Annotated in this window: 30 protein-coding genes and 1 pseudogene; 19 read left to right on the top strand and 12 right to left on the bottom strand. The window is 70.2% G+C overall.

Annotated features, from left to right (window positions below; all coding sequences use genetic code 11):
- The 3 genes from ACTWQE_RS21935 to ACTWQE_RS21945 all read right to left on the bottom strand — a co-directional run.
- Positions 1-1,958 (bottom strand): Ig-like domain-containing protein (locus ACTWQE_RS21935; RefSeq protein WP_443330721.1); only part of this gene is annotated, 1,958 nt, incomplete at its 3' end.
- Positions 1,959-2,992: 1,034 nt separating this feature from the next.
- Positions 2,993-4,198, bottom strand: a complete 1,206-nt coding sequence (locus ACTWQE_RS21940; RefSeq protein ID WP_443330722.1) for a glycosyltransferase family 4 protein — start codon at positions 4,196-4,198, stop codon at positions 2,993-2,995.
- A complete protein-coding gene (locus ACTWQE_RS21945; RefSeq protein WP_443330723.1) occupies positions 4,195-4,656 on the bottom strand; it encodes a hypothetical protein in 462 nt (153 codons plus the stop codon). The genes ACTWQE_RS21940 and ACTWQE_RS21945 overlap by 4 nt, the downstream gene beginning before the upstream one ends.
- Positions 4,657-4,949: 293 nt before the next feature.
- On the opposite strand from ACTWQE_RS21945, the gene ACTWQE_RS21950 reads away from it, so the two are divergent.
- The 3 genes from ACTWQE_RS21950 to ACTWQE_RS21960 all read left to right on the top strand — a co-directional run bounded on the left by ACTWQE_RS21950 (position 4,950) and on the right by ACTWQE_RS21960 (position 7,904).
- Positions 4,950-6,059, top strand: coding sequence for an acyltransferase family protein (locus ACTWQE_RS21950; protein ID WP_443330724.1), 1,110 nt, complete (start codon positions 4,950-4,952; stop codon positions 6,057-6,059).
- A 194-nt stretch (positions 6,060-6,253) separates the two neighbouring features.
- Positions 6,254-6,904 carry a diguanylate cyclase gene (locus ACTWQE_RS21955; RefSeq protein WP_443330725.1) on the top strand — a complete coding sequence of 217 codons (651 nt, stop codon included), beginning with the start codon at positions 6,254-6,256 and terminating at the stop codon, positions 6,902-6,904.
- On the top strand, positions 6,891-7,904 hold the full coding sequence (locus tag ACTWQE_RS21960; protein ID WP_443330726.1) for an SMP-30/gluconolactonase/LRE family protein: 1,014 nt from the start codon (positions 6,891-6,893) through the stop codon (positions 7,902-7,904). The genes ACTWQE_RS21955 and ACTWQE_RS21960 overlap by 14 nt, the downstream gene beginning before the upstream one ends.
- A 259-nt stretch (positions 7,905-8,163) precedes the next feature.
- Here ACTWQE_RS21960 and ACTWQE_RS21965 read toward each other — a convergent pair whose 3' ends face one another.
- A complete protein-coding gene (locus ACTWQE_RS21965) occupies positions 8,164-8,427 on the bottom strand; it encodes a hypothetical protein (protein WP_443330727.1) in 264 nt (87 codons plus the stop codon).
- A 322-nt stretch (positions 8,428-8,749) separates the two neighbouring features.
- Entirely contained in the window at positions 8,750-9,196 is a 447-nt protein-coding gene (locus ACTWQE_RS21970; protein WP_443330728.1) for a VOC family protein, read from the bottom strand.
- 680 nt (positions 9,197-9,876) lie between these two features.
- On the opposite strand from ACTWQE_RS21970, the gene ligD reads away from it, so the two are divergent.
- A complete protein-coding gene (gene ligD / locus ACTWQE_RS21975) occupies positions 9,877-10,809 on the top strand; it encodes a non-homologous end-joining DNA ligase (RefSeq protein WP_443330729.1) in 933 nt (310 codons plus the stop codon).
- Positions 10,810-10,958: 149 nt separating this feature from the next.
- Here ligD and ACTWQE_RS21980 read toward each other — a convergent pair whose 3' ends face one another.
- On the bottom strand, positions 10,959-11,390 hold the full coding sequence (locus tag ACTWQE_RS21980; RefSeq protein WP_443330730.1) for an ATP-binding protein: 432 nt from the start codon (positions 11,388-11,390) through the stop codon (positions 10,959-10,961).
- A gap of 733 nt (positions 11,391-12,123) precedes the next feature.
- Here ACTWQE_RS21980 and ACTWQE_RS21985 point away from each other — a divergent pair.
- The 4 genes from ACTWQE_RS21985 to ACTWQE_RS22000 all read left to right on the top strand — a co-directional run bounded on the left by ACTWQE_RS21985 (position 12,124) and on the right by ACTWQE_RS22000 (position 16,635).
- A complete protein-coding gene (locus ACTWQE_RS21985; protein WP_443330731.1) occupies positions 12,124-13,344 on the top strand; it encodes an ROK family transcriptional regulator in 1,221 nt (406 codons plus the stop codon).
- A 332-nt stretch (positions 13,345-13,676) separates the two neighbouring features.
- A complete protein-coding gene (locus ACTWQE_RS21990; RefSeq protein WP_443330732.1) occupies positions 13,677-13,883 on the top strand; it encodes a lasso RiPP family leader peptide-containing protein in 207 nt (68 codons plus the stop codon).
- Between the two features lie 35 nt (positions 13,884-13,918).
- The gene (locus tag ACTWQE_RS21995; protein WP_443330733.1) at positions 13,919-15,796 is read left to right on the top strand and encodes an albusnodin/ikarugamycin family macrolactam cyclase; all 1,878 of its coding nucleotides are present in this window, start codon (positions 13,919-13,921) and stop codon (positions 15,794-15,796) included.
- Between the two features lie 17 nt (positions 15,797-15,813).
- Positions 15,814-16,635, top strand: a complete 822-nt coding sequence (locus ACTWQE_RS22000) for a lasso peptide biosynthesis B2 protein (RefSeq protein WP_443330734.1) — start codon at positions 15,814-15,816, stop codon at positions 16,633-16,635.
- Positions 16,636-16,997: 362 nt separating this feature from the next.
- Here the strand turns inward: ACTWQE_RS22000 and ACTWQE_RS22005 are convergent, their stop codons facing one another.
- The 3 genes and pseudogenes from ACTWQE_RS22005 to ACTWQE_RS22015 all read right to left on the bottom strand — a co-directional run bounded on the left by ACTWQE_RS22005 (position 16,998) and on the right by ACTWQE_RS22015 (position 20,682).
- On the bottom strand, positions 16,998-17,144 hold the full coding sequence (locus ACTWQE_RS22005) for a hypothetical protein (RefSeq protein WP_443330735.1): 147 nt from the start codon (positions 17,142-17,144) through the stop codon (positions 16,998-17,000).
- Positions 17,145-18,711: 1,567 nt separating this feature from the next.
- Complete coding sequence (locus ACTWQE_RS22010; RefSeq protein WP_443330736.1) at positions 18,712-19,002, bottom strand: hypothetical protein; 291 nt, start codon at positions 19,000-19,002, stop codon at positions 18,712-18,714.
- A 233-nt stretch (positions 19,003-19,235) separates the two neighbouring features.
- Positions 19,236-20,682 (bottom strand): annotated as a pseudogene (locus tag ACTWQE_RS22015) (purine-cytosine permease family protein).
- Positions 20,683-20,977: 295 nt separating this feature from the next.
- Here ACTWQE_RS22015 and ACTWQE_RS22020 point away from each other — a divergent pair.
- From ACTWQE_RS22020 to ACTWQE_RS22060, 9 genes are all read left to right on the top strand, one after another.
- Positions 20,978-21,283: a hypothetical protein gene (locus ACTWQE_RS22020; protein ID WP_443330737.1), complete on the top strand. Its 306-nt coding sequence runs from the start codon at positions 20,978-20,980 to the stop codon at positions 21,281-21,283.
- Positions 21,284-21,497: 214 nt separating this feature from the next.
- Positions 21,498-23,033, top strand: a complete 1,536-nt coding sequence (locus ACTWQE_RS22025; protein WP_443330738.1) for an aspartate aminotransferase family protein — start codon at positions 21,498-21,500, stop codon at positions 23,031-23,033.
- 11 nt (positions 23,034-23,044) lie between these two features.
- Complete coding sequence (locus ACTWQE_RS22030; protein ID WP_443330739.1) at positions 23,045-27,157, top strand: Pls/PosA family non-ribosomal peptide synthetase; 4,113 nt, start codon at positions 23,045-23,047, stop codon at positions 27,155-27,157.
- Between the two features lie 520 nt (positions 27,158-27,677).
- Positions 27,678-28,784, top strand: coding sequence for a 4-hydroxyphenylpyruvate dioxygenase (gene hppD, locus ACTWQE_RS22035; protein ID WP_443330740.1), 1,107 nt, complete (start codon positions 27,678-27,680; stop codon positions 28,782-28,784).
- Entirely contained in the window at positions 28,781-29,944 is a 1,164-nt protein-coding gene (locus tag ACTWQE_RS22040) for an alpha-hydroxy acid oxidase (RefSeq protein WP_443330741.1), read from the top strand. The genes hppD and ACTWQE_RS22040 overlap by 4 nt, the downstream gene beginning before the upstream one ends.
- A 16-nt stretch (positions 29,945-29,960) precedes the next feature.
- A complete protein-coding gene (locus ACTWQE_RS22045) occupies positions 29,961-30,872 on the top strand; it encodes a phytanoyl-CoA dioxygenase family protein (RefSeq protein ID WP_443330742.1) in 912 nt (303 codons plus the stop codon).
- A 68-nt stretch (positions 30,873-30,940) separates the two neighbouring features.
- A complete protein-coding gene (locus ACTWQE_RS22050; RefSeq protein ID WP_443330750.1) occupies positions 30,941-32,188 on the top strand; it encodes an aminotransferase-like domain-containing protein in 1,248 nt (415 codons plus the stop codon).
- Positions 32,185-33,156, top strand: coding sequence for a DMT family transporter (locus ACTWQE_RS22055; RefSeq protein ID WP_443330743.1), 972 nt, complete (start codon positions 32,185-32,187; stop codon positions 33,154-33,156). Before ACTWQE_RS22050 ends, ACTWQE_RS22055 begins: the two co-directional genes overlap by 4 nt.
- A 105-nt stretch (positions 33,157-33,261) precedes the next feature.
- Positions 33,262-34,344, top strand: coding sequence for a prephenate dehydrogenase (locus ACTWQE_RS22060; RefSeq protein WP_443330744.1), 1,083 nt, complete (start codon positions 33,262-33,264; stop codon positions 34,342-34,344).
- Between the two features lie 102 nt (positions 34,345-34,446).
- Here the strand turns inward: ACTWQE_RS22060 and ACTWQE_RS22065 are convergent, their stop codons facing one another.
- The gene (locus ACTWQE_RS22065; RefSeq protein WP_443330745.1) at positions 34,447-36,567 is read right to left on the bottom strand and encodes a catalase; all 2,121 of its coding nucleotides are present in this window, start codon (positions 36,565-36,567) and stop codon (positions 34,447-34,449) included.
- 441 nt (positions 36,568-37,008) lie between these two features.
- Between ACTWQE_RS22065 and ACTWQE_RS22070 the strand changes: the two genes are divergently transcribed.
- A complete protein-coding gene (locus ACTWQE_RS22070) occupies positions 37,009-37,236 on the top strand; it encodes a DUF5133 domain-containing protein (RefSeq protein WP_443330746.1) in 228 nt (75 codons plus the stop codon).
- Between the two features lie 151 nt (positions 37,237-37,387).
- On the opposite strand, the gene ggt is transcribed toward ACTWQE_RS22070, so the two are convergent.
- Positions 37,388-39,253, bottom strand: a complete 1,866-nt coding sequence (gene ggt, locus ACTWQE_RS22075) for a gamma-glutamyltransferase (protein WP_443330747.1) — start codon at positions 39,251-39,253, stop codon at positions 37,388-37,390.
- Between the two features lie 456 nt (positions 39,254-39,709).
- Between ggt and ACTWQE_RS22080 the strand changes: the two genes are divergently transcribed.
- Positions 39,710-40,105: a hypothetical protein gene (locus ACTWQE_RS22080; protein ID WP_443330748.1), complete on the top strand. Its 396-nt coding sequence runs from the start codon at positions 39,710-39,712 to the stop codon at positions 40,103-40,105.
- Positions 40,106-40,294: 189 nt separating this feature from the next.
- Here the strand turns inward: ACTWQE_RS22080 and ACTWQE_RS22085 are convergent.
- A partial coding sequence (locus ACTWQE_RS22085; protein WP_443330749.1) for an NADase-type glycan-binding domain-containing protein occupies positions 40,295-41,364 on the bottom strand: 1,070 nt, incomplete at its 5' end.

The raw sequence follows: 41,364 nt of genomic DNA on the forward strand, positions 1-41,364 counted from the left end.
GTGGCGGTGACGGTTCCGGTGGTGAGTGTTGTGGTGGTGAAGCAGGCTTGTCCGGTGCCGTCGAGGGGGACGGTTTGGTTGAGTCCGCCGGGTTCGGTGAAGGTGACGGTTCCGGTGGGTGTGCCGGTTCCGGGTGGGTTGGTGGTCACGGTGGCGCAGACGGTGACGGTCTCACCGCAGACCGAGGGATTCGGAGTCACCGTGACGGACGTGGTGGTGGCTGCTTCATTGACAGTGACGACCACGGTGCCGGTGGAGCCGGTGAAGCAGGGGTCCTCACCGTTGTAGGTGGCGGTGACGGTTCCCGCTGCGAGTGTTGTGGTGGTGAAGCAGGCTTGTCCGGTGCCGTCGAGGGGGACGGTTTGGTTGAGTCCGCCGGGCCCGGTGAAGGTGACCGTTCCCGTCGGTGTGCCGGTTCCGGGTGGGTTGGTGGTCACGGTGGCGCAGACGGTGACGGTCTCACCGCAGACCGACGGATTCGGCGTGGCCGTGACGGTTGTTGTGGTGGAGGCCTCGTTAACGGTCACGCCCACGGTGTCCGACGAACCCGTGACACAGGTGTCGCCGCCATAGGTGGCGGTGATGGTTCCCGCTGCGAGTGCGGTGGTGGTGAAGCAGGCTTGTCCGGTGCCGTCGAGGGGGACGGTTTGGTTGAGTCCGCCGGGTCCGGTGAAGGTCACCACACCCGTCGGTGTGCCGGACCCGGGGGGATTCGTCACCACGGTGGCGCAGACGGTGACCGTCTCGCCGCAGACCGATGGATCGGGAGTGGCGGTGACCGTGGTGGTCGAGGAGGCTTGGTTCACGGTGACGCCCACGGAGCCCACCGACCCCGTGAAGCAGGTGTCTTCGCCGTTGTAGGTGGCGGTGATGGTTCCGGTGGTGAGTGTTGTGGTGGTGAAGCAGGCTTGTCCGGTGCCGTCGAGGGCGACGGTCTGGTTGAGTCCGCCGGGTTCGGTGAAGGTGACGGTTCCGGTGGGTGTGCCGGATCCGGGCGGGGTGGCTGTGACGGTGGCGCAGACGGTGACCGTCTCGCCGCAGACGGACGGGTCCGGCGTCGCCGTGACGGCGGTCGTGGTGGCGGCCTCGTTCACGGTCACGCCCGCGGTGTTCGACGAACCCGTGAAACAGTCGTCACCGCCATAGGTGGCGGTGATGGTTCCGGTGGCCAGTGTTGTAGTGGTGAAGCAGGCTTGTCCGGTGCCGTCGACCGGCACGGTCTGGTTGAGTCCGCCGGGTCCGGTGAACGTGACGACTCCGGTGGGTGTGCCGGATCCGGGCGGCACTGCCGTCAGCGTGGCGCACACCGTCACCGTCTCACCGCACACTGACGGGTCGGGCGTCACGGTCACCGCTGTCGCCGACTGGGCCGGGGTCACGGTCTGGTTCAGCAACCCCGAGGTGGAGGCACTGAATTCGGAGTCTCCGGAATAGGCGGCGATCACCACGTGGTTGCCGACGCTCAGGTCGCTCACCGTGACTTGCGCCTGGCCAGTGCCGTCCACGGGCACGGTCAGGGCCGGTCCGTCGGCACTGATGATGAACGTCACCGTGCCGGTCGGCGTACCAGCGCCCGGCGGGACAGGGGTCACCTGCGCCGTGAAGGTGACCGGCTCACCGCAGACCGACGGGTTGGGGCTGCTGGTCAGCGTGGTGGTGGTCGCTGCAGGGTTGACCTGCTGGGTGTCAGTGTCCGAGGAAGGGTCGAGGTTCGCATCGCCGCTGTAGGTGGCCACGGCTGTGTGCGGTCCGGCACTCAGTGAGCTGGTGCTCAAGGTCGCCTGCCCGCCGCCGTCCAGCGCTACGGTCACGGGGGGGCCGCCGTCGATGACGAAGTCGACGGTACCGGTCGGGGTGAACACTGCGAGAGGGTCGGTCACGGTGGCGGTGAAGGTAACCGTCTGACCGACGACCGATGGGTCTGGTGCCGACGTCAATGTGGTGGTCGAAATGGCCATGGTGCGGCCCCTTTCGCGGGATCCATGGACGGAAGTGGGCAGCCCCCGGCCCCGGAGCAGTGGCAGCGTGGGGACGGAGGACGGCGCGCCTGTGGGCGCTGTGCACCGGTGGGGCGGCCGCCCCCCGATACGCAGGGAGTGGCACCCACCTGTCGATGTCAGCAGTAGGCAGCGCCGCAGCACCTTTGGGCCAGATGGATGGACGTAATGTCCCCCGGTTGGCGCAGCGCGTGGACGCGCAGAGAGCGCGTCGGCGCGGCGCCGTACTGCGCCCGAGCGCATCGCTCCACCGTCCGACTGCCGGTGGTGCAAGGCCGGGACGGCCCACCCGATGTACGCTGACGGGCTGTTACGGATACGACGCGGGTACGACGACGGTCCGAGGGCAGCACTCACCGTGACGGACGGTTCGTTCATCAATTCGGCCACGCGCCGCCTGAGCCTCTGCCCTGCGTGGCGGTTGCGCCCCCGGGTGTGGAACGGCCCCAGTGATCGGCGATCCGGCCGTGGCCATGGAGCCGTCCCCGCCGTCGGCGCTGGTCACAGCTGCATCCAACCGACGCACCAACCGCTTCCGGGCAGAGGAGCCGGTCATCCGGGGAGGGGCCCCGCGACTCTGCCGCTCCCGGACCTCGGTGAAGCCCTGAACGGACGCGGCGCCTCATGTCGCGCCGCGAGAGCACTCTCCGTGACCGGAAAAATTACAACAGCACACTTCCGGGCGGGACTTGGGTTCAGTCGTCCCTATGGAGCGCTGGGACAGGGCAGCGCGCCCCGTCCGTGCCCCCTCACCACCGCGCTGCTTCCGCACGCCCACCCTGCCGACCGTGGCGGCCATATGAGCAGGAACGAGTGGAGTGATCCGACGTCACCCTACGGACGAGAACTCCGCCTACGGCTTCCTCGGTCCGGTCGTCCGAGTGGGCTGCCCAGGGCGCATCGAGTCCGTGGCGTGGGACCGCGCCGGTGGGGCGCGGTGTGACAGCCGCAAACCCATGCCTCCGCCACGGTCGCGAGCCGAGACGCAACGACCGTCACAGGACGCAGGTTTGGCTTCGGCCGGACCTGGCGGTGGACGCCTGGTGCTTTGTCCCGAGCACCTCGGTGAACAGCCTTTCCCATTGGGGCCTGACACTGTCCATGGCATAGCGCTGCGCGGATTCGGCCGCCTGGGCCCCGATCGTCTTGCGCAGCCGTTCGTCCTCGATGAGACGCTCGAGGGCGCCGGCCAGAGCGGCGACGTCTCCGTCGGGTACGAGCAGCCCGTCCTCGCCGTCGGTGATGATCTCCCGTGGCCCCTGGGGGCAGTCGAAGCTGACGACGGGGACGCCGTGGCTCATCGCCTCGGCGAGCACCATGCCGAAGCCCTCGTGCCGTGAGCTCAGCGCGAACACGGAGGCTTTGGCCAGCTCCTCGTCCAGCCGTGTGGTCCGGCCCATCAGCAGGACGTTGTTGTACAGATGCCTGCGGTGGATGAGCCGGCGCAACCGGGTGAGCTCGGGCCCGGAGCCGAAAATCCGCAACTGCCAGTCCGGGTGGTCGTCCACGATGCGCCCGAAGGCCTTGATCAGCAGATCGAAGCCCTTCGCCTTCACCAGCCGCCCCGCCCCGACGACCAGCTTGCGGTCGAGTCCGGACGGCATCGGGCTGCCCTCGGTCAGGGGGTTGGGGATGCGCTCCACACGGACGTCCGAGCCCGCGAGCGCCGCGCGGTAGGCGCGCTCGTCGCCCTCGGTGAGTACGGTGACGGCGTCGAGATTGCGGTACCAGTGGTCGATCTGCCGGGCCAGGGCCGGTTTGTGACGGGCGTACTGCAGGTGCTCCTGCCCGACCCGTACGACATCGGCCGGGGCCAGGCGGGCGGCCAGCAGGTTCAGTGCGGGCCGGGTGGTGACCAGCACTCCGCCGTCCAGGGAGCGCAGATACCGGGTGAGGCGACGGTCGGTGAGCCGGTTGAACCGGTCGTGGCGGACCTCTTCGAGCGGCACCAGACGGCTGGGGGAACGCTGCATCAGCGCCTCGACGCTGCGCCGCCACGCCGGTGCGGCCTCACTGGTGTCGACGAGCGGCAGCAGCCGGATCCGCGGGTCGAGGGTGAACGCCGGTGTCTTCCGGTGCCGCCGGACGCTGACGATCTCCACATCGTGGCCGACGGCGGCGAGCCCGTTCGCCTGGTTGACGACGGTGCGCACCGTGCCGCCGACGGCGTAGGCGTTGAGCAGCAGGAAGCGGATCCTCATGCCGCCTCCCCGTGGCAGACCACCGAGAGGTTGTCCTTGATCGTGAAGTACGGCTCGACGCGTACGGACCGCTCGGTCTGCGCCGGGTAGGTGAAGATCTTCTTCTTGCCGCGGATGTCGTCCAGGTGCCGCCCCAGCCGCAGTTCCTCCGCGCGGTCGGCCGGAGCGAGATAGAGATCCCAGGTCTGCTCGGCCGGCGCCCGTACGGAGGCCAGATCGCGGACGGCCAGCCGGGCGTCGAATCTGCCGCCCCGGAGCACCGTCTCCGCCCGCACCTCGCCGTCGTCGTGACCGCGGATACGGGCGACGAGCGCGGCAGGGGCATCGGTGGAGTCACCCGGGACGAAGCCCACGACGCGGATCTGTCCGTCGCGCGGCCACACCTCTTCCACCTCGGCCTGTCCGGGCTCCTCCCCGGCACGGTCGTCCCGCGCTACCGGGGCCGGCTGGCTGTCCACGTCCCGTATCTCCTTCCCTGCGTTCGTCACTACGGCACACCGGGCCCCGCCCCCTACGGCATGCAGGAAGCGCTCACGTCGGAATGAGGTGAGTCCCCCGGACCCGTCTGCCCGTATGCCCGTATGGCGAACAGGGATGCCAGTGAGATGACTTCGGCGCCGGGATTGATGGCGTTTGTTGGAATTTGTGACGGCAGATGCCTATGGTGCCAAGGGGAAACCGCCCGCCGAAAACGATCCATGAGCGGTCGACGCGCTCACCAGCGGTCCGACGCGCTCGTAGAGGAGGCCGCGTGACACAAGGTGCGCCGACGGTGCAGGGCACTGCCCGCGACCCCTTCTTCGACAACGCGAAGCTCTTGGCCATTGTCCTGGTCGTCGCGGGACACGCGTGGCAACCCCTGAAGGACAGCCGTGCCGTCTGGGCGGGCTATCTGTTCGTCTACATGTTCCACATGCCGGTCTTCATTGTGATCTCCGGCTACTTCTCACGCACCTTCAGTTTCAGGCCACAGCAGGTCAAACGCCTGATCACCGGCGTCGCCGTGCCCTATATCGTCTTCGAGACGGCGTACACGCTCTACGGCAACGCCATGGACGACCGCGACAACGACATCAGTCTGCTGTCTCCCTGGTATCTGACATGGTTTCTGGCCGCGCTGTTCGTCTGGCGTCTCACGGCACCGCTGTGGCGCGTCATGCGCTGGTACACCGCCGTAGGGCTCTCCCTCGTCCTGGCGTTGACCGGCGCCGCGAACGAGCCGGGTCCGGTGCTCAACCTCGACCGCGTCCTGCAGTTCCTCCCGTTCTTCGTCCTCGGTCTGGTGATGCGCCCCGAGCACTGGCGGATGCTGGGGGCCCGATGGGTGCGGATCGCCGCGGTGCCGGTCATGGCCGCGGCGGCCGCCATGGCGTACTGGGTGAGGGGCCGGATGACCGCCGAGTGGGTCTTCCACAGCCGGGGGTGGGGCGAACTGCACGTCGCCTGGCCCGTCGGGGCGGCGATGACGCTCGCGCTGACGGCGTGTTCGCTGGTCATGGTGGCGGCCTTCCTGGCGTGGGTGCCACGGCACCGCACCTGGTTCACCGATCTCGGAGCGGGCACGCTCTGCGCGTATCTACTGCACGGCTTCTTCATCCGTACGGCGGCGTGGGAGGGCTGGTTCGACGGGGCGTTCTGGCACACCCCGACCGGCCAACTGGTCGTCACCGCACTGGGGACGGCCCTCGCCCTCGCGCTCACCTCGGCCCCGGTGCGCGATCTGCTGCGTCCGGTCATGGAGCCGCGCCTGGACTGGGTGTTCCACCGTAGGGAGCCGGCTGCGGAGGCTTCCCCGTCCGTCGGGGCGGCGGCGGCCGCCGCCCACCGTCAGCCGTCCCGGCCGAAGAGCATGACGCCGTAACGCCACGTCGCACTGCCCGCTGTTCGAGCTCGCGGCCCACGGGCAGACTCCCCCCTTGGGGCCGCCGCGAGGCGGTCGGCGGGTGCGGCGGCTCGTCCGGTGCCGTGTCGCGCCGCGTTCCGTAGGGGTTTGGCGGCGGGGCACCCGGGCACCCGCTCCGGACCCGAGACAGCGATGGAAAGGACGGCTGACGCATGTCCCGTAGCGGGTCGGTACGACGGTGGCGCCGGTGGCGCAAGGGGCCTGCCCTGCGGGTCCCCCCTGGTGCGGACGATGTGGAGAACGCCAGCCGCCGGTTTCTGCTGTACGGAGTGCTGCCGCTGTGGTTCGTACCGAGCGTGGCGGACTGGGTGATGCACCGCCGTTCGCGGATCGAGGAGACCAGCGGAGTCCGTGAGTCGGCGGTGCATGCGCTGATGATGACCGAGGCAGGCGTACCCGTGGTCGCCGGGCTGGTGGCGAAGATCAATCCCCTGGTGCTGTCCCTGATGGGAGGAGCCGCCGTCGCGCACGGCGCGACCGCGGTGTGGGATGTCACCCTGGCCACCCACGACCGGGAAGTCCGCCCCGTGGAGCAGCACATCCACAGCTTCCTCGAAGTACTGCCGCTGTCGGCCGCCGCTTTCACCGCGTGCCTGCACTGGGACAAGGTCCGCGAAGGCCTGGGGCGTCGCAAAGGCGGCCCGGACGATTGGAAGTTGGTCCCCAAGGAGCAGCCGCTTCCCGCCGCCTATCTGGCGTCGATCGGGGCAGCGGTGGGCACGTTCGTGGTGCTGCCCTATGCCGAGGAGATGATCCGTTGTCTGCGTGCCCGTCGGCGGGGGCGGCAGGATGACGAGCGGTAAGCCCGCGCTGCGTCCGGTCGTCTGGCGGCCGCCGCCCCGTCCCGCCCGGGCCGGAACCGGCGTCGGCCACGTTCCGATGCCCCCTTTGAGGCTGCTCCCGCTGGACGGCACCGGCCCTGAGCATGTGACCGTGGACGCCGCCGGGCGGCTGCTGACCGGCGTGGCCGATGGCCGTGTCCTGCGGGTGGAGGCCGCCACCGGACGCGTGGAGCAGGTGGCCGAAACGGGAGGCCGTCCGCTGGGGATGCATCCGCTTCCGGACGGCCGGCTGCTGGTGTGCGACGCCTACCGGGGGCTGCTACGGGTGGATACCGGCAGCGGAGCCGTCGAACCCCTGCTGACCGAGGTGTCGGGGGAGCCGCTGCGGCTGTGCAGCAATGTGGTCGTCGCCGGAGACGGCACGGTGTTCGTCAGTGAGTCCAGCCGCAGGTTCGATCTGCATCACTGGAAGGGGGACCTCCTCGAGCACTCCGGCACCGGCCGGGTCATCCGCTGTCCTCCCGGGGAGCCCGCAGAGGTCGTCCTGGACGGTCTGCAGTTCGCCAACGGTGTCGCCCTGGCGCCGGACGAGTCCTTCCTGACCGTGGCGGAATCCGGGGCCTACCGTCTGACGCGGCTCTGGCTGACCGGCCCACGTGCCGGCCTCAGCGACGTCCTCGCGGACAACCTCCCCGGCTTCCCGGACAACCTGACCACCAACAGCAGTGGCTTGATCTGGGTGGCGATGGCCGGGCCGCGCGACCCCGCGGTGGACCTGATGCACCGCAGCCACCCTGCTCTGCGGCGGGCTGTCTGGGCCCTGCCGTCGAGACTCCTCCCCGACGCACGCCGCACCGCGTGGGCTCTGGCTGTCGACGCGCGGGGCACCGTGGTGCACGACCTGCGGCGGCGGGCGGCCAACTACCGTATGGTGACGAGCGCTTACGAGCGCGAGGGGCAGCTCTTCCTGGGCAGTCTCGTCGAGAAGGCCATCGCGGTGGCCGAACTGCCCGGCAGGTGACGACGAGGGAGCCGGTGCGCGCGACCGTACGCCGCCGGTCCGTGCCTCGGCGGCCGGGTAGTGGGGAGGCTGCCACGTGGTGGAGGCCGTTCTGGCACCACCGACCGGCTGCCCGGGGCGATGCCTTCCGTCAGACGGGCCCCCTGGGCGCTTGACCGGGTTTCTCCTGTGGTGCGGCTACCGCGCCGGAGCCCTGCGGCACCCGTGTTGCTGATGCGGTGAAAGGGACGTCACGGGCGGCGTCACCTCTTGGCAACGTCTATGTCGGTGCCTGGATCTCCCTGAGGCATTCGGTGTAATCCCAGTTCCACTCCAGGCAGAGAGTCATTCGCGGCACCATGTCGTCACGGTCGACGAACTCCGTCATGATGCAACCGTCCTCGATCCGGGACAGCCCGCACTGGCGCTCGAAGCTGATGCCCATCTCGCTTTCGAGCGCCAGGCTTGACAGGGCGTACTTCTCCTTTGCCTCGGGATACTGTGCGAACACCGCTTTGATCGCGTCGAAGAAAGCGGTGTCCACCTGAGGTCCGTATGCTCGCTCAGTCTTCACGGGTGCCTCCTGACGTCCGGTGAACCCGGCGCGGGGAGCGTGCGGCATCACCGGCTTGGCAGTTGCGTTCCTCCGCCCCATGGTCCCGTGCTGGTTCCCTTCCCGCCAGTGGAAAGCTCTCAGGCCGTCCCTTGGTCCTTTCAGGAGGCGGGCGATATGGGTACGCGGTTCCACTGGCATCCTCGGGCGGGCGAGGCCGATGATGAGCCCGCCCTGGACCGACCTCCGTACCGGTGTTCCTGGCCCTGGAACGTGTGCACGGTGCCGTTTCCGCAGAATGCGTTGTACTCTCTCACGCCTTCTCCGACAAACGGCGGGCGCGGGGTGCCTCGGGACGGAGTGCTTGAACGGACGTGCGTCCTTCGCGGGCGATCAGCGAAAAGGGGTGGCCCGCGGGATCGGAGTAGATCCGCACATCGCGCGGACCCGTATTGTCCTTGGTGTCCAACGGTCGTGCGCCGAGGTCGACGGCCTCGCGTTCCGCTTCATCCATGTCGCGCTGCGCGACCAGCACATGGATATGGGCCTGCTGCGAATCGTCCGGACGGGGCCAACTCGGCGGTGCGAAACCGTGGTCGCGCCGGATCGCCAGGTGAACACCGCTGTGACCGATCACTTCGATGAAGTCGGGGTCGGCGCCGACCCGTAGCTGCGCGTCGAGCAGCCGTGCGTAGAACTCCGCCAGCGCCTGGTGCTCGGCGCAGTCCAGCACCAGAACGATCGTCTTCTCCACAGTCACGCGCTTCCCCTCTCCGGCCCCCGGCCCAACGGTCGCACCCCCGGTCGCCCCTTTCGAGCAGCCGGTCACGCTTCCACACGGGCGTCTACCCGGGGACGCACGGAGCACGCCGATGCGCGCTGTCGTCGCCCCGAACCGTGTGCGAGGAAGCCGCCGCCCCGAGCGGCCATCGTCAAGCGCGCTCGAGGACGGGCGCGGGGAACGCGTCGGAACTCTCCGAGCCGGTGACCGAAAGCCACACGCCAACACCGGCGTCCTGGCCCGGTCCTGGGCGGGGCGGTGGAGGGGGACGCGACCGCCGCCCCGTTCGCGATGCTGGGCGCGGTCTTCCTCAGGGCTTCACCGCCGCCGTAGGGATCGCCGTCGCGCTGGTCGGCGGCTTTCCATACGGAAGGAACCCTCTCGCCCAGTTCCTGCGCTTCTTCCTCTTCGGGCAGGGGGAGGTCGCCCCGGTCACCCGTGAAGTGCTCCGCGAGGCGGAGCCCGACCGCGACCGCCGTCCCCGTGTCCACGTCGGCCGACCGCCCTACGGACGCGTGAAGGGAGCGCCGTGATCCCCGTGTGTCTGCGCTGAGGACGGGCACCCGGGGCCCATGGCCAGTTCCCCGGAGAACGTGTCCGCGGACGAACGCAGAGCCCTGCGCCCGTCCCCCCGGCCGTCTCCGCAGAGCTTTCGTCCCATGCTGGCCACCCTCACCGCCGACTACTTCTCCGACCAGGGGTGGCTTTTCGAGCGCAAGCTCGACGGCCAGAGGTGCCTCGCCTTCCACGATGCCGACCGGACGGAGCTGGCCTCCAGGAGCGGCCAGTCACTGTCCGGTACCTATCCCGAGATCCGCGAGGCGCTGGCCCGCCTCGCGCACACGGACTGTGTCGTGGACGGGGAAGTGGTCGCCTTCGAGGGCAATCGCACGAGCTTCGCCCGGCTGCAGCAGCGCATGGGGATCCAGAACGCCGCAGCCGCCCGGGCCACCGGGGTCGCCGTCGTGTACTACGTGTTCGACCTGGTGTGGCTCGACGGGTACGACCTCACCTCGCTGCCCCTGCGCACCCGTAAGTCCCTGCTCCGCCACTCCCTGACCTACTCCAGTCCGGTGCGGTTCACCACCCACCGCAACACAACGGGTGAGGCCTTCCTCCGCCATGCCTGCGCCCGAGGCTGGGAGGGCCTGATAGCGAAGCGGGCCGCGAGCCGCTATGTCCAGCGCCGCTCACGGGACTGGCTGAAGTTCACGTGCGCTCAGGCGCAGGAGATGGTGATCGGTGGATTCACCGAACCGGCAGGCAGCCGCGTCGGCTTCGGCGCGCTGCTCGTCGGGTACTACGAGGACGGGCAGCTGCGCTACGCGGGCAAGGTGGGCACCGGCTACGACAGCCGTACGCTCACGGAGCTGCGCAAACGTTTGGACGAGCTGGCGACCGACCGGCAGCCCTTCCACGGCAGCCCGGTCCGCGAACGCGGGGCGCACTGGGTACGCCCGGAACTGGTCGCGGAGATCGCCTTCACGGAGTGGACGAACGACGGCAAGCTCCGTCACCCCCGGTTCCAGGGCCTGCGGACCGACAAGCCTGCCCGACAGGTGGTGCGGGAACGGCCCGAGGGGAGCGGCTGAGCCGCGTCAGGGGCGGGAGTGGCTGCCGTCGGCACTGGTCCTCCGGCCGCGCGGCGGGATCGCCTGGTGGGCGATCCCGGGGAGCCCGTTTCCCGGCGGCGCCGGGGTACGAGAAGTCGGCGACGCCGGGCTACGAGAAGGGGCCGGAGTCAGAGGTCGACGTGGGCGCGGACGCACTTGCCCCCGGCTCGTTGGTCGACCTCGAGGCGCCGGCAGAGAGCAAGGACGATTTCCAGGCCGTGCCGGCCGATGCGGTCGGCGTCGTGCGGGAGCGCGGCGGGCAGGGCGGTTCCGGTGTCCGACACAGTGATCTGCAGGCTGTCGCCGTCGATCTCCAGATCCAGCAGGCAGGGGCCGGGGGCGTGCTTGAGCGCATTGGTGACCAGTTCGCTCACCACCAGCCGTGCGATACCGATGGAGTGGGCCGTGATGTCGGCACCACCGGCGCCTTGAGCGTGAGCGAGGAAACCGGCGGCGAGATCGCGCGCCGCGGCAATGGTGCCGGGGCGGCCGTCGTAGGTCGCGCTGGTGTACAGCGACTGCGCTCGGCCCTGCTCGCTGGGCGAAATGACCTGGGGCACCGGGCACCTTCCTTCCGCGCCTGTTCCTGTGCGTGTGTCCGGTCCCTCGGCGGTGCCGGTGATCGTGACACCCGCATACCCGGCCGACTGGGGTTTACGCCACATTCATCTGGGTGCGTTTCCGGCCGCGCCCGCGCCCGCGCAAGGCCGCAGGGACGGCTGACCCGCCGCAGGACGTGACGGATCGGCCACGGTCGGAAACCGCTTCACGTCTCCCCTGCTGTCGGCATGACGGCATGGACGGCAAGATCGCGCTGTCGGCATGGTCGCCGGTGGCCGCGTGACCACAGCGCGGCACTCCTGGGCGTCCGGGCAGGGTGAGGCCCCGGCCGGGACCCGCCGGCCGTACCCGGAGCCGGCCGCCGTGGCGGGGTCAGGCCGAGAGGGCCTGCTCATCGCAGTCGGCGCCCGGTGCGCAGGCGGCAGCCGGCCCGTCCAGGGGCACCTCCAGCGCGGCGGCCGACGCAGACGCCTGCTCGGACCTCAAGCGGCGCTCTCTGTGCGACCGTTGGCGTCTCCGGCTCACGGTTGCCGTCCTCGTCGCGAGGCCCTCGCCGCCGGTTCCCTGCCGTCACTCGACGCGCCGCTTTCTCTGTGGTGTCCCGGAGAATCCTCCGGGGATGAGCCGTGCAATTCCGGTGAAGAGAAGCCGCATTCAATTTGAAGATCACCATGCTAATCTCGAAGCGCTGAACCGCACGCTGAAACGTGCTGCTGAGTCACGGGGGGACCGATGCTTCAGTTACGTGACCGTCTCGGCCCGGCGAGCGGAACGCGTGAGGCGAATCGCAAACGCATTCTGCTCGACATCATGATCAAGCCCGACACCCAGGCCAATCTGGCCCGACGCACCCTGCTCGCCCAGGGAACGGTCTCGAACGCGGTGCGCGAGTTGGACGAGAAGGGTTTCGTCGACGTCGACAAGAACGGCCGCAGAGGAACCGGGCGCGGCGGCATGGTCCGTCTTCCCGCCACCCGCAATGTCGCGGTCGGGGTCCACCTCGGCTTCAACCACGCGATGGTCGTCGCCCGGCGGGTCGACCACGCACGCAGCGAGACCCGCGTGGAACGCATCGACGGCGGCGCCAATCGCGGCATGGACGAGATCGTGCCCGCGCTCAAACGCGCAATCGAGGAGGCGGTCGTCAAGACCGGTCTGAACCTCGAGGACGTCGTCTCGCTGGGCCTCGGCGTGCCCCGGATGGTCGAGCCCCGGTCCGGCACGTTCACCAGCCCGGTGCTGCCGCCGTGGAGCGAGGGCGACGACCCGTCGAGGGAGCTGGGGGAGTGGCTGGGCATACGGGCGGCGCTCGACAACGACGCCAACCTGGGGGCACTGGCCGAGCAGACGTACGCCACGGACAGCCACACCGAGACCGTCGTCTACATCAAGGCGTCGACGGGTGTCGGATCGGGCCTGGTCATCGCGAGCAACCTGGTCCGCGGCCATCGGGGGATCGCCGGTGAGATCGGACATGTGGTTCTCGAGCCCCACGGCCGGGTGTGCCGGTGCGGCGGGCGCGGCTGCCTGGAAACGCTCATCGGTGCCGACGCCCTCGTCCGCGAGGTCCGGGAAGCCCTGGCCGGGAGTGCCGTGGACATGCCGAATTCCTTGGCGTCCCTGATCGAGCGGGCCCATGCCAAGGACGTGGTGTGCGAGCGCGTGGTGCGGGACGCGGGCCGTACGCTCGGGCGGGCCCTCGCCCATCTGTGCAATCTGTTGAACCCGGAACTGATCGTGGTGGGTGGCCAGCTCGCCGCCGCGGAGTCGCTGCTCCTGGACCCCTGCAAGGAGGCTTTGCAGCGGTACGCGTTGAGCGCCGCGGTGGACCCGGACCACGGCTTCACGGTGAGGCGCTGTTCGCTGCGCCAGTTCGCCGAGGCACAGGGCGCTCTGGTGCTGGGACTCAAGGCGCTCGAAGGCATCGACGACACAACGGACGAGACCGTCTGAAGCCCCGTTGCGACGGCATGATGCCCCAGCGGCTTTCCTCACCGGAATTCCCGTCGACTTGAACGCTCAATGCGGCGGGAAACGGTCGCGGTCTTCAAAATGACGGGTCTGTGCCAACAATATCCCGCCGCGGTGCCGCGGGTCCTCGGCCGTACGCTTCCCCTGTTTGGACAACCGCCGTCCCCTCCTGCCATCGTGAGCGGCCGACATCGCCGGATCGGCCGACCGGGAACAGGTGTTTCCCGTTAAAGTCGAGTGCCACGTGACGCTGTCACCCGTGTTCGGCCAACCGACCCGCGGGCGCCTCCCGAGCCCCGACTCAAGGTGGAAACATGATTCTGTCGCGAAACACCGAAGCCTCCCTCAGTGGATCATCCGCATCCGGTCGATCTTCCGAATCCGGCTCCACCGCGTCAGATGAATTCCACGACGGCGATTACGAAGCTCCGATGGTGGCCGATCTCGGTGATGTACGCCAGGTGACGCTCGGAAGCTCCAGCAGCGGCAACGCCGACGCCAACTCGCAGTACTACTGGTAAGGCGGGGACATGTCCCACCGACCGCGGCCGGGGCGATGACCGCTGCACGCCCCGCCGGGACGATGAGGGCCCGCGCACCCGAACTCGGCGGTGCCTGGCCGGCCCCGGCCGGTGCCCGCCCGCCCGTACGGGACACGGCGGCGCTGCTGGACGGCATCCCTCACGCGGCCCTGTGGACGCGGGGGGAGTGGCGGGAGGGCGAGCTGCGCTTCGTACGGTGCGCGGCCGGTACTGTCCTGACCCTGGGTCAGTGTCTGGCGAGCGAGGCGCAGTTCGCCGAGGACGCCGCGCGGGCCCTGGCCGCCGACCGGCTGCCGTCGCTGACCCGGTGGCCGGGCAGCTATCTCTGCCTCGTCATGCGCCCGGACGACCTGACGGTGTTCGCGGACCTCGCCGGGCAGTACCCGCTCCACTACCGGCAGACCGGGGGGCGCACCTACTTCGGCACCCGGCCCGTGTCGGTCGCCAACGCGTCGGGCGGCCCGCGCCGCCCGGACCCGACGGCCCTCGCGGCACGGATCTTCTGCCCGGACGTACCCCTCCTCGCCGGGGAGCGCTCCGTCCTCGCGGGGGTCCGGCGGCTGGGCGGGGGACAGGCGCTGCGGATCGCCGCCGACGGCACCTACCGGCAGTGGACCTACGACCCGCTGCTCCCCGAGGGGAACGCGACCTTCACCGATGCCGCCGATGCCCTGGGAGCGGCGCTCGACACGGCCGTACGGCTGCGCGCCGCGCGTGGTGGACGGCTCACCGCCGACCTCAGCGGCGGCCTGGATTCCACCTCGGTGGCTTTTCTGGCGTTACGTCACACCAGCGCGCCGTTACCGGTCTTCACCTATCACCGGGAGGGGACCTCGTGCGACGACCTGGACTACGCGGAGCGGTACGCCCGGCTCGACGAGCGGCTGGCTCTCGAAGTCGTCCGCGGCACTTCCGGGACACTGACCTACCAGGGCCTGACCTGTCAGGGCCGGAGCGGGGAGGGCCGCGGAGGTGAGCCGGACCCGGCTGCCGTGGCATGGGCGCGGACCCGGCTGCGTCTGGAGCGTGTCGCGCGGCACGGCGGCGGTGTCCACCTCGGCGGCGAGGGAGGGGACGCGCTGCTGGTGGCGCCACCCGCCCATCTGGCCGACCTGGTCCGCGCGGGCAGCCTCCGACGGCTGTGTCGCGACGGGCGCACTCTGGCACGCTCGCGCCACACCTCGCCGTTGAAGGTCCTGACGCACACAGTGGAACTGTCGCGCACCCCGATGGCCACGGAGTTCCGGCAGCTGGCGGAGCGCCTCGAGCACTCCCAGGACCCGCAGTCACACGACCCCACATGGCTGGACGCGGTGGGTTGGTGGTGCCGGCCCGGTCCCGAGAGCGGATGGCTGACTGCCGCCATGCGCCGGGAGCTGGCGCGACAGGCGCGTGCCCGGGCCGATGAGCCGACCGGTGCGGCCGGGCCGGGACCGGGTGACCGCGGTGCGCTGGGGGAGCTGCGCAACTCCGCCGCCGTACAACGCCAACTCTCCGAAGGAGCACGGGAGTTCGGTGTCTGGCCGCAGGCGCCCTTCCTGGACGGCGATGTCATCCGGGCCTGTCTGCGCCTGCCGGCGCACCGCCGCTCGGCCCCGCCCGCGGTCAAACCGCTGCTCGCCGCGGCGCTGGAGGGAAGAGTTCCCGCTTCCGTGCTCAGCCGCCGGACCAAGGGGGACTACACCGACGAGGACTACCGGGGAGCGCGGGCGGCCTCCGGCACGCTGCGCGGTCTGCTGGGCACTTCCCGGCTGGCCGAACTCGGCGTCATCGAACCCGACGCCGTTACCGCCTCCCTCGACCGGGCCCTGATGGGGCTACGAGCGCCGTTGCCGGCGCTCAACCGCCTTCTGGGAGTGGAGCTGTGGCTGCGGAGCACACCGTGGGACTGACACCGGGGAGAACTTTCATGACCGTCCGTATCCGCATTCCCGAGCATGTGCACGCCAGCGATGCCCCTCACGGCGGGACGGTGCTGCTCAACGCCCGTTCGGGCCAGTGGTACGCGATGAATCGCACCGCCCGTGCGCTGTGGGACGAGTGGCACCGAACAGGCGACTTCGACATGGCCGTGCACTCCGTAACGAGCCGCTTTCCGCAGGCCGGGGAGGAGCGGGTGCGTGCGGACGCGGAGAGACTCGCGGACGACCTGGTGGAACGAGGCCTGGTGACGGTCGAACGGAGCCCGGGGGGAGAGGAACGAGACCTGGGGGCAGTCGAACGAGGGCTGGTGGCCCTCGACGACCCGGCGGTGGAGGGCGGGCGGAGCGGGAGGGGCGCACGCAAGGGGCCGAACAGGCGGAAGGAGGAGCGGAGTGACGCGGCGGAAGCCGGAACGTCCTCGGCACCCGGCTGGCGACACAGGACCGCCGGGGCGATCGGGCTCGGCGTGGCACTGTGTCTGCTCCATCTCCCCTTCCGTCTCACACTCCGCGTGCTGCCGGTACTCAAACGGCGATGGTGCCGACGTACGGCCACCGCGCGACAGGCGCACTCGGTATTCGAGGCCGTACTGCATGCGGGCCGCCGGTATCCGGGCCGTGTCGCTTGTCTGGAGCACTCCCTGGGGGCGGTTCTCGGACTCGCGCTCGCCGGTCTCAGCGCCGACTGGTGCATCGGGAGCGCCGACGATCCGTACCGGTTCCATGCGTGGCTGGAGACGGGGGGCCGGCCGGTGACGTCTGCCGATGACACCGAGCGGGGTCCGTTCCGGCGGGTATTGGCCGTATGACGACGCCCAATCGAGGGCTGTGTACGTTCCCGGAACGCCTGGCGGCCGCAAAATGAAGGCCAGTTATCGGTCCCGTACGGGCCCCGTCTTCAATTTCTCAGGAAGTCCTGGTGTTGTCTTTGAGGGAACCGTCCTGTGGCGACGGTGTGGCGTAAAGTGGATGACTCGCTTCAAATTGCCGTAGCGCGGCGCGTCGGCCCGATTCCTACCGATCGGTTTCACAAAAAGAATTGAGGCGAGACCGTTTTCGAACGGATGGACAGCCGCTATGCTCAACACAGAGGCTCCACCGCGCAGTAGTGGAGTCCGCACAGCCCGAGAGGGCCGCCCGGCCCCACCGGACGACCCTCCCGAAACCTGAACTACCTGATCAGCGCCTCGATCAGGCTCGGATCAACACTGCCACGCACTGCGAGCAGAAGCACCACGACCACGATGACGATCACCTGGATGCGCCTCCAGGGCACCAGTACGGTGCCCTGGGCGGTCACCCGGAATTTCACGTTCACGTTCCACCTCCTTCCGGTGGGCGCGAAGACCGTAAACTCTCCCGGGCGCAGGAAGGGAGAGGGGGAGACCATCCGCTTGTGAGGATATTCGCAAGCAGCTCCTCGGCGGTCTTGTGAGGGACGCCTGAACCCAGTTTCCGCCGCAATTCGTCCGATGGCAAGGCGCGTTCTCTGTCGCGGATCTTCAGGCGGAAAGTCTCAGCGCGTCAAAAAGCCTGCCCCGTTGCCGAGTCGTCTGCAAATTGTCTTTCCCGCTGCCCCGATGCGGAGTGCGGGAAGGAAAATTGTCGATGGGGAGGCGACGGGCACCGGATCGGCGGGATCGCAACTCGCCACGCGCCAGCGGCCCGGTCCCGCAGAACGCGTCGGGCCGTGCTGAGCTTGCTCCATGCCACTTCCGCACCATCGGCATCGGATCGAACGGTGCACGGCCCCGGTCCCCCTGCGGAGGCGCCCAATTGACGGTGAGGGGACGGCGAAGGAAGGAACAGCGCCGCCCCGAAAGAATCTTGGCGAGTATCTGCCTGACCGCCGACTCGGCACGGTCCGCGTGGTCGCCGTAAGCCCGCGGCCGCCGCGTCTCGGGCGGCAGCTCCGCCCGGCCGGCCGCGGCGGCTTCGATCGCCCACGACCGACGCGGAGCGCGCCTCGGGCGGCGGCCATGGTGCTCTGCTCACATGACCGGCGCCTGGGTGCCGAGCATGTTCCCCTCGCTGTCACGGAACCAGGCGCCGCGTGCACCCCGTGCTCGGGTATTTCCCCTCGTTCTCGACGATCCGTTCCTCGTTCGCCCACCGCCAGCAGTCCCGGCAGCTCGACCTCCTCGAACAGCACGCCGTGCCGTCGGAGTTCCGACACGACCGTCTCGATGGCGTCGACCTCCCACGCCGTCTGCATGAAGGTGCCGGGAGAGGCTCCCGCCGATCGGAACAGGACGAACTCCACGCCCCCGGACCGATACAGCAACCCGCCGGACCGTTCATCGACGGGCTCGGACCGAGCTGCTCGGAGCCGAACGCCGCGGCCGGTCCCGGTCCTGGGCGGGAGGCGTGGTCATCGCGCGTGCCCGGGCCAGAAGGTTCCTGTCGTCCGCGTTCATGTCCTTACTGTGCCGTAGGCAGTGGCCGCGGTGGCGCAGGCAACAGGCGCGTGCCACGGCGGTGGCGTCAGCGGTGTCGTACGGTGCGGATCTCGTCGGCCAGGGCGCCGGGCGGACGCCCGCCCCCCGAAGCGAGCCTCAGCGAGCGTGTTCGGCCGGTGGGCCGGTGGGCCGCCGCCCGTCCGGGACAGTCCGGGACACCGGTCCGCACCGTCCGTCCGGCCCACCGGCCGTCCGGCTTGCCGCCCCCCGTGATGGCAAGCCGGACGCGGGCGCACCCGGAAGCAGTGCACGCCGGGACCGGGAGAGGACCGGCCGAGCGATGCGGCCATTGCCATGGACCCGGCCGAGCGACGCGGCCGTCCCTCGCCATGGACCGCCCGAGGGACGCAGCCACCCTCCCGCTGCACCCCAGCCCCCCTCACAACCCCACAGCCAAGGAGACGCAGGGGCGGGGCGAGCCGCTCATCAGGCGACGTCGATCCAGGGGCTGCCGATGATGGAGCCGCTGTTACAGCGCAGGCTGGTGGGGGTGGTGGTCCTCTTCCAGGCCGACCACTTCCAGTCCCCGTCGGTGCACCTGATGCCCAGCCGCCACATGCCGCCGCCGGACATGTCGCTGCATGCTCCCCGTCCGAAGGACGGACTGGTCTTCTCGGTCCAGCAGCCGGCAGGCCTGGCCTGAGCGGGGACGGTCATGACGCCCAGGGCGAGCGCGGTTCCAAGACCCGTACTGATGAGGGCATGACGAAGACGCATGGAAGCCTCCAGAGGATTGAGTCCGAGGTGGAGGGCGATCGATCGGAAGCGCCGACCGGCCCGGCACACACCCTGTGGCGGCGGATCGCGCCGTCGCAAGGGAAGGCCGGTGTCCCGGACAAGGCCGCACGCCTGACCAGCACTGTCCGGACGGGCCCGGACAGACTGGCTGCCGACCCGCCGGCCACGCGTCGCCCCTCGACGGCGGCGCCCACCGCCGTCGGCGGGGGGTGTCAGGCTTCGGCGGTGGCGAGAACCGTGTCCGCGGGGGCGGGACCCGTGATCGGCGGTACGGCGGTGTCCGCGGTGCGGACCAGACGGGCGCCCTCCGGACCGTACGCGGCGCGCGGCTCCGGGAAGAGGGCGAGCAGGGCCAGGAACAGCACGGCGGCGACGGCCAGGGACAGCGGAAGGCTGATGTCGACGCCGCCCGCGAGGTTCCCGAGCGGACCGACGAACTGGCCGGGGATGTTGGTGAAGAGCACGCCGGTCACGGCGGCGACCCACCAGGCGGTCAACCCGCGCCAGTTCCAGCCGTGGGCGAACCAGTAGCGGCCGCCGCGCTGCCGGCGGTTGAAGACCTGCAAAGCCTCGGGGTCGTACCAGCCGCGGCGGGTGAGGTAGCCCAGCATCATCACGACCATCCACGGCGTGGTGCAGGTGATGATCACCGTGGCGAAGGTGGAGATGCTCTGCACCAGGTTCAGCCAGAAACGGCCGATGAAGATGAAGATGATGGACAGGACGCCCACCATGATCGTCGCCTGCACCCGGGAGAGCCGCGGGAAGACGGAGGAGAAGTCCAGCCCGGTGCCGTAGAGGGAGGTGGTGCCGGTGGCCATGCCGCCGATCAGGGCCAGCAGACAGACCGGCAGGAAGTACCAGCCGGGGGAGACGGCCAGCAGCCCGCCGACGAAGTCGGGGGGTGTGAGCGGGGATGTAGCGGGACCAGTCGCCGAGGAACGCGCCGAAGGAGACCGGATTGGACAGGACGATCAGCGCGGCGCCGATGAAGGACGGCCAGAAGGAGCGCCTGGGTCGCGGGCGCGGCGGACGCGGTGTAGGTGCCCGCGTACGACGGGTCGAAATCGCCGGCGAAAGCGATCCCGCCGAACCGCGGTCTCCTCCTCGGCCCACCTCGGCGTGCACGGCCGTGTGGTGGGCTCGTTCCTCTCGCTGCTCACCGCGGTGGCGTTCTTCTCCCTCTCGGTGTGGAGTTCGGGCGACGCCCTGGTCGGGGGTGCCCACCGGCTGTTCGGGCTGTCCGGTACGGCAGTCTCCTACGCCGTCGCCTACGCGCTGTTCGCCGTCCTGGTGCTGGTGGTGTGCGTCTACGGCTTCCGCTTCATGCTCTTCATCAACAAGATCGCTGTCACGGCCGCCACGGCGCTCTTCCTGCTAGTTGGTGCCGTTGGCCGGTCCGAAGACGGCCATCGGACACAGGATCAGCGCCCCGACGACCACCCCGAGCACGGTCGCGGCCAGCCCCTGCCAGAAGGACAGGCCGAACAGGATCGGGAACGCGCCCAGGACGCAGGTGGAGAACGTGTTGGCGCCGCCGAAGGCGACCCGGAACAGGTCGAAGGGCGTGGCGGTGCGGTCGGCGTCGGGGATCCTCTCCACGCCGTAGGGCTCCACCTCGGTCAGCGGCGGTGGGGCGGGAGTCGGGTTCTCGGCCAAAGGGGGCTCCTCGGGGGATGCCGGTACGGGCAGGGGCACATCACGGCGGGCGGTACGTGCGCCGCGTCGGGCGCGAGGTCGGCCGGGGCTCCGGCAAGGGCGCGGCGCCGCAGGGGGGAGCGGCACCGCGCCCGGTCCGGGGGTGGTGGGGACGGTATTGCGTACGGGTCGGCATGACCAGATGCGTGATCATCCATTTTTCGGGGTGCGGATGTACGTTCCGTTCATCTGCCGGGGGCGGGCCGCGCCCGGGCAGGCACGTGTGGCGGGCGGAGCCGGGGGAACCCCGTCCCTCGTGGCAGTACGTGAGAGCTACGCGGTCGCGGCATCCGGCCAGTGGGTGGACGAGGAGGACGGTGTCCGACGTCCCGCCGGCGAGGTGCACGCATGGGAGCGGGGCCGGAACCAGACGGTGTGCGGGCTCGCCCTCAGCCGGTCACAACTCGTCCGGTTCCCCCACGTCGTGTGGTCCGACGCCCTCCCCGAGTCCGGGGGCGCGGCCGACCGTGTCCAGCGGGTGTGCCGGCGGTGCGCCTCGGTGGCGGGCCGGAGGGGAACCGACGCACGCCCCGCGTGGCGGCGTACCGACCCCCGTCCCTGACGTTTCCCCGCTCTCTCATGGTCCTGGTGATCGTTGTGCAGGGGCTTTCTTCGCAGACCAATCCAAATGTCTTTCTGCTCCGTATTGGTAATCAGTGATCCTCTGGATCGTGGAGCGGTACCGGTTGTGACGGACCGTGTCCACGGCGGCACGCCGCATCCATGAGGGCTCCGGACAGGAGCATCGAAGTCCACCACCGTGCCGGAGAATTCCGATGACAACGCTCCAGCAGCCTGAGACCACGCCTGAGACCACCACCCATCCGCATGTCGACACCGAACTGCCGGGACCGCGCTCCTCGGAACTCCTCGAGCGGCAACGGCGCCATGAGTCGAACGCGAGGGTCTATCCGAGGCATCTGCCCATCGCGATAGCGGAGGGCTTCGGCAGCTTCGTGCGCGACCTGGACGGCAACGTCTTCATCGACTTCCTCAATGGCGCCGGTGTGCTCTCGCTGGGGCACAACCACCCGGAATTGGTCGCCGCGGTCACCGATCAGCTCACCACGTTCACCCACGGTCTCGATTTCCCCACCCCGGCGAAGGACGCGTTCACCGAGGCCCAGCTCTCCATGCTGCCGCCCGGCCTCCGGAGCAGGATGAAACTCCATTTCTGCGGGCCGACCGGCGCCAACGCGGTCGAGGCCGCCACCAAGCTCTGCAAGACCGCGACCGGACGGGGCGACATCATCTCGTTCCAGGGCGGCTTCCACGGCGGCACCCACGCGGCGATGGCGCTCAGCGGCACGGTGGCGCAGAAGGAGCCCGTCGCCAACGGAGTCCCCGGCGTCCACTTCTTCCCGTACTCCTACTGCAGCCGATGCCCGGTCGGCCTCAGCCTGGACACGTGTGCGACCAACTGCGTCGGCTACCTCGAACACTCGCTGACCGACAGCCTGGCGGGGATCCCCCTTCCCGCGGCGGTCGTCCTCGAACTGGTGCAGGGCGAGGGCGGCGTCGTGCCCGCACAGCCCGACTTCGTGCGGCGGGTGCGCGCTCTCACCCGTGACCTGGACATTCCTCTGGTGGTGGATGAGGTCCAGACCGGCGGCGGACGTACCGGAACCTGGTTCGCCTTCGAGCAGTACGGCATCGAGCCCGATGTCATCGTCGCGTCGAAGGCGCTCAGCGGAGTCGGTGCCCCGGTCGCGCTCATCCTCTACGACGAGCGGCTGGACGTCTGGGCTCCCGGCGCGCACACCGGAACCTTCCGCGGTAACCAGCTGGCGTTCGCCTCCGGGACCGAGGCCATCCGTATCTTCCGCCGCGACGACGTACTGGGCAACGTCCGGCGGCGCGGCGAGCAGATCGAGGCCCGGCTCAAGGAGCTGAAGGACGAGCCCTGGGTGCGTGAGGTACGCGGTCGCGGCCTGATGTGGGGTGTCGAGCTCGCGGATCCGCACAGCGGCCGGCCCGCCGGCCCACTTGCCCTCGAGGTGCAGGCCCGCGCGTTGCGGCATGGGCTGATCGTCGAGCTCGGCGGCCGCGACGACTGTGTCGTCCGGATGCTCCCGCCCCTCAATGTGACCGCCGACGTCGTCGACACCGCCTGCTCGATCCTCATCGCCGACATCGTGGAGTGCTCTCCCACGACACCGTCGTCCACTCCGGCGGCCGGGCGGCCCCCCGCCCGCCCGACCGTGGCGCCGTCCACCACGACGACCGCTCAGGAGGCCGCGCTCGGCGACGCCGGACCCGGCCGGGGGCACACGGCACCCGGTGGGGTGAGCCCGCTTCCGGATTCCCCCTGAGGCGAGGACCTATGAGCACGCGGGTCGAGCCGGGCGACGTAACGAAGCGCCGCAGCGACGTGGCGAACCTCCCCAGCTTTGAGGCCGTACACGAACCCTCGCCCGACCGGGTCCTGGCCTCCGGGCGCGACCAGACGATCCGCTGGCGGCCGGGCGAGCGGCTGGAGCACCTCTTCGAGGACCGCTGCGACCGGCTGAGGGAGAGCGGCGCGGGCGGCCGGCCGGCCGTGGACACCGGCGATACGGTCCTCACCTACGACCAGCTGGACCAGCGGGCCAACCAGCTGGCCCGCCATCTGCTCGCCCGGGGAGTACGGCCCGGTGAGCGGGTCGGGCTGCTCTTCGACCAGGCCGTCCACTCCTACGTCGGCATGCTGGCCGTCCTCAAGACCGGCTGCGTGTACGTGCCGCTCGACGTCTCCTTCCCGCCCGACCGGCTGAGCTACATCGTGCGGGACGCCGGAGTGCGGCTGGTGCTCTCCCACTCGCGGGTGCGGGACCGCCTGCGGCCGACGGCCGCCACGGTTCTGTGCGTCGACGAGGCCGGGGCGCTCCTCGCCGCCGAGGACGGCCGCCGCCCCCGCCGCGTGCCGGAAGAGGAGCTGCCCGACGACCTCTGCTACATCATCTACACCTCCGGCTCCACCGGCCGTCCCAAGGGAGTGGCCATCACCCACGCCGGCATCTGCAACTTCGTCCGCGTCGCCGGCGAGATCTACGGGCTGCGGCCGCAGGACCGCGTCTATCAGGGCATGACGATCGCCTTCGACTTCTCCGTCGAGGAGATCTGGGTGCCGCTGATGGTGGGCGCGACCCTGGTTCCCCGGCCCGGCGGCTCCGCCCTGGTCGGCCGGGAGCTGTGGGAGTTCCTCGCGGCGCATGAGGTCACCGCTCTGTGCTGTGTCCCGACCCTGCTGGCGACTCTCGACGAGGACCTCCCCGGCCTGCGCTTCCTGCTGGTGTCCGGCGAGGCATGTCCCAAGGACCTCATCGCCCGCTGGCACCGGCCCGGCCGCAGATTCCTGAACGTCTACGGACCCACGGAGGCCACGGTCACCGCGACCTGGGCCCCCGTGGACCCGGACGGGCCGGTGACCATCGGCGTGCCGCTGCCCACCTATTCCGCCGTCATCCTCGACCCGGCGGAGCGCAGGGCGCTGCGCCCAGGGGAAACGGGCGAGATCGGCCTCGCGGGCGTCGGCCTGGCCCGCGGCTATGTCAACCGCGACGACCTCACGGACCGGGCCTTCATCCCGGACTTCCTCGGCATCGCCAACAACCCGTCCGGCAGGATCTACCGGACCGGCGATCTCGGCCGGGTCAACGACGACGGCGAGATCGAGTACCACGGCCGTATCGACACCCAGGTCAAGATCCGCGGGTACCGGATCGAGCTGAGCGAGATCGAGTCGGTGCTGCTGCGGATGCCCGGCGTCGCCCAGGCCGTGGTCGACACCTACGAACCGGAGCCCGGCCTGGTCGAGCTCGTCGCCTACTACAGCCCGCACCGGGGCGCCGCCGCACCGGACCGCAGCCGCGTCCACGAGCAGCTGCGCCGCAGTCTGCCCGGCTACATGGTCCCCGCCTACCTGGAAGAGCTCGCGGCCCTCCCGATGCTGCCGAGCGGAAAGGCCGACCGCGCACACCTCCCCGCGCCCAGCGGCCCGCGGAGCCTCGCCGCGTATCACCGGTACACCCCTCCGGCCACCCCCACCGAGGAAACCCTCGCCCGCCTTCTCGCCGAGGCGCTGCACCTGGACCAGGTCTCGGCCGACAGCCACTTCTTCGAGGAGCTCGGGGCGAACTCGCTGCTCATGGCGCAGTTCTGCGCGCGGGTGCGGAAGCGGACCGGACTGCCCCCGGTCTCGATGAGGGACGTCTATCTGAACCCGACGGTCACCCGGCTGGCCGCCGCCCTCACCACCCTGCCGCCCGCTTCCGCCGAGGCCCCGGCCCCGGCCCCGAGCCGTGCCTCGCGCCCGGTCGGAATGGCACGGTACGCCCTGTGCGGGGCCTTGCAGTTCCTGCTCTTCCTCGGATACGCCTACGCCGGCTCCTTCCTGTTGTTCGAGGGCTACGACTGGGTCTCCGACGCGTCCGGACCGATCGACAGCTACCTGCGCGCGACCGCGTTCGGCGCCGCGACCTTCCTGGCCGTGTCCACCGTGCCGATCCTGGTGAAGTGGACACTCGTCGGCCGGTGGAAGCGCCAGGAGATCCGGATCTGGACCGTGGCCTACCTCCGCTTCTGGACCGTCAAGACGCTGGTCCGGCTGAACCCGCTGGTCCTGTTCGCCGGTTCACCGCTCTATACGCTCTACCTCAGGGCGCTGGGTGCGAAGATCGGACGCGGCACGGTGATCTTCTCCCGCTCCCTGCCCGTCTGCACCGACCTGCTCACCGTCGGCGAGAACACGGTGATCCGCAAGGACGCGTACTTCACCTGCTACCGGGCCATGGCCGGACGCATCCGGACCGGCCCCGTCACCCTCGGCAGCGACGTCCTCGTCAGCGAGGGCACGGTGCTCGACATCGACGTGTCCATGGGCGACGGATCCCAACTGGGCCACTCCTCCTCCCTCCACGCCGCGCAGACGGTGCCCGACGGGCAGGCATGGCAGGGGTCGCCGGCACAGCCCGCCGAGGTGGACTTCCGCGCGGTCGGACCCGCACGGTGCGGCACCCCGAAGAGAGCTCTGTACGCCGCCGTACAGCTGCTCACCGTTCCCTTCGTCTATCTGCCGCTGGGCCTCGGAGTCCTGGGCACGCTGCTCCCGTGGTTCCTCACCACGGCGCACGCGGGCGCGGGTGCCCTCGCCTTCTACCGCGACAACCTCCTCGGTTCCCTCGTACTCTTCTTCGGCCCCCTGCTCGCCGGACTCGCCTTCGTGGTCACCGTCCCGCGCCTGCTGAACCTCCCGCTCAAGCCGGACACCGTCTATCCGCTGTACGGGGTGCACTACTCGCTCCAGCGGACCATCGCGCGCATCACCAACATGAAGGCCTACATGGTCCTCTTCGGCGACAGCGCGTTCATCGTCCACTACCTGCGCGCCCTCGGATGGGACCTCTCCCGGGTCGTGCAGACCGGGTCGAACTTCGGCGTCGGGCAGAAGCACGAGTCGCCGTACCTGACCCGCGTCGGCAGCGGGACGATGGTCTCCGACGGGCTGTCGGTCATCAACGCCGACTTCTCCTCCACCTCCTTCCGGCTCACCCGGGCCGAACTGGGCCCCCGAAACTTCCTCGGCAACGGCGTCTCGTATCCGTCACGGGCCAGGACGGGCGACAACTGTCTGCTCGGTACGAAGGTGATGGTGCCCATCGACGGCGCCGTACGGGAGGGAATCGGACTGCTGGGGTCGCCCTGCTTCGAGATCCCCCGGTCGGTGCAGCGCGACAGCCGTTTCGACCACCTCAAGAGCGGGGACGAGCTGCGCCGCCGCCTGGCCGCGAAGACCCGGCACAACGTCGTCACCATCGCGCTGTATCTGCTGGTGAAGTGGATCGAGTTCTATGTCGTCGTACTGATCGCCGCGATGGCCGTGGAGCAGTACGCGCGGTTCGGACCCTCCGTGGTCGCCACGGCGACCGTGCTCGCTCTGCTGTCCACCATCGTCCTGTCCGTCCTGGCCGAACGGGCCGCGATGGGGTTCCGCCCCCTGCGCCCGCGCTTCTGCTCCATCTACGATCCGTACTTCTGGCGTCATGAGCGCCACTGGAAGCTGACCATGGCGCCGCTGTTCAACGGCACCCCTTTCAAGAGCGTGATCTGGCGGCTGGCGGGGGTGCGCATCGGCCGCAGGGTCTTCGACGACGGCTGCGGCATACCCGAGAGAACCCTCGTCACCATCGGGGACGACTGCGCCCTGAACATGGGCACCACGATCCAGTGCCACTCACTGGAGGAGGGCACCTTCAAGTCCGACCGCATCACGATCGGTACGGGCTGCACGCTCGACACCGGCGCTCTGGTCCACTACGGGGTGACGATGGGCGACGGCGCGGTGCTCGGCCCCGACTCCTTCCTGATGAAGGGCCAGGAGGTCACCCCCGCGGCACGGTGGCGGGGGAACCCGGCGCGGGAGATCCAGGAACCGGCGCCGTCCGCTCGAGGAACGTGAACTCCCCGCAGCCGGGCCCAGGGCCGCTGCGGGGAGCTCACACAGCGTCGGATACCGCCGTCCCCTGTCTCCGCGACGGCAGCGGCCTTCGGACCGAGGGCGAGGTCCGTTGCGCGGAGCGGACCTCGCCCTGGTCTGTGAAGGTCAGCGGCCTGCAAGGCCTCAATATCACGAGGCATGGGCGGTGGTCGAGGTGCTTTCGGGCAACGCCGTGGTGCCGTGCAGACGACGGGAAGGCAACCGCCCGCTGACTCAACTTCCCATCGGGCAAAGGGGGTTGACGGGCAAGGGGGCGATCGAGTGAGATGAACCACGTTCGGCAATGACGAACGGCTCACCGTATAGCCGACCCTTGGTTGGCGATCGGATGGTCCGTCCCTCTTCCCGACGCCACAGACTTCGCGACGCGGACGTGTCGCGGCTCGGGGGAGCACCACCACCGCGCCCCGCTGCCGCTCCGGGCGACCGCGCGACTGAGCAGACAGAACGACAGAGCGACAGAACGACCGATGGGATCAACGTGACCGTGCAAGCTGTCGACCACATCGAGTTCTTCGTGGGCGATGCCGTCCAGGCCGCCCACTATCACTGCAGTGCCTACGGCTTCCGTGTCGTGGCCGAGGCCGGTCCCCTCACCGGACTCCCGGGCGTCAGGTCGCTCGTGCTCGCGCACGGTGGCGTCCGCCTCGTGCTGACCTCCGCACTCCACGGCGACCACGAGGCCTCCCGTTTCGTACGCCGGCACGGCGACGGGGTGCGGGACGTGGCCCTGCGTACGGACGACGCCACCGGTGACTTCGCCCGAGCGGTGGCCGCGGGGGCCGAGCCCGTCGCCGAGCCGCGGACCTTCGAGGACGGCGACGGCCGTGTCACCGTGGCCACCATCGCCGTCACGAACGACCTGGTCCACAGCTTCGTACAACGTGACGATCCGTCAGGCCCCTTTCTGCCCGGACGTTACCGACCCACCGCCGCCGCACCGGGGCCCGATCTGCTCCGATCGGTCGACCACCTGGCTCTCTGCCTGCGGCCCGGTTCGCTCAAAGCCATGGTCGACTTCTACCAGCGCGCTCTGGGCCTGAAGCACACCTACGACGAGTACATCGTCGTCGGTGGCCAGGCCATGGACTCCAAGGTCGTCCAGGACGCGACCCGGGGTGTCACCTTCACCATGGTCGAACCCGACCCCATCAGCGACCGCGGACAGCTCAACGACTTCCTCGAGAGCTTCGACGGTCCCGGCGTTCAGCATGTCGCCTACGGCACGCGCGACATCGTCCACGCCGTGCGGGAACTGCGCGGCAACGGGGTCGAGTTGCTCAACACCCCGGCGAGCTACTACGCCGCACTGTCCGAACGCGGCATCGAGGTGGACATCGAGACCGAGGTCCTCCAGGAACTGGGCCTGCTGGTGGACCGGGACGACTGGGGGCACCTGGTGCAGGTGTTCACCCGCTCGCCCTACGCCCGCCGGACCGTGTTCTTCGAGCTGATCCAGCGCGTCGAGGCCCGTACCTTCGGCAGCGGCAACATCAAGGCCCTCTACGAAGCGGTGGAGCGCGAGCGGGCCAACGCCGCGAACGCCGTCGCCGCGCCGGTCGGGGCCGCCGCCCCGGATGCCGGATGACGCTCCCCGCCGGCCCGCCGGTCCGGCATGAGCGCCCGGCCGCCACCACGCTCGTGCACCCGCGGGACTACGAGAAGGCCGCCCGTGCCCGGCTCGACCGGTCCGTGTGGGACTACATCGCGGGCGGCAGCGGTGACGAGACAACTCTGCGGGCCAACCGGGACGCCTACGCCCGCTACCGACTGCGTCCGCGGACCCTCGTGGATGTGTCCCACTGCGAGACGGGCACCACCCTGCTGGGCAGCCCGGTGGCCTTCCCCGTCGGCGTCGCCCCCATGGCGTACCACCGCCTGGTCGACCCGGAGGGCGAGACGGCCACTGTGCGTGCGGCCGGGGCGGTGGGCGCGCTCACCGTCACCAGCACCTTCGCCAGCACCACGCTGGAGGAGACGGCCGCCGCGGCCACCGGTCCGCTGTGGCTGCAGCTCTACGTCATGCGCCGCCGCGAGATCACCGAAGCCCTGGTCCGCAGGGCCGAGGCAGCCGGGTACCGGGCCCTGACCATCACCGTCGACACCCCCCGAATGGCACGCCGGGAGCGAGACTTGCGCAACGGCTTCAGCCTGCCGCCGCACATCCGGCCGGCCAACCTCGACGACGGCTCCGCGCACGGACTGCACGACGGCCGGTCGGGTGCCTCCGCCCTGGCCGTGCACACCGCCCGGCACATCGACGCCGCGTTCACCTGGAAGGACCTGGCCTGGCTGCGGTCACTGACCCCGCTGCCCCTCGTACTGAAGGGCGTGCTCACCGCGGAGGACGCCCGGCGCGCGGCCGACCTGGGGATCGAGGGGATCATCGTGTCCACCCACGGGGGCCGTCAGCTCGACGGCGCGGTGGCGGCACTCGATGCCCTGCCCGAAGTCGTCGAAGCCGTACCCGCGCACTGCGAGGTCCTGGTCGACGGCGGCATCCGGCGGGGCACCGACGTCATCAAGGCACTGGCCCTCGGGGCCCGCGCGGTGCTGATCGGCCGCCCTGTTCTCTGGGGCCTGGCCGTCGAGGGTGCCGCCGGTGCCGAACGGGTCCTCTCCGCCCTGCACCAGGAACTCGAGGACGCCATGGCCCTGTGCGGCCGGCCCAGCCTCGACACGATCGGCCGGGACCTGCTCCACCCCCACTCCCTCTCCTGCTCCTACGCACAACCGCACCACGACTGACAGGGACGGCATCTCGATGAACGACACGCCTTTCGCTCTCACCCCTGACGAGCAGGCTCTCCTGCCCTCCGAGGAGGAGGTGCAGTTCTACCAGGAGCACGGCTGGTATCTGTCCAAGAAGCTGCTGACGGACGAGGAGGTCGACACCCTCACCGCCGCCGCCGACCGGTTCTACGACGGCCACCGTGACCGCGTACTGCCCCGGCGGCCGCCGCGCCTGGCCTACTGGGAGCCTGAGCAGGGCGATGTGCACCGGCACAACGACTACATCTTCTACGAGGACGACACCATCCGCCGCATCCTGTCCAAGCCCGTCGTCGCGGCGGTCGCGGCACGCATCGCGCGGACCAGTCGGATACGGCTGTGGAACAGCACGCTCATCCACAAGCCGCCGCGCCCGGAGGACGCCCGGAACATCGTGCCCTGGCACTTCGACCGCCACTACTGGCAGACCTGCTCCTCCGACGAGATGCTCACCGCGTTCATCCCCTTCCACGACTGCGACGAGGAGATGGGGACGATCACGATGATCGACGGCAGCCACACCTGGAAGGAGACCGGAAACGATGACTCCACCTCCCGCCACTTTGCGGAACGCGACCGGTCCGAACTCGAGGAGATGCTCGAGGAGAACGCCGCCTACAACAACGTCGAGGTGCGCAAGGTGCCCGTGAACATCCCCAAGGGGCACATCAGTTTCCACCACTGCCGGACCTACCACGGCAGCGGGCACAACCGCAGCGACCGCCCCCGCCGCGCCATCTCCCTCCATCTGCAGGACCGCACCAACCAGTGGCGGCCCTTCCAACTGTCCTCGGGTGACCTGGTCGTCTACAACAACGACGTACTCGTCCGCACGGACGCCCAGGGCCACCCCGACTACACCGACCCGGAGTTCTGCCCGGTCCTGTGGGAGGACCCCCGGTGAGGGACTGCACCTCCCCGACCACTGTGCTGGCCGCCGACGAGCTGCACGGTTCCCTCTCCGACCCCCTCATGGAGGTGATGAACTTCCTCAACGAGATCACCTCACGCCACCCGGAGGCGATCTCCTTCGGCCCCGGCCGCCCGTACGAGGGCCTGTTCGAGGTCGAGCGGATCGGCGAGTACCTCGACACCTACGTACGGCACCTCTCCGACGACCTGGGCCGCACCCGCGACGAGGTGCGCACCCTGCTCTTCCAGTACGGGCGCACCAACGGCCATATCCACGAGCTGGTGGCCCGGACCCTGGTCAACGACGAGGGCATCCGCGCCGATCCGGAGTCCGTCGTGGTCACCGTGGGCTGTCAGGAGGGGATGCTGATCGCCCTGCGGGCGCTGTTCGCCCGCCCCTCCGACGTCCTCCTGGTCCCCTCGCCGTGCTACATCGGCATCACGGGGGCGGCCCGGCTGCTGGACATCGAGACCGTGCCGGTCCCCGAGGGGGAGGACGGGATCGACCCCGAGGCGCTGCGGAGTACCGTCACCGCACTGCGGCGGGCCGGGAAGCGGGCCCGCGCGCTGTATGTGGTGCCCGACTTCTCCAACCCCACCGGAACCTGTATGACGGTGCCCGCCCGCCGCCGCCTGCTGGAGCTGGCCGACGTGGAGGACCTGCTGATCCTGGAGGACAACCCGTACGGCTTCTTCACCCGGACCGGCACCCGGCGGCCCACGCTGAAGGCGCTCGACTGCCTGCGTCGCGTGATCTACCTCGGTTCCTTCGCCAAAACCTGCTTCCCCGGCGCCCGGGTGGGCTATGTGGTCGCCGACCAGCAGGTCCGGATGCCCGACGGCCGCCGCACCCTCCTGGCCGAGGAGCTGTCCAAGGTCAAGAGCATGGTCACGGTGAACACTCCCGCGCTCAGCCAGGCCGTCATCGGCGGGATGCTCATCACGCACGACTACGGCCTGCGGAAGGCCAACAAGGCGGCCACCGACTTCTACCGCGAGAATCTGACGACCCTGCTGGACTGTCTCGACCGCCTGCTGCCGCCGGACCGTCGAGAGGCGGCCGGTATCCACTGGAACGCACCCGAGGGCGGATTCTTCCTGACCCTCACCCTGCCCGTCCCGGCGGACAACGCGCTGCTGGAGGTGTCCGCCCGGGACCACGGGGTCATCTGGACACCGATGAGTTACTTCTATCCGGACGGCGGCGGACGGCACCAGATGCGGCTGTCGCTCAGCTACCTCACACCGGACCAGGTCACCGAGGGAGCGAGCCGTCTGGTGTCCCTGCTGGAACGGAGCTGTGCATGAACGCCGTGCTGTACGCGGTGACCGTGGCGATCTGGGGTTCGACCTGGCTGGCGATCAAGGGCCAGCTCGGAGAGGTGGACCCCACGACGTCGATCGCCTACCGGTTCGCCCTGGCCGCCGCGGTCCTGCTGGTCTGGGCCCGCCTGCGCGGACTGCCGCTGCGCTACCCGCCGCGCACCCATGGGCAGTTCGCCCTCATGGGCGCCCTGATGTTCTCCACGAACTTCCTCTGCTTCTACATCGCCGAGCAGCATCTGACCACCGGGCTCGTATCGATCATCTTCGCGATGTCCCTCCTGGTGAACATCGCCTTCGCCCGGCTGTTCTTCCACCGCACCATCGCCCCGAGGGTGCTGATCGGGGGAGCGGTCGGCCTGCTCGGGATCGCCACGGTGTTCTGGCCGGAGTTCGCCGACTTCAGCCTCTCCTCCGGCTCGGGGCAGGGGATCCTGCTCTCGGTCGTGGGCACCCTGGTGTTCTGCCTGGGCAATGTGGTCTCCGGGAAGACACAGGCCACGGGCATCCCGGTGGTGCAGAGCACGGGCTACGCGATGGCGTACGGAGCCCTGCTGATGGCGCCGTTCGCCCTCTTCCTCGGCGACGGCTCCGCGTTCGAACCCACGCTCGAGTACACCGGCTCGCTGCTCTACCTCGCCGTCTTCGGCTCGGTGATCGGCTTCGGTTCCTACCTCACGCTGCTGGGGCGCATCGGCGGTGAGCGGGCGGCGTACGCCACCGTCCTCTTCCCGGTCGTGGCCCTGCTGCTGTCCACGGCGTTCGAGGACTTCCACTGGTCCGCGCGGGACCTGGTGGGGGTCGCACTGATCCTGGCCGGTAACGCCGTCGTGCTGACCAAGCCGGAACTGCTGCGGCGGGTGGCGGGCCTCGACCGGGAAGGCCGTACCCCCGCCGGGTCCGCGACCGCGGCCGCGCCAGGGTCGGCGCCGGCGAACTCAGCAGGCGAGTAACCCCCACGTCCATCTCCGAGGCCCGGCCGGGGTTCGCCCGCACGGACGACCCGGCCGGCCTCGTACTTCTCTCGTCGCTCGTCTCTTCGGTCGAGGAGTACCACCGTGCGTACTGCCGCCATCGTCGGCACCGGCCTCATCGGCACATCGATCGCCCTCGCGCTCAGCGCCCGGGGAGTGACCACCCATCTGCTCGACCGCGACCCCCGTACCGTACGCACCGCCGCCGCACGAGGCGCGGGGACGCCCGATTCACCGTCGGAACCCGTGGACATCGCCATCCTGGCCGTTCCGCCCCTGCACACCGCCGCCGCCCTGGCGGAGCAGCAGGCCCGCAAACTGGCCACGGTCTACACGGACGTGGCGAGCGTCAAAGGCCTGCCCTCCGCCCGGATCCGGGAACTCGGCTGTGACGCCACGACCATGGTGGGCGGGCATCCGCTGGCCGGCCGCGAACGGTCCGGGCCGCTGGCTGCCCGGGCCGACCTGTTCCAGGACCGGCCCTGGGTGCTGACACCGGGCCCCGAGACCAGCGAGGCGGCTCTCAACCGCGCCCTGGAACTGGTGGCGTTGTGCGGGGCGGTGCCCGTGCTCCTGGACGCGCACGCCCACGACCGCGCCGTGGCCCTGGTCTCCCACCTGCCGCATCTGATGGCGAGCCTCACCGCTGCCCGGCTGCTGGACGGCGAGGACTACGCGGTACGACTGGCCGGGCGCGGCGCACAGGATGTGACCCGGATCGCCGCCGGCGACGCCGATCTGTGGGCCGACATCCTCGCCGCCAATGCGGCCGCCATCAGTGAGCCGCTGGCGCAACTCGTCGCCGACCTGGCGACAACGGCCGACGCCCTGCGCCGCCTGGCGGACGGTGACCCGGCCCACCGCGACGGCGCCCTGGCCGATCTGGCGGAGATGCTGCGCCGCGGCGGCGCGGGACACGCTCGTATAGCGGCCCGCCGCTCCGGCGCCTGGACCGCGCTCTCGGTCTCGGTTCCGGCCGGTGACCAGGACGGACAGGTGGCGCGGCTGCTCGACGACATCGGCGAGACACAGGTGGAACTGGAGGACATGGTGTTCCCGGAGACAACGGGCCGGCGGGGCGACGCGGTGCGACTCATGGTCCTCCCCACGGCCGCCCGCCCCCTCACCGACGCCCTGCGCAGCCGCGGTTGGGCGGTCCGCTGCTGATCCGCCGCGCCGGTCGTCGTTCCGTTTCCGGGCGCCGGCATGCCGGGCCGCCCTCCCGGGTGCCGCACACATGCGCCACCCGGGAGAGGCAGCGGTCACTGCTCAGTGCCGGACCGGCGGCCGGTCCCAGTGGCGGTGTGCGGCGACCGCCGCGGTCAGCTGGGAGAGGAACTCCTCACCGGCGCCGCCGGTGGAGGTGTCACTGACCACGCCGTGATCCGCCACGGCGCCGTCGCCGTCACCGGCCAGACGCAGTCCTTCCGGCTCCAGCTTCGCCACGAGGCCGACACCGCTGCCGAGGGCCCCGACCGGCTTGCCGTGCCGGTAGGCGTCTCGTACGAACCGCAGGACCGTCGCGTCGGCGACCAGCTCCTGCACGCTCGACGGGCCGCCGGGCACGACCACCGCGTCGTACAGCACCGAGGCGACCGTGGGCAGGGCCCGGTCGACCCGGTGCTCACGGCCGTCGCCGTCGCGCACCGACCCGTCGTGGAAGGCGAGTTCCTCGACGACGGCGCCACCGGCCTCCAGTACCTCACGGACCGCGCCGACCTGGGCGGCGTCCACCCCGTCGGCGACGAGCACGGCGACCTGGCGGGTGCGGATACTCCCGTCACCCCGGTTGTTCTCACCGGCCAGGCTCAGCGCGGGTGACGGCTCGGGCTGAGGGGTGTCCTCCTTCTCCGGCGGAGCGACACCGATGCCTTCGGCGACGGCGGTGGCCAGGCCGTGGTGCACATGGGCGAGCTGCTCGACGGTCCGCTCGCGCACCTGCATCGACCCCACCTTGCCCAGCTCGAAGCGGAAGGCGTCGATGATGTGCTGCTTCTCCCAGTCGGCCATGCTGAGGAAGAACAGTGCCGCCTGCGTGTAGTGGTCCTTGAAGCTCTCGCTGCGCTTGCGGATCTTCCGTCCGTCCACCCGTTCCTGGAGGTGGCTGAAGGCGCTCGGGTCGGCTCCGGTGTGGACGGGGCAGCCGCCGCCGAGGGAGTTCGGGCTGTAACTGGTGCCGCTGTGGATCTGGCCCTGGTGGTATCCGTCGCGCTGGTTGTTGCGCACCGGGGCGACCGGCCGGTTGACGGGAATCTGGGCGAAGTTGGGGCCGCCCAAGCGGATCAGCTGGGTGTCCAGATAGGAGAAGTTACGGGCCTGGAGCAGCGGGTCGTTGGTGAAGTCGATGCCCGGTACGACGTTGGCCGTATGGAAGGCCACCTGCTCGGTCTCCGCGAAGTAGTTCTCCGGGTTGCGGTCGAGGACCATACGCCCGATGGGGCGGGCGGGGACCTGCTCCTCCGGAATGATCTTCGTGGCGTCCAGCAGGTCGAAGTCGAAGGAGTGCTCGTCGGTCTCCGGGACCAGCTGCACACACAGCTCGTACTCGGGGTGGTTCCCGGCGGCGATGTTGTCCCACAGGTCCCGGCGGTTGAAGTCCGGGTCCCTACCCTGTGTTTCCTGGGCCTCGTCCCACACCAGGGAGTGCACTCCGAGCTTCGGTTTCCAGTGGAATTTGACGAAGGTGCCCTGCCCCTCGGCGTTGACGAAGCGGAAGGTGTGGACCCCGAAGCCCTGCATCGTCCGGTAGCTCCGCGGAATCGCCCGGTCGGACATCAGCCACATCATCATGTGCATCGTCTCGGGCTGCAGGGAGACGAAATCCCACAGGGTGTCGTGGGCGGAGGCGCCGGTGGGGATTTCGTTGTGCGGTTCCGGCTTCACCGCGTGCACGAAGTCCGGGAACTTGATGCCGTCCTGGATGAAGAAGACCGGCATATTGTTTCCCACCAGGTCGTAATTTCCCTCCGCGGTGTAGAACTTCGTGGCGAATCCACGAACGTCGCGCACCGTGTCCGCGGAGCCCCGCGGTCCCTGGACGGTGGAGAAGCGTACGAACACCGGGGTTCGCACCGACGGGTCCTGGAGAAAGGCGGCCTTGGTGAACTCCGAGCAGGAGTGGTAGGGCTCGAAGAAGCCGTACGCTCCCGCGCCCCGGGCGTGGACGACGCGCTCCGGAATGCGCTCGTGGTCGAAACGTGTGATCTTCTCGCGGAAGTGAAAGTCCTCCAGGAGGGTGGGCCCGCGCTCACCCACCTGGAGGGAGTCGTCCGTGTGATCGACCACGACGCCCTGGTCCGTGGTGAGCGGGCCGCCGGCGGGGTCGGCGGCGTGATGCTGCTCGCGCTGCCGCTGTTTGGCGTCGGTGGGGCGGGATGCGTGGCTGGCCATGGTCGTCTCCTTCGCGGACGTCGCCTCTGGGCGCGATCCCGTTGCGAGTGCCGTGCGTGCGCTCGCTCAAACCCGGTGCACCCGAGACCGCCGCGGCCGCGGCTCTCCCCGGGACCCGCCTGCTCCGGAACGGCGGCCGGGCCGCCCGGCCGCCGTCGTATGCGTGGGGCCGCCCCGGGGGGAGGAGCTGACCGGCCGGGATGACACCTGGGAATCGGATGGCCACGGAACGGGGACATGAGGAGGCCGTCTTCCTACCGGCTGCGGCGGCATCTCCTCTGAGGGTCCGGCCCACGGTCGTAACCCGGAGTGAGGCCCTGCCGGAGCGCCCTGTGACGCGTCTTCCTCACCTCGCCCGGACTGCTGTCGATTGATCGTTTGGTCCGGGGGTAGGCGGACGCCCAGTTGCCGGTTGTCCCCGTGGAAGAGAAGGAGACGAGCATGCTGATGGCCCACCCCGCGGTTCTGAAGAACCTGGTGGAGCGGTACGAAGCCCTCGCTGTCCTCGACGCGGGAAGGGGCGGCCCCGAGGTTCGTCAGGAATTCGAGGACGTCGCCTACGCGATGTGTGTGTCCACCGGAACCCAGGACGCCGAAAGCGCGCTGGTCGCGGCCCGCCATCAACTGCCCGGCGCGCGCACCCTGGATGACTCGGTGCTCAGTTCCTGAGAATCTCCCGTCCTCACGGAGCAGCCCCCGGCAGGAGCCGGGGGCTTTAGAGGCGTTCCGCCCCCCGCCCGTCCGAGCCCGCAGAGGGCCGGATGGGCAGGGGGCGGACGGGCGGGGGGAGCCGCCCGGGGCCGAGGCGGAGCGGGTGGTGTCAGCGGCCTTCGTGCAGCACCATCGCCGAGCCACCGCCACGGCGCTTGGGTTCGGCCACCGCCGAGACCTTGCCCTCCGGCAGGAACTCCAGCGCGGCCACCGCCCCGATCTCCGGCGACGGGGTGAAGGTCGTCGGCGCCGGCACGAAGCGGTGGCCGATGCCCTCCAATTCCTTGCGCTCGGGCGAGTCCAGGAACGCCGGCTCGGCTTCCGTCGTGGTCCGGTTCCGCTGGGAGATCCGCGGCGCGGCGACGGCCTCGGGCAGCGACATGCCCAGGTCCAGACGGTTGACCAGGGTTTGCAGCACCGTGGTGATGATGGTGGCGCCGCCCGGCGAGCCCACGGCGAACCTCGGCTTGCCGTCCTCCAGCACGATCGTCGGCGACATGCTGCTGCGCGGCCTCTTGCCCGGCCCCGGCAGGTTCGGATCCGGCGTCCCCTCGTCGAGGGGGGCGAAGTCGAAGTCGGTCAGCTCGTTGTTGAGGAGAAACCCGCGTCCGGGCACGGTGATGCCCGAGCCGCCGGTCTGCTCGATCGTCAGGGTGTAGGAGACGACGTTGCCCCAGCGGTCGGCGGTCACCAGATGGGTGGTCGAGGGCCCCTCGTGCGGCTCCTTGTTCCCGGTGCCACGGACGCAGCCCGATCCCGTACCGCGTGGGTCCGCGGGAGCCAGCGGGCTGGTCAGCGTGGCGTCGGAGCGGATCAGGCAGGCCCGGTCCTTGGCGAATCCCTTGGAGAGCAGCTCCTTGGTGGGCACGTCCGAGAAGGCCGGGTCGCCCACCCAGCGATTGCGGTCGGCGAAGGCGATCCGGCTGGCCTCCAGGTAATGGTGGAGCGCCTGGCCCCGGTCGGCGGGCGAGAGGTCGAAGTTCTCCAGGATGTTCAGCGCCTCGCCCACGGTCGTACCGCCGGACGAGGAGGGCGCCATGGAGTAGACGTCGAGCCCGTGGTACGAGGTCCGGGTCGGGGCGCGGCGTACGGTCGTGTAGTCGGCGAGGTCGCGCCGCTCCATGAGTCCGGGCCGGGCCGTGTGGTCGGAGCCGGCGGCCACCGGCGGCTTGCGGACGGTCCGCACCACGTCGCGGCCGATGTCGCCGCGGTAGAGCGCGTCGACGCCCTCATGGGCGAGCTGCCGGTAGGTCCGGGCGAGGTCGGGATTGCGGAAGCGCGAACCCACCACCGGGAGTTCGCCGTTGGGCAGGAACAGTTCCGTGGTGGAGCTGAAGTCGCGGAAGCGGTCCTCGTTCATGGCCGTCTGGGCCCGGAACTCGTCGTTGACGACAAAACCGTCCTCGGCCAGCCTGGTGGCGGGGCGCAGGGCTTTCGCCAGGGAGACCGTTCCCCAGTCGTCCAGGGCCTTCTGCCAGGTGGCGGGCGTACCGGGCACACCCACGGAGAGCCCGGAGTTGACCGCTTCCGATGACGGGATGGGCTTGCCCGTCGCCGGGTCGATGAAGGAGTCCGAGCGCATACGGGCCGGGGCGGTCTCCCGGCCGTCGATGGTGCGCACCTTCCCGGACGAGGCGTCGTAGGAGACCAGATAACCGCCGCCCCCCACCCCCGCGGAGTAGGGCTCGACCACGCCGAGCGCGGAAGCGGTGGCCACCGCCGCGTCCACGGCGTTGCCGCCCTGCCGCAGCACATCGAGCCCGGCTTGGGATGCGTACGGGTTGACGCTCGAGACCGCGCCGCCGCTGCCGGTGGCAACCGGCTGCTTGGCGGGGGGCTCGAGCCCGGAGCCGGTGGAGGCGGACACGGCGCCGTGCGGGGACGAGGAGGAATGGGCGGCGACTGTGTGGACCAGCAGGGGAAGGGCGAGCGCGACCACGGACGTGGCAGCGACTGCGGCACGGCGGACAGCCATGTAGCCTCCGAGGACTTGGGTCGAGGGGTTGCCGAAACCCTGGCAGTGCCGGAGCTGACCAGCAACGATGAGCTTCAAGATTTGCGCGTAATCTGAGGTTCCGCTCGGTAATCCCGGGCGTGTCGGCCAACGGGGAGCGCCGCGGCCGGGTCCCGCACGACGGTACGCGAGGGCACCGGTTCGCGGCGGTCTCCCGCGCAGACCTCCGCGGAAGACCGGGAAGGCGCCTGGCGAGCCGCCATCAGTCTGCGGACGAACGGGGCGGACTCGCAGGGGGGCGGCCCTCAGGGGGACGGCGGCCCGATGCGGAGATCGTGACCTGTGGGATGTCAAGGAAGGCCGGGTCGTTCAGCAGGTCGGAGAATTCTTGACGTCGGCTCGGGGGGCCGGTGAGCGGTGGCCCTTCACGCCCGCCGCAGAGCTGCGGCGACGTCGAGTTGGGGGGAGGATGGCCCCATGGCCGAGCTCTCCGCGTCCTCGAGGTGTGATGTGTCCACGGATTCGCCCCTGTCCCTCTGGTCGAGGGACTCGGTGTTGTCGATCGGCTCCGTGGGCTCGGTGCTGTCCATCGGGTCGGTCGGGTCGGTGCTGTCCGTCGGGTCGGTCGGGAGCACCCTGTCGGCCGGCTCGATCGGTTCCGCCTTGTCGCTGATCTCAGCGGGATCGTGGCTGAGCGTGGGGTCGATGCTGTCCGCCCAGTCGCGGTGGTCGGTGCTGTCCTGGCGTTCGACCCGGGGCTTCCTGTCCGCCGGTGCGGTGGTGGCGGTGGCCGGTGCCGCGCTGCTGGCACCGCGCGGTCGAGGACGTTTCTCGATGGTGCGTACGCCGCCCCGTCGGCCGTCGCTGTCTTGAAGCCGGTTGCCTTCCCCGTCCCGGAGAGGCACCGGGCCCGGGTGACGGCCGCCGGTGCGGCCGACCGGCTCCCGGCCGAGGGGGCGACGCGGGCCGGGTGGTCGGTCCGGAGCGGGTGGCCCGCCTCCGCCCGGGTTCCGCTCGACCGGTGGGCGACGCCGGTCGACCCTCAGGAAGAGCCCGCGGAGGTCATGAGGTGCCCCCGGTGGAAGGGCCGAAGAATTCGATCTCGGCGATGGCCACCTGCTTGTTTCCGGCTGCCTGGTAGGACGAGCGCACGGTGAAGCGGACCGCGACCACGTCACGGGCGCGGAAGGCGCGGCGTTGGGGGCCTCCCTGATCGAGGGTGAGGTTCTTGGTCGTGGTGCGGCCGTCGGACGTGGTGATCCGGGCTTCGACCCGGTGGGGGAGCGCCGACTTCGACAACTCGTTCAGCCGCGCCGACTGGCCGGGAGTGATGACGAGGTCCAGCAGACGTACCGGCCGCGCGAAGCGGGCCTCCAGCCACTGGCCTTCGCCTCCGCCCGAGAGACCCGGGCCCCACCACGTATTGCTGAGCCTGTCGAAGGCGAGCACAGGGCCGTGGCCGGGGAACGAGCGGGACGCCTTGGAGGAGTCCGGGGCCAGCGGGGCTCGCTTGGCGAAGTGGTCCCGGACCGCCTGGGCGGCAGGCACCGCGTTGAACGCGACCGCCACCAGCAGGCCCAGGACCGCGGCCCCGAGCACCCAAGGGGCCAGGCGGAGCGGTGCCCGGCGCAGGCGGGGCCGATCACCCGCCCACGGCTCCTCCCTGTTCCGGGAGCCCAGCAGACGACGCCACCAGGGGCGGCGAACGGGAGTTGTCGGACCACCGGCCATCCGCATGGCGCAACGACGGCAGAAGTGACGGTCGGGGTGGTTGGGCGTGGAGCACCACGGGCAGGGCGTACCTCCACCGGTGTCGTCATCGGGGACCGGGGCGTTCACCCGCGGGCGAGCCGCCGACGGCCTGCCGGGCAGCACCGGTGCCACCGACGGCTCCGCGACCGTACGGGCTTCACGATCCGCAACAGGCACGAGGAGCGCACGAGCGCGCTCTTCCGCGGCGTTCGCGTCCGCCGCGGACGGACGTTCCTCAGGGCGGGGGTCGTCGGCGGCGCCGGGCGCGCCCGGCACGCTGCCGTCGGACCGGGCGCCGGAATCGGACCGGGCGCCGGAACCGCCGTCCGCGCTGCCGCCCATCCCGTCCCTCGGGTGTGCCGCGTCCGCCCCGTCGGTCC

It is taken from the genome of Streptomyces sp. 8N706, from assembly GCF_052245415.1.
GTDB lineage: Bacteria > Actinomycetota > Actinomycetes > Streptomycetales > Streptomycetaceae > Streptomyces.

Excerpts from the sequence above, each read along its gene's own strand:
- ACTWQE_RS21940 (WP_443330722.1), bottom strand. The coding sequence starts at position 4,198 with ATGAGGATCCGCTTCCTGCTGCTCAACGCCTACGCCGTCGGCGGCACG.
- ACTWQE_RS21955 (WP_443330725.1), top strand. The coding sequence starts at position 6,254 with ATGTCCCGTAGCGGGTCGGTACGACGGTGGCGCCGGTGGCGCAAGGGG.
- ACTWQE_RS21960 (WP_443330726.1), top strand. The coding sequence starts at position 6,891 with ATGACGAGCGGTAAGCCCGCGCTGCGTCCGGTCGTCTGGCGGCCGCCG.
- ligD (WP_443330729.1), top strand. The coding sequence starts at position 9,877 with ATGCTGGCCACCCTCACCGCCGACTACTTCTCCGACCAGGGGTGGCTT.
- ACTWQE_RS21985 (WP_443330731.1), top strand. The coding sequence starts at position 12,124 with ATGCTTCAGTTACGTGACCGTCTCGGCCCGGCGAGCGGAACGCGTGAG.
- ACTWQE_RS21990 (WP_443330732.1), top strand. The coding sequence starts at position 13,677 with ATGATTCTGTCGCGAAACACCGAAGCCTCCCTCAGTGGATCATCCGCA.
- ACTWQE_RS21995 (WP_443330733.1), top strand. The coding sequence starts at position 13,919 with ATGACCGCTGCACGCCCCGCCGGGACGATGAGGGCCCGCGCACCCGAA.
- ACTWQE_RS22000 (WP_443330734.1), top strand. The coding sequence starts at position 15,814 with ATGACCGTCCGTATCCGCATTCCCGAGCATGTGCACGCCAGCGATGCC.
- ACTWQE_RS22010 (WP_443330736.1), bottom strand. The coding sequence starts at position 19,002 with ATGCGTCTTCGTCATGCCCTCATCAGTACGGGTCTTGGAACCGCGCTC.
- ACTWQE_RS22025 (WP_443330738.1), top strand. The coding sequence starts at position 21,498 with ATGACAACGCTCCAGCAGCCTGAGACCACGCCTGAGACCACCACCCAT.
- ACTWQE_RS22030 (WP_443330739.1), top strand. The coding sequence starts at position 23,045 with ATGAGCACGCGGGTCGAGCCGGGCGACGTAACGAAGCGCCGCAGCGAC.
- ACTWQE_RS22040 (WP_443330741.1), top strand. The coding sequence starts at position 28,781 with ATGACGCTCCCCGCCGGCCCGCCGGTCCGGCATGAGCGCCCGGCCGCC.
- ACTWQE_RS22045 (WP_443330742.1), top strand. The coding sequence starts at position 29,961 with ATGAACGACACGCCTTTCGCTCTCACCCCTGACGAGCAGGCTCTCCTG.
- ACTWQE_RS22050 (WP_443330750.1), top strand. The coding sequence starts at position 30,941 with ATGGAGGTGATGAACTTCCTCAACGAGATCACCTCACGCCACCCGGAG.
- ACTWQE_RS22055 (WP_443330743.1), top strand. The coding sequence starts at position 32,185 with ATGAACGCCGTGCTGTACGCGGTGACCGTGGCGATCTGGGGTTCGACC.
- ACTWQE_RS22065 (WP_443330745.1), bottom strand. The coding sequence starts at position 36,567 with ATGGCCAGCCACGCATCCCGCCCCACCGACGCCAAACAGCGGCAGCGC.
- ACTWQE_RS22070 (WP_443330746.1), top strand. The coding sequence starts at position 37,009 with ATGCTGATGGCCCACCCCGCGGTTCTGAAGAACCTGGTGGAGCGGTAC.
- ggt (WP_443330747.1), bottom strand. The coding sequence starts at position 39,253 with ATGGCTGTCCGCCGTGCCGCAGTCGCTGCCACGTCCGTGGTCGCGCTC.
- ACTWQE_RS22080 (WP_443330748.1), top strand. The coding sequence starts at position 39,710 with ATGGCCGAGCTCTCCGCGTCCTCGAGGTGTGATGTGTCCACGGATTCG.